51 protein-coding genes and 1 rRNA gene (1 of these 52 cut by a window edge) are annotated in these 56,767 nt (G+C 72.8%); 38 read left to right on the forward strand and 14 right to left on the reverse strand.

Translation table 11 applies throughout. The features are described from left to right. Positions 1 to 86: ribosomal RNA gene (rrf, locus tag ACF08B_RS25415) — 5S ribosomal RNA — on the forward strand; the annotation flags it as partial. A gap of 29 nt (positions 87 to 115) precedes the next feature. Here rrf and ACF08B_RS25420 read toward each other — a convergent pair. Next, positions 116 to 973: a hypothetical protein gene (locus ACF08B_RS25420; RefSeq protein ID WP_392319813.1), complete on the reverse strand. Its 858-nt coding sequence runs from the start codon at positions 971 to 973 to the stop codon at positions 116 to 118. A gap of 321 nt (positions 974 to 1,294) precedes the next feature. On the opposite strand from ACF08B_RS25420, the gene ACF08B_RS25425 reads away from it, so the two are divergent. Next, positions 1,295 to 2,104, forward strand: coding sequence for a hypothetical protein (locus tag ACF08B_RS25425; protein WP_392319796.1), 810 nt, complete (start codon positions 1,295 to 1,297; stop codon positions 2,102 to 2,104). Positions 2,105 to 2,174: 70 nt separating this feature from the next. On the opposite strand, the gene ACF08B_RS25430 is transcribed toward ACF08B_RS25425, so the two are convergent. Further along, complete coding sequence (locus ACF08B_RS25430) at positions 2,175 to 3,458, reverse strand: DUF1015 domain-containing protein (protein ID WP_392319548.1); 1,284 nt, start codon at positions 3,456 to 3,458, stop codon at positions 2,175 to 2,177. Between the two features lie 74 nt (positions 3,459 to 3,532). On the opposite strand from ACF08B_RS25430, the gene ACF08B_RS25435 reads away from it, so the two are divergent. The 4 genes from ACF08B_RS25435 to ACF08B_RS25450 all read left to right on the forward strand — a co-directional run bounded on the left by ACF08B_RS25435 (position 3,533) and on the right by ACF08B_RS25450 (position 7,631). Further along, on the forward strand, positions 3,533 to 4,564 hold the full coding sequence (locus ACF08B_RS25435) for an HAD hydrolase-like protein (RefSeq protein WP_392319549.1): 1,032 nt from the start codon (positions 3,533 to 3,535) through the stop codon (positions 4,562 to 4,564). Positions 4,565 to 4,666: 102 nt separating this feature from the next. Continuing rightward, positions 4,667 to 5,710 carry a FecCD family ABC transporter permease gene (locus ACF08B_RS25440; protein WP_392319550.1) on the forward strand — a complete coding sequence of 348 codons (1,044 nt, stop codon included), beginning with the start codon at positions 4,667 to 4,669 and terminating at the stop codon, positions 5,708 to 5,710. After that, entirely contained in the window at positions 5,707 to 6,753 is a 1,047-nt protein-coding gene (locus tag ACF08B_RS25445) for a FecCD family ABC transporter permease (RefSeq protein WP_392319551.1), read from the forward strand. The genes ACF08B_RS25440 and ACF08B_RS25445 overlap by 4 nt, the downstream gene beginning before the upstream one ends. A gap of 74 nt (positions 6,754 to 6,827) precedes the next feature. Then, positions 6,828 to 7,631, forward strand: coding sequence for an ABC transporter ATP-binding protein (locus ACF08B_RS25450; protein WP_392319552.1), 804 nt, complete (start codon positions 6,828 to 6,830; stop codon positions 7,629 to 7,631). Here ACF08B_RS25450 and ACF08B_RS25455 read toward each other — a convergent pair. Next, positions 7,615 to 7,962 (reverse strand): sterol-binding protein, encoded by a 348-nt coding sequence (locus tag ACF08B_RS25455; protein WP_392319553.1) that lies wholly within the window; start codon positions 7,960 to 7,962, stop codon positions 7,615 to 7,617. The genes ACF08B_RS25450 and ACF08B_RS25455 overlap by 17 nt on opposite strands. Before the next feature lie 42 nt (positions 7,963 to 8,004). On the opposite strand from ACF08B_RS25455, the gene ACF08B_RS25460 reads away from it, so the two are divergent. The 5 genes from ACF08B_RS25460 (at position 8,005) to ACF08B_RS25480 (ending at position 13,409) form a co-directional block, all read left to right on the forward strand. Further along, on the forward strand, positions 8,005 to 8,310 hold the full coding sequence (locus ACF08B_RS25460) for a hypothetical protein (RefSeq protein ID WP_392319554.1): 306 nt from the start codon (positions 8,005 to 8,007) through the stop codon (positions 8,308 to 8,310). Positions 8,311 to 8,317: 7 nt separating this feature from the next. Then, positions 8,318 to 9,133, forward strand: a complete 816-nt coding sequence (locus ACF08B_RS25465; protein WP_093478831.1) for a TlyA family RNA methyltransferase — start codon at positions 8,318 to 8,320, stop codon at positions 9,131 to 9,133. Next, positions 9,130 to 10,035, forward strand: coding sequence for an NAD kinase (locus tag ACF08B_RS25470; protein WP_392319555.1), 906 nt, complete (start codon positions 9,130 to 9,132; stop codon positions 10,033 to 10,035). Before ACF08B_RS25465 ends, ACF08B_RS25470 begins: the two co-directional genes overlap by 4 nt. A gap of 75 nt (positions 10,036 to 10,110) precedes the next feature. Further along, positions 10,111 to 11,853 (forward strand): DNA repair protein RecN, encoded by a 1,743-nt coding sequence (recN, locus tag ACF08B_RS25475; protein ID WP_392319556.1) that lies wholly within the window; start codon positions 10,111 to 10,113, stop codon positions 11,851 to 11,853. A gap of 419 nt (positions 11,854 to 12,272) precedes the next feature. Next, the gene (locus ACF08B_RS25480; RefSeq protein ID WP_392319557.1) at positions 12,273 to 13,409 is read left to right on the forward strand and encodes a glycosyltransferase family 4 protein; all 1,137 of its coding nucleotides are present in this window, start codon (positions 12,273 to 12,275) and stop codon (positions 13,407 to 13,409) included. A 198-nt stretch (positions 13,410 to 13,607) separates the two neighbouring features. Here ACF08B_RS25480 and ACF08B_RS25485 read toward each other — a convergent pair whose 3' ends face one another. From ACF08B_RS25485 to ACF08B_RS25495, 3 genes are all read right to left on the reverse strand, one after another. After that, positions 13,608 to 15,254 (reverse strand): PucR family transcriptional regulator, encoded by a 1,647-nt coding sequence (locus tag ACF08B_RS25485; protein ID WP_392319558.1) that lies wholly within the window; start codon positions 15,252 to 15,254, stop codon positions 13,608 to 13,610. A 67-nt stretch (positions 15,255 to 15,321) separates the two neighbouring features. Next, complete coding sequence (locus ACF08B_RS25490; RefSeq protein WP_392319559.1) at positions 15,322 to 16,704, reverse strand: FAD-binding oxidoreductase; 1,383 nt, start codon at positions 16,702 to 16,704, stop codon at positions 15,322 to 15,324. A gap of 69 nt (positions 16,705 to 16,773) precedes the next feature. Then, the gene (locus ACF08B_RS25495) at positions 16,774 to 18,576 is read right to left on the reverse strand and encodes a glycoside hydrolase family 15 protein (protein WP_392319797.1); all 1,803 of its coding nucleotides are present in this window, start codon (positions 18,574 to 18,576) and stop codon (positions 16,774 to 16,776) included. Between the two features lie 545 nt (positions 18,577 to 19,121). On the opposite strand from ACF08B_RS25495, the gene ACF08B_RS25500 reads away from it, so the two are divergent. The 11 genes from ACF08B_RS25500 to ACF08B_RS25550 all read left to right on the forward strand — a co-directional run bounded on the left by ACF08B_RS25500 (position 19,122) and on the right by ACF08B_RS25550 (position 32,378). After that, complete coding sequence (locus ACF08B_RS25500) at positions 19,122 to 20,771, forward strand: CTP synthase (protein ID WP_392319798.1); 1,650 nt, start codon at positions 19,122 to 19,124, stop codon at positions 20,769 to 20,771. Positions 20,772 to 20,871: 100 nt separating this feature from the next. After that, complete coding sequence (locus tag ACF08B_RS25505) at positions 20,872 to 21,498, forward strand: NUDIX hydrolase (RefSeq protein WP_093478843.1); 627 nt, start codon at positions 20,872 to 20,874, stop codon at positions 21,496 to 21,498. Between the two features lie 163 nt (positions 21,499 to 21,661). Further along, complete coding sequence (locus ACF08B_RS25510) at positions 21,662 to 23,719, forward strand: tetratricopeptide repeat protein (protein WP_392319560.1); 2,058 nt, start codon at positions 21,662 to 21,664, stop codon at positions 23,717 to 23,719. Positions 23,720 to 23,854: 135 nt separating this feature from the next. After that, a complete protein-coding gene (gene ald, locus ACF08B_RS25515; protein ID WP_093478846.1) occupies positions 23,855 to 24,979 on the forward strand; it encodes an alanine dehydrogenase in 1,125 nt (374 codons plus the stop codon). A 414-nt stretch (positions 24,980 to 25,393) separates the two neighbouring features. Further along, entirely contained in the window at positions 25,394 to 26,527 is a 1,134-nt protein-coding gene (locus ACF08B_RS25520) for a ParA family protein (RefSeq protein WP_093695895.1), read from the forward strand. Further along, on the forward strand, positions 26,512 to 27,063 hold the full coding sequence (locus tag ACF08B_RS25525; RefSeq protein ID WP_093478849.1) for a hypothetical protein: 552 nt from the start codon (positions 26,512 to 26,514) through the stop codon (positions 27,061 to 27,063). The genes ACF08B_RS25520 and ACF08B_RS25525 overlap by 16 nt, the downstream gene beginning before the upstream one ends. 594 nt (positions 27,064 to 27,657) lie before the next feature. Beyond that, positions 27,658 to 28,782, forward strand: a complete 1,125-nt coding sequence (locus tag ACF08B_RS25530; RefSeq protein WP_392319561.1) for a segregation/condensation protein A — start codon at positions 27,658 to 27,660, stop codon at positions 28,780 to 28,782. Next, on the forward strand, positions 28,779 to 29,432 hold the full coding sequence (scpB, locus tag ACF08B_RS25535; RefSeq protein ID WP_392319562.1) for an SMC-Scp complex subunit ScpB: 654 nt from the start codon (positions 28,779 to 28,781) through the stop codon (positions 29,430 to 29,432). The genes ACF08B_RS25530 and scpB overlap by 4 nt, the downstream gene beginning before the upstream one ends. Further along, a complete protein-coding gene (locus ACF08B_RS25540; RefSeq protein ID WP_392319563.1) occupies positions 29,432 to 30,553 on the forward strand; it encodes a pseudouridine synthase in 1,122 nt (373 codons plus the stop codon). Before scpB ends, ACF08B_RS25540 begins: the two co-directional genes overlap by 1 nt. 63 nt (positions 30,554 to 30,616) lie before the next feature. Continuing rightward, positions 30,617 to 31,624, forward strand: a complete 1,008-nt coding sequence (locus ACF08B_RS25545) for an ADP-ribosylglycohydrolase family protein (RefSeq protein ID WP_392319564.1) — start codon at positions 30,617 to 30,619, stop codon at positions 31,622 to 31,624. A gap of 4 nt (positions 31,625 to 31,628) precedes the next feature. Beyond that, positions 31,629 to 32,378 (forward strand): DNA polymerase beta superfamily protein, encoded by a 750-nt coding sequence (locus ACF08B_RS25550; protein WP_392319565.1) that lies wholly within the window; start codon positions 31,629 to 31,631, stop codon positions 32,376 to 32,378. Here the strand turns inward: ACF08B_RS25550 and ACF08B_RS25555 are convergent. Both ACF08B_RS25555 and ACF08B_RS25560 read right to left on the reverse strand, forming a co-directional pair. Then, positions 32,304 to 33,092: a DNA polymerase beta superfamily protein gene (locus ACF08B_RS25555; protein ID WP_392319566.1), complete on the reverse strand. Its 789-nt coding sequence runs from the start codon at positions 33,090 to 33,092 to the stop codon at positions 32,304 to 32,306. The two genes, ACF08B_RS25550 and ACF08B_RS25555, sit on opposite strands and share 75 nt — an antisense overlap. A 22-nt stretch (positions 33,093 to 33,114) precedes the next feature. Next, entirely contained in the window at positions 33,115 to 33,579 is a 465-nt protein-coding gene (locus ACF08B_RS25560) for a Rieske (2Fe-2S) protein (RefSeq protein WP_392319567.1), read from the reverse strand. Positions 33,580 to 33,737: 158 nt separating this feature from the next. Between ACF08B_RS25560 and aroH the strand changes: the two genes are divergently transcribed. The 5 genes from aroH to der all read left to right on the forward strand — a co-directional run bounded on the left by aroH (position 33,738) and on the right by der (position 38,186). Next, positions 33,738 to 34,100 (forward strand): chorismate mutase, encoded by a 363-nt coding sequence (gene aroH / locus ACF08B_RS25565; RefSeq protein WP_392319568.1) that lies wholly within the window; start codon positions 33,738 to 33,740, stop codon positions 34,098 to 34,100. Further along, complete coding sequence (locus tag ACF08B_RS25570) at positions 34,097 to 35,182, forward strand: prephenate dehydrogenase (RefSeq protein WP_392319569.1); 1,086 nt, start codon at positions 34,097 to 34,099, stop codon at positions 35,180 to 35,182. Before aroH ends, ACF08B_RS25570 begins: the two co-directional genes overlap by 4 nt. A 97-nt stretch (positions 35,183 to 35,279) precedes the next feature. Beyond that, on the forward strand, positions 35,280 to 35,975 hold the full coding sequence (gene cmk / locus ACF08B_RS25575; protein WP_392319570.1) for a (d)CMP kinase: 696 nt from the start codon (positions 35,280 to 35,282) through the stop codon (positions 35,973 to 35,975). A gap of 62 nt (positions 35,976 to 36,037) precedes the next feature. Continuing rightward, complete coding sequence (locus ACF08B_RS25580) at positions 36,038 to 36,625, forward strand: lysophospholipid acyltransferase family protein (protein ID WP_392319799.1); 588 nt, start codon at positions 36,038 to 36,040, stop codon at positions 36,623 to 36,625. An 82-nt stretch (positions 36,626 to 36,707) separates the two neighbouring features. After that, the gene (gene der, locus ACF08B_RS25585; RefSeq protein ID WP_392319571.1) at positions 36,708 to 38,186 is read left to right on the forward strand and encodes a ribosome biogenesis GTPase Der; all 1,479 of its coding nucleotides are present in this window, start codon (positions 36,708 to 36,710) and stop codon (positions 38,184 to 38,186) included. A 72-nt stretch (positions 38,187 to 38,258) separates the two neighbouring features. On the opposite strand, the gene ACF08B_RS25590 is transcribed toward der, so the two are convergent. Continuing rightward, positions 38,259 to 38,666, reverse strand: a complete 408-nt coding sequence (locus ACF08B_RS25590; RefSeq protein WP_392319572.1) for a hypothetical protein — start codon at positions 38,664 to 38,666, stop codon at positions 38,259 to 38,261. 76 nt (positions 38,667 to 38,742) lie between these two features. Then, positions 38,743 to 39,534, reverse strand: coding sequence for a hypothetical protein (locus ACF08B_RS25595; protein ID WP_392319573.1), 792 nt, complete (start codon positions 39,532 to 39,534; stop codon positions 38,743 to 38,745). A gap of 539 nt (positions 39,535 to 40,073) precedes the next feature. Here ACF08B_RS25595 and ACF08B_RS25600 point away from each other — a divergent pair. From ACF08B_RS25600 to ACF08B_RS25610, 3 genes are all read left to right on the forward strand, one after another. Next, complete coding sequence (locus ACF08B_RS25600; RefSeq protein WP_392319574.1) at positions 40,074 to 40,766, forward strand: transglycosylase family protein; 693 nt, start codon at positions 40,074 to 40,076, stop codon at positions 40,764 to 40,766. Positions 40,767 to 40,840: 74 nt separating this feature from the next. Then, the gene (locus ACF08B_RS25605) at positions 40,841 to 41,860 is read left to right on the forward strand and encodes a helix-turn-helix transcriptional regulator (protein ID WP_392319575.1); all 1,020 of its coding nucleotides are present in this window, start codon (positions 40,841 to 40,843) and stop codon (positions 41,858 to 41,860) included. A 311-nt stretch (positions 41,861 to 42,171) separates the two neighbouring features. Further along, positions 42,172 to 42,387 carry an I78 family peptidase inhibitor gene (locus ACF08B_RS25610; protein WP_392319576.1) on the forward strand — a complete coding sequence of 72 codons (216 nt, stop codon included), beginning with the start codon at positions 42,172 to 42,174 and terminating at the stop codon, positions 42,385 to 42,387. A 111-nt stretch (positions 42,388 to 42,498) separates the two neighbouring features. Here the strand turns inward: ACF08B_RS25610 and ACF08B_RS25615 are convergent, their stop codons facing one another. After that, positions 42,499 to 43,521, reverse strand: coding sequence for a phosphatase PAP2 family protein (locus ACF08B_RS25615; RefSeq protein ID WP_392319577.1), 1,023 nt, complete (start codon positions 43,519 to 43,521; stop codon positions 42,499 to 42,501). A 237-nt stretch (positions 43,522 to 43,758) separates the two neighbouring features. Continuing rightward, a complete protein-coding gene (locus ACF08B_RS25620; protein ID WP_392319578.1) occupies positions 43,759 to 45,126 on the reverse strand; it encodes a mannosyltransferase family protein in 1,368 nt (455 codons plus the stop codon). A 260-nt stretch (positions 45,127 to 45,386) separates the two neighbouring features. Here ACF08B_RS25620 and ACF08B_RS25625 point away from each other — a divergent pair, with 260 nt between their 5' ends. Next, complete coding sequence (locus tag ACF08B_RS25625) at positions 45,387 to 47,012, forward strand: MFS transporter (RefSeq protein WP_392319579.1); 1,626 nt, start codon at positions 45,387 to 45,389, stop codon at positions 47,010 to 47,012. Positions 47,013 to 47,111: 99 nt separating this feature from the next. After that, complete coding sequence (locus tag ACF08B_RS25630) at positions 47,112 to 48,302, forward strand: acyl-CoA dehydrogenase family protein (protein WP_392319580.1); 1,191 nt, start codon at positions 47,112 to 47,114, stop codon at positions 48,300 to 48,302. A 38-nt stretch (positions 48,303 to 48,340) separates the two neighbouring features. Here ACF08B_RS25630 and ACF08B_RS25635 read toward each other — a convergent pair whose 3' ends face one another. Next, positions 48,341 to 48,778: a cell division protein SepF gene (locus ACF08B_RS25635; protein WP_392168812.1), complete on the reverse strand. Its 438-nt coding sequence runs from the start codon at positions 48,776 to 48,778 to the stop codon at positions 48,341 to 48,343. Between the two features lie 311 nt (positions 48,779 to 49,089). Here ACF08B_RS25635 and ACF08B_RS25640 point away from each other — a divergent pair, with 311 nt between their 5' ends. Then, complete coding sequence (locus ACF08B_RS25640) at positions 49,090 to 50,265, forward strand: DUF5685 family protein (protein ID WP_392319581.1); 1,176 nt, start codon at positions 49,090 to 49,092, stop codon at positions 50,263 to 50,265. A 22-nt stretch (positions 50,266 to 50,287) separates the two neighbouring features. Here the strand turns inward: ACF08B_RS25640 and ACF08B_RS25645 are convergent, their stop codons facing one another. Beyond that, the gene (locus ACF08B_RS25645; RefSeq protein WP_392319582.1) at positions 50,288 to 51,235 is read right to left on the reverse strand and encodes an ABC transporter substrate-binding protein; all 948 of its coding nucleotides are present in this window, start codon (positions 51,233 to 51,235) and stop codon (positions 50,288 to 50,290) included. 419 nt (positions 51,236 to 51,654) lie between these two features. Between ACF08B_RS25645 and ACF08B_RS25650 the strand changes: the two genes are divergently transcribed. The 5 genes in view from ACF08B_RS25650 to ACF08B_RS25670 are tightly spaced (at most 52 nt apart) and all read left to right on the forward strand, a layout consistent with a single transcriptional unit that may run on beyond the window. After that, positions 51,655 to 52,512: an amino acid ABC transporter permease gene (locus ACF08B_RS25650; protein WP_392319583.1), complete on the forward strand. Its 858-nt coding sequence runs from the start codon at positions 51,655 to 51,657 to the stop codon at positions 52,510 to 52,512. Continuing rightward, positions 52,509 to 54,269: an FAD/NAD(P)-binding protein gene (locus ACF08B_RS25655; RefSeq protein ID WP_392319584.1), complete on the forward strand. Its 1,761-nt coding sequence runs from the start codon at positions 52,509 to 52,511 to the stop codon at positions 54,267 to 54,269. The genes ACF08B_RS25650 and ACF08B_RS25655 overlap by 4 nt, the downstream gene beginning before the upstream one ends. 39 nt (positions 54,270 to 54,308) lie before the next feature. Next, positions 54,309 to 55,070, forward strand: a complete 762-nt coding sequence (locus ACF08B_RS25660) for an amino acid ABC transporter ATP-binding protein (RefSeq protein ID WP_392319585.1) — start codon at positions 54,309 to 54,311, stop codon at positions 55,068 to 55,070. A gap of 52 nt (positions 55,071 to 55,122) precedes the next feature. Continuing rightward, on the forward strand, positions 55,123 to 56,217 hold the full coding sequence (locus tag ACF08B_RS25665) for an LLM class flavin-dependent oxidoreductase (RefSeq protein ID WP_392319586.1): 1,095 nt from the start codon (positions 55,123 to 55,125) through the stop codon (positions 56,215 to 56,217). Between the two features lie 13 nt (positions 56,218 to 56,230). Further along, positions 56,231 to 56,767, forward strand: the 5' portion of a protein-coding gene (locus ACF08B_RS25670) for a DUF1684 domain-containing protein (RefSeq protein WP_392319587.1). 246 nt of this gene lie beyond the right edge of the window; only the first 537 of its 783 coding nucleotides appear in the window; the start codon lies at positions 56,231 to 56,233; the stop codon falls past the right edge of the window.

Below are 56,767 nucleotides of genomic sequence, written 5' to 3' on the forward strand. Positions count from 1 at the left end.
GTTACATTCCGAACCCGGAAGCTAAGCCTCACAGCGCCGATGGTACTGCAGGGGGGACCCTGTGGGAGAGTAGGACGCCGCCGAACAATCTTTGGAGGACCCCTGGTCCCAGCGTTCAGCTGGGACCAGGGGTCTTTTTGTTTTTACAATGCTTGCGGTACCGAAGACAGGAGTCACCATGTCCACCAACTCTCCCGACGATCGACCGGAGCGCGACCAGCGGCGACGGGACAGTGGTGACCGTGGCGGCTACCGCAGTGACCGTGGCGACCGTGGCGACCGTGGCGACCGCGGTGGCTTCCGCCGGGACAACGACCGTCGCGACGACCGGGGTTACGGCCGCCGCGACGACCGCGCCGGCCATGGCGGCCGGCGTGATGACCGCGGAGGCGACCGCCGTGACGACCGTGGGGGCGACCGCGGTGGCGACCGCGGCGGTTTCCGTCGTGACGACCGTCGTGACGACCGGCGGGATGACAACCGTGGTGGTGGCTACCGCCGTGAGGGCGACCGGGGTTCGCGCCCGGCGTACCAGCGTGACGACCGGGACCGCGGTGACCGCGGTGACCGCGGAGGCTTCCGCCGCGACGACCGTGGCGACCGCGGAGGCCACGGCGGCTACCGCCGCGACGACCGGCGTGACGACCGCGGGGGCGACCGTCCCTCGTACCGTCGCGACGACGACCGGGGCGGCTACGGCCGCCGCGACGACCGCGGTGGCTACGGCGGCCGGCGTGATGACCGCGGGGGCGACCGCCGCGACGACCGCGGTGGCGACCGCGGCGGTTTCCGTCGCGACGACCGCCGTGATGACCGTCGTGACGACCGGCGGGATGACAACCGTGGTGGTGGCTACCGCCGTGAGGGCGACCGGGGTCCGCGCCCGGCGTACCAGCGAGACGACCGGGACCGCGGTGACCGCGGTGACCGCGGAGGCTTCCGCCGCGACGACCGTGGCGACCGCGGAGGCCACGGCGGCTACCGCCGCGACGACCGGCGTGACGACCGCGGGGGCGACCGTCCCTCGTACCGTCGCGACGACGACCGCGGTGGTTTCCGGGGCCGTGACGACCGGGGCGACCGCGGCGAGCGTGGTGGCTTCCGTGGACGTGACGACCGCGGTGCCCGTGGGCCCCGTCGTGACGACCGTGGCGGTCGCCCCGGTGGCTACCGGGGCCGTGACGACCGGCGTGACAACCGCGGGGGCGACCGACGCGACGACCGGCGTGACGACCGGCGCGGCGGTGGCCGCTTCCGCGACGAGCGTGACCGCGACCGCGAGCCGATCAAGCGGCTGCCCATCCCGGAGGACGTCACCGGCGACGAGATCGACAAGGACGTCCGGCAGGAGCTGCAGAGCCTGCCCAAGACGCTGGCGGAGGACGTCGCCAAGAACCTGGTGATGGTCGCCCGGCTCATCGACGAGGAGCCCGAGAGGGCCTACGGCTACTCCAGGGTCGCCCTGCGCCTGGCCTCCCGTGTGGCCGCCGTGCGTGAGGCCGCCGGCTTCGCCGCCTACGCCACCCAGAAGTACAGCGAGGCCCTCGCGGAGTTCCGGGCCGCCCGGCGCATGACCGGCACCGTGGACCTGTGGCCGATGATGGCCGACTGCGAGCGTGGGCTCGGGCGTCCCGAGAAGGCGCTGGACATGGCCGGTGCCCCGGAGGTGCAGAAGCTGGACAAGGCCGGTCAGGTCGAGATGCGGCTCGTCGCCGCCGGTGCCCGGCGCGACATGGACCAGCTGGACGCGGCCATCGTGACCCTGCAGAGCCCGGAGCTGGCCTCCAACTCGGTCCAGCCCTGGACCGCGCGACTGCGCTACGCGTACGCCGACGCCCTGCTGGCGGTCGGCCGCGAGAGCGAGGCGCGCGAGTGGTTCGCCAAGGCCGTCGAGGCCGACCGGGACGGCAGCACGGACGCCTCCGACCGGCTCGCCGAGCTGGACGGCGTGGAGTTCGTCGACGCCCTCCACGAGGACGAGGACGAGGCAGAGGCCCCGGCCGAGCCCGCGAAGGCCGACGCCGACACGTCCGAGAGCGCGAGCGCGAACGACGGCGACGCCGAGTCCACCGCCCCGGCCGAGGACGACGGCGACAAGGACTGACCAGGACCGATGAGTAAAGGGCAGGCCCCGTGGGCCTGCCCTTTTCCCTGTGCTGACCTCGTGCGCCGGCTCAGATCTCCAGCGCCCGCAGCACCAGCCCGGTCGCCGGCTTCGGTCCGAAGGACGTCGACTTGCGGGGCATCGTCACACCCTGGCGGGCCAGGTCCCGTACGACCTCCTCACGCACCGGGTGCATCAGGACGGCGGTCGAGCCGTCCCGTTCGGCCTTCTCGACCGTGGCGGCCGTGTCGTGGATGTAGGCGATGTGGGCCGGCGAGTCCTCGGGGATGTGCCAGACGTGCTCGAGGAGCGTGGCGTGCAGGACGGTGGCGTCCAGCGAGCGCCAGGCGGCCGGCCGGTCCGCCGGGATCGTCCGGGCGAGCAGAGCGGGGTCGGGGTGGTCGAGCAGGTGGAAGGCGCCGTCGCCGGCCAGCAGGAAGGCGTTCCCCGCGCAGGACGCGTCCGCCAGGGCCGCCTGGGCCGCCGCGAGCGGCGTGTCGAGGTGCCGTACCCGGAACAGGCCGTCCACGGCGGCCAGCGCGTCCGCGACGGGCAGGCCGTGCAGCAGCCGGTGGATGGCACGGACGCGCAACGGATAGCGGGCGGTGTCGACCAGGAGGACCAGACCGTGGTCCCAGGGGCTCGGGGAGGGGTGCTCCGCGCGCAGCCGGCGGTAGGTGGCCCAGCGGTGGTGGCCGTCGGCGATCAGCGCCTGCCGGTTCGCCAGGTCCGACTGGATGAGGCCGAGTTCGGTGGGGTCGGTGACCGCCCACAGCCGGTGCCGGTAGCCGTCCTCGGTGGTCGTCGCCAGCAGGGGCGGGCGCTCGACGGTGCGCTCGACGACGTCCGCCGCGGCGCCGTTGCCGCGGTAGGTCAGCAGCAGCGGTTCCAGGTTGGCGCGTGTGGCGCGCATCAGGGCCGCGCGGTCCGCCACCACGGGCGGCATGACGTCCTCGTGCGGCAGGACCACGCCGTCCTCGGGGTCGGAGACCCGCAGGGCGCCGATGACACCGCGTTGGACCATGCCGTCGCCGTCCTGCTGCTCGTACACGTAGAGGCCCGGCTCGGGGTCGGCGGTGAGGATGCCCTCGTCCAGCCAGCGGCGCAGGGTGTCGGCGGCCTGTTCGGTGCGGGCGCTCGGGGTGCCGGCCTGCGGCAGAATCAGCCGGACGATGTTGTGCGGATCCGCCGACTGGAGGTGGTGCACCCCGTCGGGGCGTACGACGACGTCGTACGGCGGAGAGGTGACGGAAGCCAGGCTGCCGACCCGGTCGGGGTCGTACCGGAGGCCCCGGAACGGGGTGAGTTCCAGTCCTCGGCGCGCCGTTGCTTCCGAGTGACCTGCAGTGTTCATCCCGGCATCGTACGTGTGTCGGTGGCATGCGGGATGATCGGGGGAAAGGCGAGTGAACGAGGAGCGATGTGGACATGAGTGAGGGCGTCAGGACGAGTCCCGAGGGCAGTGGGCGGCCCCTGAGCGAGGCGTACGACACGGCGCTGCTCGATCTGGACGGGGTGGTCTACGCGGGCGGGAACGCGATCGCGCACGCCGTGGACTCCCTGGAGGCGGCACGCTCGGGCGGGATGCATCTGGCGTACGTCACGAACAACGCGCTGCGCACGCCGGACGCCGTGGCCGGCCATCTGACGGAGCTGGGCATACCGACCGGCGCCGCGGACGTCATCACCTCGGCGCAGGCCGTCGCGCGGCTGATCAGCGAGCAGGTGCCCGCCGGGGCGCGGGTGCTCGTGATCGGCGGTGAGGGGCTGCGAGTGGCGCTGCGCGAGCGGGGGCTGACGCCGGTGGAGTCGGCGGACGACGACCCGGTGGCGGTGGTGCAGGGGTACGGCGGACCGGATCTGCCGTGGGGGCGTTTCGCCGAGGCGTCGTACGCCGTCGCGCGTGGCGTGCCGTGGTTCGCGTCCAACACCGACCTGACGATCCCGAGCGGGCGGGGCATCGCGCCGGGCAACGGGGCGGCCGTGGAGGTCGTGCGGATCGCGACCGGTGCCGAGCCGCAGGTGGCGGGCAAGCCGCTGCCTCCCATGCACAAGGAGACGATCATCCGGACCGGTGCGAAGCGGCCGCTGGTGGTCGGGGACCGGCTGGACACGGACATCGAGGGCGCGTTCAACGGCGGGGTGGACTCGCTGCTCGTGCTGACCGGTGTCACCGACGGGGCGCAGCTGCTCGCGGCGCCGCCCCGTCACCGGCCGACGTACGTCGACGGCGATCTGCGCGGACTGCTCGCCCCACAGCCGGAGGTGACGCGCGACGGGGACGGATTCCGGTGCGGCGAGTGGACGGCGCGGGCCGGCACGGAGCGGCTGGAGGTCGACGGCGGCGGCGCGGCCGCGATGGACGGACTTCGTGCCCTGTGCGCGGCGGCCTGGGCGGCGGCCGGTGACGGGGCGTGCGAGCTGGACGGTGGGAAGGCGCTGGCCCGCCTCGGCCTGTGAGTGAACGCCGGGGCCGGCCACGGACCGGACCGGGGGCGGACCGGACGAACGGAGGGCGACCGGGGATCGAGATCGCATGCGAGGGTAGGCTAACCTAACCACGTGTTGGTCGACAGTCCTCCGGAACAGCGCGCGGAGACCGCCCCCGCGCCCCCAACCCGCCGGGCGGCGCGGGCCCTTGGGCTCCTGCTCTCCGTCGCGATCCTGGTGCTCGTCGCCGTGGCGAGCATCGCGGTCGGGGCCAAAGCCCTGTCGCTGGACCAGGTCTGGCACGGCCTGTTCCACGACACGGGGACGTACGGGGACGTCGTCGTGGACGAGCGGCTCGCGCGCACGGTCCTCGGTCTGCTGGTCGGCGCCGCGCTCGGGCTCGCCGGCGCGGTGCTGCAGGCGCTCACCCGCAATCCGCTGGCCGACCCCGGACTGCTCGGCATCAACGCCGGTGCCTCCGCGGCCGTCGTCACCGCCATCAGCTTCTTCGGCGTCACCAGCCTGAAGGGCTATGTGTGGTTCGCCTTCCTGGGCGCGGCGGCGGTCGGTGCCCTCGTGTGGTTCCTCGGCGGCAGCCGGGGCGCCACCCCCGTACGGCTGGCGCTCGCCGGCACGGCCGTCAGCGCGGCCCTCTACGGCTATCTGCAGGCCGTGATGATCCTGGACGACGCGGCGCTGAGCAGGATGCGCTTCTGGACGGTCGGTTCGCTGGCGTCGGCCACCGACTCGACCATCGTGCAGGTGCTGCCCTTCCTCGCGGTCGGCACGGTCCTCGCGCTCGCGCTGGCCCGGCCGCTGAACGCCGTGGAGATGGGCGACGACACCGCCCGCGCCCTCGGTGCCGACCTCAACCGCACCCGCGCCCTGGCCATGCTGGCCGCCACCGTGCTGTGCGGTGCCGCGACCGCCGCCTGCGGACCGATCCTGTTCGTCGGCCTGATGGTGCCGCACGTCGTGCGCTCCTTCACCGGACCCGACCTGCGCTGGATCCTGCCGTACGCGACGGTCCTGTCACCCGTGCTGCTGCTCGGCGCCGACGTGATCGGCCGGATCGCGGCCCGGCCCTCGGAGCTCCAGGTCGGCATCGTCACCGCGGTCATAGGCGGTCCGGTCTTCATCCATCTCGTACGACGGCGGAGGACGGCCCAGCTGTGAAGACTCGCTCCACGAGCCGTGCCGTACGCACCCCCGGCGGGTTCTCGCTGCGCCTGGACCCGCGCGCGCTGATCGTCGTCGTGCTGCTGCTGGCCGCCGCCCTCGCCGCGGCCGTCGCGCTGATCGGCACGGGCGACGCGAAGGTCCCCGCGGCCGACGTGCTGCGGACGCTCGCCGGGAACGGCACCGCGTACCAGGACTTCATCGTCAACGAGCTGCGGCTGCCGCGGGTGCTCGTCGGCCTGCTGGTCGGCGCCTCGCTCGGGCTGGGCGGCGCCCTGTTCCAGGCCGTCTCCCGCAACCCGCTGGGCAGCCCGGACGTGCTCGGTCTGTCGCAGGGCTCGACGGCCGGCGCGCTCGTCGTGATCGTGCTGATGTCCGGCAGCGCCACCCAGGTGACCGCCGGGGCCCTGATCGGCGGTCTGGCGACCGGTCTCGCGATCTACCTGCTCGCCTGGAAGCAGGGGGTGCACGGGTACCGGCTGGTCCTGGTCGGCATCGGCGTGTCCGCCGTCGTCACGGCGGTCAACGGCTATCTGCTCACCAAGGCCGACCTGGTCGACGCGGCCCGCGCGGTCGTGTGGATGACGGGCTCGCTCAGCGGCCGCGACTGGTCGCAGGTGTGGCCGCTGCTCGCCCTGTGCGCGGTCCTCGTCCCGCTGGTCCTCGCCAACGCGCGCGGTCTGCGGATGATGGAGATGGGCGACGACGTCGCGGGCGCCCTCGGTGTGCGCGTGCAGCGCGTCCGGCTCGTGCTGATGGTCTGCGCCGTCCTGCTCACCGCGGCCGCGACCGCCGCCGCCGGGCCCGTCGGCTTCGTCGCGCTCACCGCGCCCCAGCTCGCCCGGCGCCTGACCCGCTCGCCCGGGCCGAACCTGGTGGCCTCCCTCTGCATGGGCGCCGCGCTGCTCGTCGCCGCCGACTGGGCCTCGCAGCGGGCCTTCGGCGCCGACCAGCTGCCCGTCGGCGTGGTCACCGGCGTCCTCGGCGGCGGCTATCTCCTGTGGCTGCTCGTCACCGAGCGCAGGGCGGGCCGGATATGAGCGGCGCGCAACCCGAGACGAGTGGCACGGAGCCGGCTGGGCGCGATCCGCGCCCGAACACCCCTAGGAGCACTGTGAACCGCCTGTCCGCCGAGAACGTCACCCTCGCCTACGACCAGCGCGTGATCGCCGAGGAGCTCTCGGTGGAGATCCCCGACAACTCCTTCACGGTGATCGTCGGCCCCAACGCGTGCGGCAAGTCGACGCTGCTGCGGGCGCTGTCCCGGATGCTCAGGCCCAGCCGGGGCCGGGTGCTGCTCGACGGACAGGCCATCCGGTCGATGCCCGCGAAGAAGGTCGCGCGGACCCTGGGGCTGCTTCCCCAGTCGTCCATCGCACCCGACGGCATCACGGTCGCCGACCTCGTCGGCCGGGGCCGCTACCCGCACCAGGGGCTGCTGCGCCAGTGGTCCGCGGAGGACGAGCGGGTCGTCCAGGAGTCGATGCGGCGGACCGGCGTCGCCGAACTCGGCGACCGGTACGTGGACGAGCTGTCCGGCGGGCAGCGGCAGCGCGTGTGGATCGCCATGGCGCTGGCCCAGCAGACCCCGCTGCTGCTGCTCGACGAGCCGACCACCTACCTCGACATCCAGCACCAGATCGACGTCCTCGACCTGTGCGCCGACCTGCACGAGACCCAGGGCCGCACCCTCGTCGCCGTCCTGCACGACCTGAACCACGCGGCGCGCTACGCCACCCACCTGATCGCCCTGCGCGGTGGCCGGGTCATCGCCGAGGGCGCCCCGAACGAGATCGTGACAGCCGAGCTCGTGGAGGAGGTCTTCGGGCTGCGCTGCCAGGTCATCGAGGACCCCGAGACCGGAACCCCGCTGGTCGTGCCGGCCGCGCGCCGGGCACGGGTCACAACAGCTTCCTGAGCCGGAACAGGTCCAGCAGGTTCGCCTCCAGCCGCACCCGGCCCTTGCCCCAGGCCGTCGCGAAGTTCAGGTCGCCGCCCACCAGGGCCACCAGGTCGTCGCCGGCCATGGCGAGCCGGATCTGCGCCTTCTCGCGGGGCGGCCCGGGGTGGGTGTCGTCCACCTCGATCCGGCCGCCGGTCATGCGGCCCTCGAAGGTGACGTCGAGATCCGTGATGTGACAGCTCACCGAGCGGTCCAGGGCGGCGGCCGCGCGCACGTCGCCCTCGGCGCCCCGCATGTTGTCCGAAAGCTTTCCCAGTGCCGCCCGGCACTCCTCGATCGTGGCCATCGCCACCGACGGTACCCCAGCGGTTCGCGGTAGCGTCTGGGCATGAGCGAGTCCGTGTCCGAGGCCCAGGCCGTCACGCAGGCCGCGGCGATCGTCACCGAGGCGGAACCGGAGCCGGAGTACGACCCCGCGGCCCCGGCCCCCGTGAACGTCCCCCGCACCCCCACCGGCAACGCCGAGGTGGACGCCCAGCTGGAGCGGGTGGCCGACGTCGACCACCTCGCCACCGACGGACACATCGAGGTGTACGAGGATGTACACCGGGGGCTGCGTGACGCGCTCACCGCGCTCGACGCCCGCCCGGGACCTCCGGCGCCCCCACCGACGTACCACCAGAGCAGGAGCTGAACCGAACGTGGCAGGAGTCGCACGCCGCCGTCTCGACGCGGAGCTGGTCCGCCGGAAGCTCGCGCGTTCGCGCGAGCACGCCAGCCAGCTGATCGCCGCCGGGCGGGTCACCGTCGACAGGACCGTCGCGACCAAGCCGGCCACGCAGGTCGAGACCGCCGCCCCGATCGTGGTGCAGGCCGACGACAGCGACCCCGACTACGTGTCCCGCGGCGGCCACAAGCTCGCCGGCGCGCTGGCGGCCTTCGTCCCGCTGGGGCTCGTCGTCGAGGGCCGGCGCGCGCTGGACGCCGGCGCCTCCACCGGCGGCTTCACCGACGTCCTGCTGCGCGCGGGCGCCGCGCACGTCGTCGCGGTGGACGTCGGTTACGGCCAACTCGCCTGGACTCTGCAGAGCGATGAACGCGTCACCGTCAAGGACCGTACGAACGTACGCGAGTTGACGCTTGAGGCGATCGATGGGGAACCTGTGGATCTTGTCGTGGGCGATCTGTCCTTCATCCCGCTCGGGCTGGTGCTGCCCGCCCTGAAGCGGTGCGTGAAACCGGACGCCGACCTGGTGATGATGGTCAAGCCGCAGTTCGAGGTGGGGAAGGAACGGCTCGGCAGCGGGGGTGTCGTACGGAGTCCGCAGCTGCGGGCGGAGGCCGTGCGGGGAGTGGCCGACAAGGCCTGGGAGCTGGGGCTCGGGGTGCGGGGGGTCACCGCGAGTCCGCTGCCCGGCCCGTCGGGCAATGTGGAGTACTTTCTCTGGCTGCGGTCCGGGGCACCCGCACTGGACCCGGCCGACGTCGACCGTGCAGTGGCGGAGGGGCCGCGTTGACACAGAACCTGGCGCGTACGGTTTTCCTGCTGGCCCACACCGGGCGGCCCGCGGCGATCCGCAGTGCGGAACTCGTCGTCAAGGGCCTGCTGCGGCACGGCATCGGGGTGCGGGTGCTGGAGGAGGAGGCCCGCGACCTGCCGCTGCCGGACGAGGTGCGGCTGGTCAAGGAGGCGACCCCGCAGTGCCTCGACGGCTGCGAGCTGCTGATCGTCCTCGGCGGTGACGGCACGCTGCTGCGCGGAGCCGAGTTCGCCCGGGCCTCCGGGGTGCCGATGCTCGGCGTCAACCTCGGGCGCGTCGGCTTCCTCGCGGAGGCCGAGCGGGACGACCTGGACCGGGTCGTCGACCGGGTGGTGGCGCGGTCGTACGAGGTCGAGGAGCGGATGACCGTCGACGTCGTCGTGCACCGCAACGGCGACATCGTGCACACGGACTGGGCGCTGAACGAGGCGGCCGTGCAGAAGGCCGGCGCGGAGAAGCTGCTCGAGGTCGTGCTGGAGATCGACGGGCGTCCGGTGACGGGGTTCGGCTGCGACGGAGTGGTGCTGTCCACGCCCACCGGGTCCACGGCGTACGCGTTCTCCGCCGGCGGTCCTGTGGTGTGGCCCGAGGTGGAGGCGCTGCTGATGGTGCCGATCAGTGCCCACGCGCTGTTCGCGAAGCCGCTGGTGACCTCGCCGGACTCGGTGCTCGCCGTGGAGGTGCTGCCGCACATTCCGCCGGGCGTGCTGTGGTGCGACGGCCGCCGGACCGTCGAGCTGCCGCCCGGGGCGCGGGTGGAGGTGCGGCGCGGCGCCGTACCGGTGCGGCTGGCCCGGCTGCACCACTCGTCCTTCACCGACCGGATCGTGGCGAAGTTCGCGCTGCCCACCACCGGCTGGCGGGGAGCGCCCCACTAGCGTCCGCCGACGGATCGGGACCACTCGCCGGAGTGATAGGGGCGGCCTGTGTGCACTCCCCGCCCCGGACCTCGTATGGTCTGTTCCGTGTTGGAGGAGATGCGGATACGGTCACTCGGGGTCATCGACGATGCCGTCGTCGAGTTGTCACCGGGGTTCACCGCCGTCACCGGTGAGACGGGTGCGGGCAAGACCATGGTGGTCACCAGCCTCGGGCTGCTGCTCGGTGGCCGGGCGGACCCGGCGCTGGTGCGGATCGGGGCCGACAAGGCGGTCGTGGAGGGGCGGATCGCCGTGCCCGCGGGCGCCTCCGCCGTCGTACGGGCCGAGGAGGCCGGCGCCGAGCTGGACGACGGCGCCCTGCTGATCAGTCGCACCGTGTCCGCCGAGGGCCGCTCCCGGGCGCACCTGGGCGGACGCAGCGTGCCCGTGGGACTGCTCGCCGAGCTGGCCGACGACCTGGTCGCCGTGCACGGGCAGACCGACCAGCAGGGGCTGCTGAAGCTGTCCCGGCAGCGGCAGGCCCTCGACCGGTACGCGGGCGACACGGTGGCCGTGCCGCTCACCAAGTACAGCGAGGCCTACCGGCGTCTGCGGGCCGTCGCCACCGAGCTGGAGGAGATCACCACGCGCGCGCGGGAGCGTGCGCAGGAGGCCGACATGCTGCGGTACGGCCTCGAGGAGGTCGCCGCCGTCGAGCCGCGGGCCGGGGAGGACACGGAGCTGGCCGAGGAGGCGGAGCGGCTGGGGCACGCCGAGGCCCTGTCGTCCGCCGCGACGGCCGCGCACGCCGCCCTCGCGGGCAACCCCGAGGACCCCGAGGGGATCGACGCCTCGACCCTCGTCGCGGGCGCCCACCGGGCCCTGGAGGCCGTGCGGTCGCACGATCCGGCGCTGGCCGCGCTCGCCGACCGGATCGGGGAGATCGGCATCCTGCTCGGTGACGTGGCCGGTGAGCTGGCCGGATACGCCGACGATCTCGACGCCGATCCGCTGCGGCTCTCCGCGGTGGAGGAGCGCAGGGCCGCGCTGACCGCGCTGACCCGCAAGTACGGCGAGGACGTGAACGCGGTCCTCGCGTGGGCCGAGCAGAGTGCCGCGCGCCTCACCGAGCTGGACGGCGACGACGAGCGGCTCGGCGAACTGACCGCCGAGCGGGACGCCCTGCGGACCGAGCTGGGCGGGCTGGCGCAGGCGCTGACCGACGCACGGGCCGAGGCCGCCGAACGGTTCGCGGCCGCCGTGACCGCCGAGCTGGCCTCCCTCGCCATGCCCCACGCGCGCGTGTCCTTCGCCATCCGGCAGACCGAGGACCCCGAGGGCGTCGAGGTCGGCGGGCGCGCGGTCGCGTACGGGCCCTCGGGCGTCGACGAGGTGGAACTGCTGCTCGCCCCGCATCCGGGGGCACCGCCGCGGCCCATCGCCAAGGGTGCCTCCGGCGGTGAGCTGTCCCGTGTGATGCTGGCCGTGGAGGTCGTGTTCGCGGGCACCGACCCGGTGCCGACGTACCTCTTCGACGAGGTCGACGCGGGGGTCGGCGGCAAGGCCGCGGTGGAGATCGGGCGGCGCCTGGCGAAGCTCGCCCGGACCGCGCAGGTCGTCGTCGTCACCCACCTGCCCCAGGTGGCCGCCTTCGCCGACCGGCAGCTGCTGGTCGAGAAGACCAACGACGGGTCGGTCACCCGGTCCGGCGTGAAGGTCCTGGAGGGCGAGGAGCGCATCCGCGAGCTGTCCCGCATGCTGGCGGGCCAGGAGGACTCCGAGACGGCCCGCGCGCACGCGGAGGAACTCCTGGAGACGGCCCGGACGGACCGGTGACGAGCCGCACCGGCTCCTTCGCCCTCGCCGCCGCCGCCGCGTACGGGGACCGGGTGTCCGCGTGGGCGCGGACCCTGTGAGCGGCCCGGGCGGTCGTACCCGCGTGTGCTGAGCGTTCGCCCGTCGCCTTCGACGGTGGCCGTTCGGCCGTGGCGGGGTTTCTCTCACCCGTGTGGGTGACGTGCTCCGGCGCATTGCCCCGGCCCGCCGCGGTATGCGCCCTCCCGTGTTCCCGCAACGGCCGGGCCGCCTGGCATGCTTGACGGGGAACAGGGGGCGGGCGGCGGGCCGGAGCGGTCCGCGCCGCAGGCACGCGGGGTACGTCCTTCCGCCCCCCTGAGCCCGCTACCTTCTGTACGTTTCCTCGTGACCACCCGCGTCGTCGTGATCACCCCCGCCGAACCAGGAGCCCCGGCCCGTTGAGCCCCGTGAGCAGCAACGCACCGCACGGCCCGTCGCTGCTGCGCACCGTGCAGGTGCTGGGCGGAGGCAACGCCGGCAGCAGCGCGCACGTGCGCTCCCTCGCCGGGGGACTCGTCGCGCGGGGCGTGCGGGTCACGGTGTGCGCCCCCGTCGAGGCCGACCGTACCTACGACTTCACCGGGTCCGGCGCCGAGCACGTCCACGTGCCCCGCAGCAGCGACCCCGCCTCGGTGGCCGCGCTCCGGGCGGCCTGCGCCGACGCCGACCTGGTGCACGCGCACGGGCTGCACGCCTCCTTCCGGGCCGTGCTCGCGCTCGGCGGACGCGACACCCCGCTGGTGGTCACCTGGCACAACCGGGCACGGGCCGAGGGCGCGCGGGCGCACCTGCTGCGGCTGCTGGAGCGGCGGGTGGTGCGGACGGCGGCGGTGGTGCTCGGCACCAGCTCCGACCTGGTCGACCGGGCGCGCCGGCACGGTGCGCGGGACGCCCGGCTCTCGGCGGTCGGCCTGCCGGGCCGGCGCGGGCCCGTCGGGCACGAGGACCCCGACCGGCCGCGGCCCAAGGTGCGCGCCGAACTCGGCACCACCGGCCGCCCGTTGCTCCTCGCCGTCGGCTCGCTCGACGGGCACCGCGGCTACGAGGTGCTGCTGGACGCGGCCCGCGCCTGGCGCGACCTGGACCCGGTGCCGCTGGTCGTCGTCGCGGGGGAGGGGCCGCTGCGGCCGCTGCTGCAACGGCGCATCGAGGACGAGGGGCTGCCGGTGCGGCTCCTCGGTCACCGTGAGGACGTGCCCGAGCTGCTCGCCGCCGCCGATCTGGCCCTGGTCACCAGCAGCTGGGAGTCGCGGTCCGTGCTCGCCCAGGAGGCGCTGTACGCGCGCGTGCCGCTCGTCGCGACCCGCGTCGGCGGTGTCCCGGACCTGGTGGGCGACGCGGCCGAACTCGTCCCGTACGGCGACGCGGAGACGCTCGCGCTGTGCGTGGTGGGGCTGCTCGGTGATCCCGAGCGCCGGGAGCTGCTGCGGGAGCGGGGTGTCCGGCAGGCCGCCACCTGGCCGACGGAGGACGAGACGGTCGCCCAGGTGCTCAGCGTGTACGACGAGTTGACGCAACCCCGGCCGCTCGCCTAGAGCCGTCCGGCCCTAGGGCCTGTCGTTTGGATCATGCCCGCGTCGCGGGGCGTGGCACGCGCATCCGCGGCGTTGTCGTCGGTTGTCGACGCTCCGCGTCGCCGCCCTCCTCCGCCTTGCGGCTGCACGCACCACGCCCCGCTCGGGCCGGCCGACAATGCACCGTGAGCCAGGCCGGCCTGATCCAAACGACAGGCCCTAGGGGACGTGGCGGCGGGCGCGCAGGGCCAGGCTCAACGCCAGGACCGTCTGCGGGTCGTCGAGGTCGGTGCCGAGCAACTCGCCGATGCGGGCCAGGCGGTTGTAGAGCGTCTGCCGGTTCAGGTGCAGTTCCCGGGCCGTCTCCGCCTTGCGGCCGGCGTGCGCCAGATAGGTCTCCAGGGTCGGTAGCAGCGGCGGCCTGGAGCGGCGGTCGTGGTCGCGCAGCGGGCCGATCGCGCGGTCCACGAAGGCCGCCAGGTCGGGATGGTCGCGCAGCCGCCACAGCAGCAGGTCGATGTCGAGGCGGCGGGCGTCGTACCAGGGCCGGTCGGTCAGGCCCTGGGCCGCCGTCGCCGTCTCCGCCGCGTGCCGCAGCCCCGCCGAGGCCGCGGCCCAGCCGCCGGCCACACCGACCACGACCACCGGCGGCGGGGAGCCCGGCCGCCGCATCCCGGCGCGTTCCACACCCGCGCGCAGTGCCGCCGCCACCCGGTCCGCGATCGCCGGCCGTTCGGACTCCGCGCGCAGCCCCAGCAGCACCAGGACCCGGCCCTCCACCGGTCTGACGCCGAGCAGCACCGGCACGCCCACCGCGGCCAGTTCCTCGGAGACCGCCCGGGCCAGCACGGCCCAGCCGCCGCCGGGCGACAGGGAGTCGCCGATCCGCATGACGACGGGCAGCAGCGGGCTCTCGCCGGGCCGGAAGCCGAGGACCCGGGCCTGTGCCGGGGCGTCCTCGGCCGCGATACGGCCCTCCGCGAGGTCGGTGAGGAAGTCCCCGCGTCCGCGCGCCGCGAGTTCCTCCTCCTGCCGGGCCTGCATCAGCACCACGGCCAGGATGCCCGCGGCCCGGTCGGCGGCGATCCGGTGCACCGGCGACAGCGGTGAGCGGACCGGCAGCAGGACGAGCCGGGCACGGACCGAACCCGCCGTACCCGGACCGCCGCCGGGCACGTCCACCAGGACGGAACCGGCGGGCGGCGGGGCGTCCTTGTGCGGGCCGCGCAGTCCCTCCCACACCTGCAACGGGTCCGCGCCCTCCGGCCCGGACCCGGCGGCGTACAGCAGCCGGCCGTCGGCGGTCTCCAGGAACACGGGGTTGTCACCGAAGTCGGCCAGGATGCCCAGCACCTGCGGCACCCCGCCGCCGCCGAGCAGGGCCTCGGTACAGCGCCGGTGCACCTCGTCGGCCCGCTGGAGCAGCGCGTAGTGCCCGTTGACGATCTCGGTGTGGATCTCCTCGGTCACCGTCACGAACGGCACCTCGCGGTGCAGCTGGACCAGCGGCAGACCGGCCGTCCGGGCCGTGTCCACCAGGGCCGAGGGCAGCCGGGTGAAGCGCGGGCCCAGCTCCACCACCAGCGCGGCGATCCCGCGCTCGGCGAGGGTCCGGACGAAGGCCCGCTGCTCGGCCGGACGGGTGCCGAGGCCGTAGCCGGTGGTGAGCAGCAGCTCGCCGCCCTTGAGCAGCGAGGCGATGTTCGGCACCTCGCCCGCGTGCACCCAGCGCACCGAGCGCCCCAGCCGGTCGGCGCCCGCCAGGATCTCCGGCAGACCACTGCGCAGACCGGGCAGCTCCAGCGCCCGCTGCACGGTGATCCCGGCGCCCTGGGTGTCGAATCGGTTGTCCGTACGGCTGTCCATGCAGCGGACGCTACCTGCGCAAACGCCCCGGGGACAGCTTCGGCACCGGGCCGTTCGCGGCGGTCGGCTACACGGGCCTGATGTTGTGGTTGAAGCGGAACACGTTGTCCGGGTCGTACTGCCGCTTCACCTTCTCCAGACGCAGCGTGTTCTCCTCGCCCAGGCCCGCCCGGACCCGCTCCCGGCCCTCGTCGCCGATGAAGTTGAGGTAGACCGCCCCGGTGCTCCACGGCCGGACGTCCGCCCGCACGTCCCGGACCCAGGCGACGGCCCGCTCGTCGTCGGCCGGATCCGCCCAGATGGCGAACGGGTGCGCGGCCCACGCCGCGTCCCGGTACGGCACCGGGTACTCGTGCGGGCCCGCGGCGATCGCACCGCCCTGCGGGAACAGCAGGTGCTGGGTGTTGGTCGGCACCGGCATGCTGTCGGCGCGGGCGCAGAAGACGTCCACCAAGTCGTCCGGCAGCCCGGTCAGATACTCCGCGGACCAGTAGTTCCGCAGCCCGGGCGGATCGTCGAGCATGCACTGCACGTCGGTGTACGGCATGTCACCGGCCAGCTCCACCTCGTGCGGCAGCGCCAGCAGCGGCTCGGCGAGCTTGCGCAGGTCGTCCTCGCCGCCCGCGTAGGTCAGCAGGGCGGCGCACACCAGCTTGCCCACCAGCTCGGGCGGTGTGAACTCCTCCGGCGGGCCGGTGATGTACAGCGCCGCGCCGCTCAGCTCGTCCGGTCCGGTGCGGATGACCTCGCGGTAGGTGCGGATCACGTCCGGCCCGAACTGCGGCTGGTACATCAGCAGCACGATCGAGAACTCCGGAAGTTCGTGCAGCTGAAGGGTGAGCGCGGTCGCGATCCCGAAGTTGCCGCCCCCGCCGTGCAGGGCCCAGAACAGCTCGGGGTTCTCGTCGGGGTTCGCGTGCACGCGCTCGGCGTCGGCGGTCACCAGCTCGACGCCGAGGAGGTTGTCGACGGCGAGTCCGAAGGCCCGGTCCAGCCAGCCGGTGCCGCCGCCCAGGACGAACCCGCCCACACCGGTGGTGGAGGCGCGTCCGCCGGTGGTCGCGAGGCCGTGGCGCTGGGTGGCCCGGTCCAGATGGCTCATCGTGGCACCGCCCTCGACCCGGGCCGCCTCGGCGGCCGGGTCCACGGTCACCTGGTGCATCCGGCGCAGGTCCACCACCAGCGCGCCGTCGCCGAGCGCCGACCCGGCCACGCTGTGGCCGCCGCCGCGTACCGCGATGTGCAGGTCCAGTTCCCTGCCGAAGCGCACCGCGCGGACCACGTCCGTGGTGTCGGCGCACTGGGCGATGACCGCCGGCCTGCGGTCGATCATCGCGTTGAAGACGGCACGGGCCTCGTCGTAGCCCGGGTCCCCGGGGGCGAACACGTCGCCGACCAGATCCTCGCGCAGCGCGGCGAGGGCCGCGCCCGCCTTCGATGGGGGAGCCATGGCCGCCCCCTTCCGTGCAGGGGCTGGGTGACTCTCCCAGCGTAGGCGCGTGCGGCCCGGTGCTCCTGCTCAGCCGCCGTAGGCGCCCGAGGCCGTCAGCCGCAGCGCGGTGTCGATCAGCGGAACGTGGCTGAAGGCCTGCGGGAAGTTGCCGACCTGCCGCTGCAGGCGCGGGTCCCACTCCTCGGCGAGCAGCCCGAGGTCGTTGCGCAGCGCGAGGAGCTTCTCGAACAGTTTGCGGGCCTCGTCCACCCGGCCGATCATCGCCAGGTCGTCCGCCATCCAGAACGAGCAGGCGAGGAACGCGCCTTCGTCGCCCGGCAGGCCGTCGACGCCCTCGTGCGCACCCTCGGTCGGGTAGCGCAGGATGAACCCGTCCGTCGTGGACAGCTCGCGCTGGATCGCCTCGATGGTGCCGATCACCCGCTTGTCGTCCGGCGGCAGGAAGCCCATCTGCGGGATGAGCAGCAGTGAGGCGTCCAGTTCCTGCGAGCCGTAGGACTGGGTGAAGGTGTTGCGCTCCTTGTCGTAGCCCTTCTCGCACACGTCCCGGTGGATGTCGTCGCGCAGTTCCTTCCAGCGCTCCAGCGGGCCGTCCGCGTCACCGGACTCGATCAGCTTGATGGTGCGGTCGACGGCGACCCAGGCCATGACCTTGGAGTGCACGAAGTGCCGGCGCGGGCCGCGTACCTCCCAGATGCCCTCGTCGGGCTCCTGCCAGTGGTCCTCCAGGTAGCGGATCAGCTTCAGCTGGAGCAGCGAGGCGTAGTCGTGGCGGGCCAGGCCGGTCATGTGGGCCAGGTGCAGGGCCTCGGTGACCTCGCCGTACACGTCCAGCTGGAGCTGGTGGGCGGCGCCGTTGCCGACCCGGACCGGGGCCGAGTTCTCGTAGCCCGGCAGCCAGTCCAGCTCGGCCTCGCCCAGCTCCCGCTCGCCGGCAAGGCCGTACATGATCTGCAGGTTCTCCGGGTCGCCGGCGACCGCGCGCAGCAGCCACTCGCGCCAGGCGCGGGCCTCCTCGCGGTAGCCGGTGCGCAGCAGCGAGGACAGGGTGATCGCCGCGTCCCGCAGCCAGGTGTAGCGGTAGTCCCAGTTGCGCACCCCGCCGATGTCCTCGGGCAGCGAGGTGGTCGGAGCGGCCACGATGCCGCCCGTGGGGGCGTACGTCAGCGCCTTCAGGGTGATCAGCGAGCGGACCACCGCCTCGCGGTACGGGCCGTGGTACGTGCAGTGCTCGACCCACTCGCGCCAGAAGTCCTCCGTCGCCACCAGCGAGGTCTCCGGCTCGGGCAGCGGCGGCGCCTCCTTGTGCGAGGGCTGCCAGGAGATGGTGAAGGCGATGCGGTCACCCGGGGCGACCGTGAAGTCGGCGTAGGTGGTCAGCGACTTCCCGTAGGTCTCCGCCTCCGTGTCGAACCACACCGAGTCCGGGCCCGCGACGGCCACCGTGCGGCCCTCGTGCTTGTGCACCCACGGCACGATCCGGCCGTAGGAGAACCGCATCCGGAGGGCCGAGCGCATCGGCACCCGCCCGGTGACGCCCTCCACGATCCGGATCAGCTGGGGGGCGCCGTCACGCGGCGGCATGAAATCGGTCACGCGGACCGTGCCGCGCGGGGTGTCCCACTCCGATTCCAGGATCAGCGAGTCGCCGCGGTAGGTCCGCCGGGCGGCCGTGGGCGGCTCGACGTCGGCGGCGTGCGCCGGGCCGAGCCGCCAGAAACCGTGTTCCTCGGTGCCCAGCAGGCCGGCGAAGATGGCATGCGAGTCGAAGCGGGGCAGGCACAGCCAGTCGACTGTGCCGTCCCGGCAGACCAGTGCGGCGGTCTGCATGTCTCCGATGAGTGCGTAGTCTTCGATGCGCCCGGCCACGTGCAACTCCAGTCGAACGGCCACGTCACCCCCGCGCAGGGGGGCTGTCGCTAGTGCGGTCAAGGGGTCGTTGTTATGCGTCGTTGAGCGGTGAAGCAAAGCAGTCCGCCGAGCCCTGGGGCAACACGACAGTCCTTGCTCAACGAACTGCCGCGCTCTCGTTGTTCCGGATGATGGTGGCGGGGGTGTGCCGTCGTTCCGGCCGGGCTCGGCAGCGAATGTCCGAGCAGGATACGACGCACGTAGATGATCTGCGTGCCGCTCCGGGCAACCCGTGTGGGCCGAACGAGTGAGCAGCGGGTGAAACCAGTGTGACCCGCGCGCGTCCGTGATGACAGGTGTCGCGCGCCACGCCGTAGCCGGGGGAGCGCGGAGCGTGGCCGGAAGCCATCGGGCTCGGGCGCTGATACCCTGGTAGCCCGTGGACCGGTGGGCCCGAAACCCCCGAACCGCAGCGACGGCACCGACGGCCGGAAGCACAGTGTCTTCCGGGCCGGAAGCCGTACCGCACGACAGCCAGCGACCACGGGAGCCCCCTCTTGGCCATGCCGCCGAAATCTACGACGACCAAGCACATCTTCGTCACCGGGGGTGTCGCCTCCTCTCTCGGCAAGGGCCTCACCGCCTCCAGCCTGGGCATGCTGCTCAAGGCCCGCGGCCTGCGCGTCGTGATGCAGAAGCTCGACCCGTACCTGAACGTCGACCCGGGCACGATGAACCCCTTCCAGCACGGTGAGGTGTTCGTCACCAACGACGGCGCCGAGACCGACCTGGACATCGGCCACTACGAGCGCTTCCTCGACCGGGACCTGGACGGCACCGCCAACGTCACCACCGGCCAGGTGTACTCCACCGTGATCGCCAAGGAGCGGCGCGGCGAGTACCTGGGCGACACCGTGCAGGTCATCCCGCACATCACCAACGAGATCAAGCACCGCATCCGCCGCATGGCCACCGACGAGGTGGACGTCGTCATCACCGAGGTCGGCGGCACGGTCGGCGACATCGAGTCGCTGCCGTTCCTGGAGACGGTCCGCCAGGTCCGCCACGAGGTCGGCCGGGACAACGTCTTCGTGGTCCACATCTCGCTGCTGCCGTACATCGGCCCGTCCGGCGAGCTGAAGACCAAGCCGACCCAGCACTCCGTCGCCGCCCTGCGCAACATCGGTATCCAGCCGGACGCCATCGTGCTGCGCTGCGACCGCGAGGTCCCCACCGCGATCAAGCGCAAGATCTCGCTGATGTGCGACGTGGACGAGGCCGCCGTCGTGGCCTGCCCCGACGCCCGGTCGATCTACGACATCCCGAAGACCGTGCACGGCGAGGGCCTGGACGCCTACGTGGTGCGCAAGCTCGACCTGCCCTTCCGGGACGTCGACTGGACGACGTGGGACGACCTGCTCGACCGCGTCCACAACCCCGACCACGAGATCACCCTCGCCCTGGTCGGCAAGTACATCGACCTGCCCGACGCCTACCTGTCGGTCACCGAGGCCCTGCGCGCCGGCGGTTTCGCCAACAAGGCCCGCGTCAAGATCAAGTGGGTCACCTCGGACGACTGCAAGACCCCGGCCGGCGCCAAGGCGCAGCTCGGCGACGTGGACGGCATCTGCATCCCCGGCGGGTTCGGCGAGCGCGGTGTGACCGGCAAGGTCGGCGCCATCCGCTACGCCCGCGAGAACAGGATCCCGCTGCTCGGCCTCTGCCTGGGCCTGCAGTGCATCGTGGTCGAGGCCGCCCGCAACCTGGCCGACATCCAGGACGCCAACTCCACCGAGTTCGACCCGGCCACCGCCCACCCGGTCATCTCCACCATGGCCGAGCAGATGGACATCGTCGCCGGCGAGGGCGACATGGGCGGCACCATGCGGCTCGGCATGTACCCGGCCAAGCTGGCCGACGGCTCCATCGTCCGCGAGGTGTACGACGACAAGGAGTACGTCGAGGAGCGGCACCGCCACCGCTACGAGGTGAACAACGCCTACCGCGCGGAGCTGGAGAAGAAGGCGGGCATCCTGTTCTCCGGCACCTCCCCGGACGGCAAGCTCGTCGAGTACGTGGAGTACCCGCGTGACGTGCACCCCTACCTGGTCGCCACGCAGGCGCACCCCGAGCTGCGCTCGCGGCCGACGCGTCCGCACCCGCTGTTCGCCGGCCTCGTGAAGGCGGCCGTCGAGCGGAAGACTTCGAAGTAACACACCAGTTGTACGGTGGCCGGGGTGCGAACCTTCAAAGGTGGGCACCCCGGCTTTCGTATCGGCCGGTTTCTCACTTGCACGTGTGGAAGGACAGGGCATGACGATCAAGGACACCGCCGAGGCGTGGGAGATCCGGGCGACGGACACCCCCTTCGTGGGCAACAAGACCTCCGTCCGCACGGACGACGTGGTCATGCCCGACGGCTCGGTGGTCCGCCGCGACTACCAGGTCCATCCGGGCTCGGTCGCCGTCCTCGCCCTGGACGACGAGGACCGGGTCCTGCTGATCAACCAGTACCGGCACCCCGTGCGGCACAAGCTCTGGGAGATCCCGGCCGGCCTGCTCGACGTGCCCGGCGAGAACCCGCTGCACGCGGCCCAGCGCGAGCTGTACGAGGAGGCGCACGTCAAGGCGGAGGACTGGCGGGTCCTGACCGACGTCTACACCACGCCCGGCGGCTGCGACGAGGCGGTACGGATCTTCCTCGCCCGCGACCTGTCCGAGGTCGAGGGGGAGCGCTTCGAGGCGGAGCACGAGGAGACCGACATGGAGCACGCGCGCCTGCCGGTCGACGAGCTGGTGCGCCTGGTCCTCGCCGGTGACCTGCACAACAACTGCCTGGTCGTGGGCGTCCTGTCGCTGGTCGCCGCCCGCGGCGGGGACGGCCTGGACGCCCTGCGGCCCGCCGACGCGCCCTGGCCGGCGCGCCCCTTCACCTCCTGAACCCACCGCGTCCGCGCATTGGTGTGACCATCGCCTGATCCGATCGGGCGACCCGTCCGCCGCGCTCCCCACGGATCGTCGCAGAGCGTGAACTAGGCTCTGGAAACGCCCGTACCGGAAGATCCTGCGGGCTTGCGCGTGCGGTGGGACGGGAGTGTGGCCCGTGACGGATCAGGCGGTGGACACAGACGATGCGCGGCTGTCCGCGCATACGGCCGCGGGGGACGGATTCCTGGGCCGCACAAGGGAGTTGAAGGAGCTGCGCGCCGACATCGAGCGCGCGGGACTGGACACCCTCTCCGGCCGCAAGGCCCCGCGCGCGCGGGTGCTGCTGGTCGCCGGCCGGCCCGGTTCCGGACGGACCGCGCTCGCCGAGGAACTCGTCCGCCAGGTCGCGGGGCGTTACCCCGACGGGGTGCTGCGGGCACGGCTCGGCGAGCCCGACGGCACCCCCGTCCCGGTCGAGCGCGCCGCCCGCGAACTGCTCGGCGCCCTGGGCCTGCCGACCCCCGCCGGAGCCGCCGAGGACGACCTGACCGAGGCGCTGCGCGCCGCCCTCGCCGACCGGCGGACGCTGCTCCTGCTGGACGACGCCCCCGGCGCCGAACAGGTCGACGCGCTGCTCCCGGAGGCCCCCGACTGCCTGGTGGTGGCCGTCTCCGGCGGACCGCTCACCGGTATCGCGGACGTCCGTCCCTGCACCCTCGGCGGCCTGGACACCAAGTCCGCGGTGGAGCTCCTGACCCGGTTCACCGGCTCGGTGCGCATCACCGTCGACCCGCGCTCCGCCGAAAGCCTCGCCGAGGCCTGCCAGGGCCATCCGGCGGCCCTGGTCCTGGCCGGCGGCTGGCTCGCCGCCCGCCCCCAGGCCGCCGTCTCCGACCTCGCCAAACGCCTGCACGCCGACACCGACGACGGCACCCCGCTCGCCCGCGTCCTGCGGCTCGTCCACGCCCAGCTGCCCGGCCCCGCCGCCCGGATGCTGCGCATGCTCTCCCTCGCCCCGGCCGGCCTGGCCGATCCGCACACCGCCTCGGCCCTGGCCGGCTGCTCGGTCGAGGGCGCGCGGGCGGTCCTCGACGACCTCGTCGCCCTCGGCCTGCTGCGCACGACCGGCTCCCCCCTGCCCCAGTACGAGGTCCCCGGCTGTCTGCACCCCCTGCTGAAGGCCCTCGCCGAGACCCATGAGAGGCCCGCGGAGCTCCAGCTGGCCCGGGCCCGGATGCTGGAGCGGACCGTCCGGCTCCTCCAGGCCTGCCGGACGATCACCGAGACGGACAGCCCGCAGGCCCGCGAGAAGCTGAACGCCATGCCCCGCGAGGTGCGCTTCCCCACGCCGAGGGCCGCCGCCGACTGGCTGCGCGTCCGCCGGCCCGCGCTGCTGGCCTCCGCCCGGCTCGCGGTCGCCGACGGGGAGCTGGACACGCTGGCCAGGCGGCTGCTGTCACAGCTGGTCAGGGCCGTCGTGGCGCATGTCGGCACCCGGGCGGCCGCGGCGGACCTGTACGGCGTCCACGGCCTCGTCCTCGACGTCGCCGAGCGGCGCGGACTGTCCCGGGAGAAGGCCGCCGCCCTGCTGAACCTGGGCGATCTCGACGCCCAGACCGGTCGCACCCGGGACGCCCTCGCCCGCTACCGGTCGGCGCTGGACGCCGGCCGGGAGGCGAACGACCCGTACGCGACCGGCCGCGCGATGGAATCCGTAGGCGGCGCCTACCAGGAGCTCGGGGATCACGACCGGGCCGCCGACTGGTACGGCCGCGCGCTGTCCGAGCGGCTGGCGCGGGGCGAGCGCGAGCAGGCCGCCCGGCTGTACGGCCGGATCGCCACCGCGCACACCTACGCGGGCCGCTACGGCGAGGCGCTCAGGAACTGGCGGGCGGCCGTGGCCGGCTACCGCAAGAGCGGCGATGTCGCCGCCCAGGCGCGGGCGTTGAGCGAACTGGCCCGGGTGCAGGAGTACGCGGGACGGCCCGAGGAATCGCTGCGCACCTGCCAGGAGGCGGTGGAGTGGGCGCGGCGCGCCGAGGACGTCCGGCTGCAGGCCGCGCTGCAGCTCAGACTGGCCGACACGCTGGAGCACCTGGGCGACCCCGCGTCGGCCCACCTGCACCGCGCCGCGGCCGAGCGCATGCTGGACGAAGAGCCGTCGGAGGACGGCGCAAGCCTGGAACACGACGTTAGCGCCTGCGAAATCCGCAGTGCTGCGAGCGAAGATTGATGCAATGAAAGGCTAGACAGCCGGAACACCTTCATTAGACTGGCTCTGCCGCACACTCCAGCGGTGTCTCCCGGTATGCCCCCGCATGTCTGGGTACGTCTGTAATGCACCCCCATACCCTCTGAGCCAAGGACCGTGATCCACGTGAAGGTCGGCATCCCCCGCGAGGTCAAGAACAACGAGTTCCGGGTGGCCATCACCCCCGCCGGTGTGCACGAGCTGGTGCGCAACGGGCACCAGGTCGTCGTCGAGCGGGGCGCCGGCCTCGGTTCCTCGATCACGGACACCGAGTACGTGGCCGCCGGTGCCGAGATCCTCGAGACGGCGGACGAGGTCTGGACGGCCGCTGACCTGCTGCTGAAGGTCAAGGAGCCCATCGCGGAGGAGTACCACCGCCTCCGCAAGGACCAGATCCTCTTCACCTACCTGCACCTGGCCGCCTCCAAGGAGTGCACGGACGCGCTCGTCGAGTCGGGTACCACGGCCATCGCCTACGAGACGGTCGAGCTGCCGAGCCGCGCCCTGCCGCTGCTCGCCCCGATGTCCGAGGTCGCGGGCCGCCTGGCCCCGCAGGTCGGCGCCTACCACCTCATGCGCGCGGCCGGCGGCCGTGGCGTGCTGCCGGGCGGCGTCCCGGGCGTGACCCCGGCGAAGGCCGTCGTCATCGGCGGTGGCGTCTCCGGCTGGAACGCCACCCAGGTCGCCGTCGGCATGGGCTTCGACGTGACCCTGCTGGACCGCGACATCAACAAGCTGCGCGAGGCCGACAAGATCTTCGGCACGAAGGTCAAGGCGATCATGTCCAACACCTTCGAGCTGGAGAAGGCCGTCCTCGACGCCGACCTCGTCATCGGCGCGGTCCTCATCCCGGGCGCCAAGGCCCCGAAGCTGGTCACCAACGAGCTGGTGTCCCGGATGAAGCCCGGAAGTGTCCTTGTCGACATCGCGATCGACCAGGGCGGCTGCTTCGAGGACTCGCGTCCCACCACGCACGCCGAGCCGACCTTCGAGGTCCACAACTCGGTCTTCTACTGCGTCGCCAACATGCCGGGCGGTGTGCCGAACACCTCCACCAACGCCCTCACCAACGCCACGCTGCCGTACATCGTGTCGCTGGCCAACAACGGCTGGGTCGAGGCGCTGCGCCGCGACGCCGCGCTCGCCAAGGGTCTCAACACCCATGACGGCAAGGTCGTTTACAAGGAGGTCGCCGAGGCCCACGGCCTGGAGCACGTCGAGCTCGAGACCCTGCTGGGCTGACCTCCGTGACCTGGTGAGTCGTTAAGTCGTCCCCGGTCAAAAGGCGATTCGTCAACACGTCTCGTCAACATCGCACGCCCGGCCGGACCTTGCCCGACAAGGTCCGGCCGGATGTGTGTATGGTCACTTTGCGACTCTCGGTCAACTCGCCTCGAACGTAACCCTTCGACCGATTCGCACACCGGTGAAACCTGCTGTGCGACGGCCGTACGCCCTTGACAGCGAGATGTTTCATTGCCGACACATCCTGCCGGGTCCGGCGGATTGTGTTGCTGCGGACCGCCGACACGCCATAGAGTCGCCAACCGTCGGCATGGTGCCACGCTGACCTTGTCTAGAAGTTTCCTGGTCACCAAGGAGGTAAGACGACTTGTGAATGAGTCGACATTTTCTCCCGGGGGTGGTCAACCAGGAATGCCCGCACGGGGCCAGGGCCCCGCGGGTGTCGAGGCTGTCGGCTCCGTAGCTGTGCGCACCTTCGCAGCCCACCAGAGTCCGCGGCCGCAGATCGCCCGGACAGCACACCAGAGCATGGATGGCCATCACGTGAACGCCATGGCCGGCGACGGAAGTGGCGCGCCCCACAACCACTTCGCCGACTACGACGAACTGCCCGAGGGGCACTTCTACGACCCCGACGCCGAGTACGAGCCCGATCCCGAGTACGCGGCCACGCTGGCGCCCGACGCGGCCCGCCAGCGCCGTGAGCGCATCGGTCCGACCGGACGCCCGCTGCCGTACTTCCCGATCCCGGGCCCGCTGACCGACCACGGCCCCGCGAAGATCATCGCGATGTGCAACCAGAAGGGCGGCGTCGGCAAGACGACGTCGACCATCAACCTGGGTGCCGCGCTCGCGGAGTACGGCCGGCGCGTGCTGCTCGTGGACTTCGACCCGCAGGGCGCGCTGTCGGTGGGTCTCGGCGTCAATCCGATGGAGCTCGACCTCACCGTCTACAACCTGCTCATGGAGCGGGGCATGTCGGCGGACGAGGTCCTGCTGAAGACGGCGGTCCCCAACATGGACCTGCTGCCGTCCAACATCGACCTGTCGGCCGCGGAGGTCCAGCTGGTCTCCGAGGTCGCCCGCGAGTCGACGCTCCAGCGGGCGCTCAAGCCGCTGCTGCCCGACTACGACTACATCGTGATCGACTGTCAGCCCTCGCTCGGCCTGCTCACGGTCAACGCGCTGACGGCCGCGCACAAGGTGATCGTGCCGCTGGAGTGCGAGTTCTTCGCGCTGCGCGGTGTGGCCCTGCTGACCGAGACCATCGAGAAGGTCCAGGAGCGGCTCAACCCCGAGCTCGAACTGGACGGCATCCTCGCCACGATGTACGACTCGCGCACCGTGCACAGCCGTGAGGTGCTCGCGCGTGTCGTCGAGGCGTTCGACGACCACGTCTACCACACGGTCATCGGGCGCACGGTCCGCTTCCCGGAGACCACGGTCGCCGGTGAGCCGATCACCACGTACGCCTCCAACTCCGTCGGTGCCGCCGCCTATCGCCAGCTCGCCAGGGAGGTGCTCGCCCGGTGTCACGCCGAGTGAGTCTGCCGGGGGCCGACGAACTCTTCCGCACGACAGGGGGAATGGCGCTTCAGCCGTCGAGTCCCCGGCGCGGGGCCAATGGTGAGGCCCGGGTGCCGGCTCCCGCGGGGGAGAGCGACGAGGCGGCCGCCACGGAGGACGCACCGCAGTCGGTGCCCGTCCGAGGCGGCGACGGAGAGGGTGCGGAGCATGTCGCGGCGGTCGAGACGGAGCCGGCCGAGGCCGGCGAGTCCCGCACTCGTCCGGCGCGACGGCAGGCTCCGCAGGAAGGTTCTGCCGCCGCGCAGCCGCGCAAGCGGGGACGGGCGGCGAACCGGCGGCCCAGCGGGCGCGAGCGGCACGACGAGAAGATCACGGTGTACGTGTCGGCCGAGGAGCTGATGGACCTGGAGCACGCGCGTCTCGTGCTCCGCGGTGAGCACGGTCTCGCCGTCGACCGGGGCCGCATCGTCCGCGAAGCGGTGGCGGTGGTCCTGGCCGACCTGGAGGCCCGCGGGGACGCGAGCATCCTCGTACGACGGCTGCGCGGGCGGTAGCGGTAGCCTGCGGGGGCCATGACCTCGAACGACGCCCCCGCCCCTGCCTCCGGCCCAGCAGCCGGCCGCCGGCGTGCGCTGGGCCGGGGACCGGGAGTGCCGTCGGCTCCGCCACCCGAGCGTCCCGAGCAGCCCTCACCGACAGCGTCCGAGCCCACGGCAGGCACCGAGCCGGAACGGGCTGCCGAACCGGTGGCGGCATCCGAGCCGGGGGCGGGCAGCGAGCCGGACGCGGCTGCCAAGACGCTGGGGCACACCGAGCCCGCGGGGGCGGCTTACGAGCCTCCAGGGCACACCGAGCCGGTCGAGGTCGCCCAGACGCTGGTGGGCACCGAGTCCGCGGGGGCTGCCGAGCCCGCGGCGGACACCGAGCCCGTGGGGGCTGCCGAGGCGATGCCGGCTCCCGAACCGGTAGGCGACACCGAGCCCGCGAGAGGCACTGGCCCGGCGGCGTCCGCCGGACCAGTGGTGGCGCCCGGGCCTGCGGCGGACAGCGAACCCGTGCTGGCTGCCGAGGCGGTGGTGGCCTCCCGCCCTGTATCGGGCACCGAGCCGGTCGCGGACGCCCGACCCGCGGGGGCTGACGATCCGACGGTGGCCCCCGGACCTGCGGCGGACAGCGAGTCCATCGCGGTCGCCGAGGCGCTGGTGGCCACCGGGTCCGGGAGGGGCACCGAGGCCCTGACGAGCACCGAGCCCGCGGTGGCTCCTGCGCCCTTGGCGGGCACCGAGCCCGTGGGGGCTGCCGAGCCCGTACCCGGCACCGGGCCGGTCGCGGTGGCCGAGGCGGTGGCGGAGCCCGGGGTGCTCTCCGGGGACCGGGCCGCCTCTGTCGCCGCGCCCCTGCCGGGGGTCGGTGCTCCGGAGTCCGGGGGTGTCGGGTCGGCGGCTGGTGGTCGCGAGGTTCCCGACGGGGTCTTCAAGGTGCGGCTCGCGAACTTCGAGGGGCCCTTCGACCTGCTCCTCCAGCTGATCTCCAAGCACAAGCTGGACGTCACCGAGGTCGCCCTGTCGAAGGTCACCGACGAGTTCATGGCACACATCCGGGCCATGGGGCCGAACTGGGACCTGGACCAGACGACCGAGTTCCTGGTCGTCGCCGCCACCCTGCTCGACCTGAAGGCGGCCCGCCTGCTGCCCCGCGCCGAGGTCGAGGACGAGGCCGACCTGGCGCTCCTGGAGGCGCGCGACCTGCTGTTCGCCCGGCTGCTCCAGTACCGCGCCTACAAACGGATCGCGGACATCTTCAACGAGCGCCTCGCCGAGGAGGCCCTGCGCCGGCCCCGCACCGTCGGCCTGGAACCCGAGCACGCCGAGCTGCTGCCCGAGGTCGTCATCAGCATCGGCCCCGAGGGGTTCGCCAAGCTCGCCGTCAAGGCGATGCAGCCCAGGCCCAAGCCGCAGGTCTACGTCGACCACATCCACGCCCCGCTGGTCAGCGTCCAGGAGCAGGCGGGCATCGTGGTGGCACGGGTGAGGGAGCTGGGCGAGGTCAGCTTCCGGGTGCTCGTCGAGGACACCGACGACACCCTCACCGTCGTCGCGCGGTTCCTCGCGCTGCTGGAGCTGTACCGCGAGAAGGCGGTCGCCCTGGAGCAGGAGACCGCGCTCGGGGAGCTGGTCGTGCGCTGGACCGGCGGGGACACGGACGCGGCGCCGCGGGTCACCGACGAGTTCGACCGGCCGCCCGAGGAGCCCAAGGAGGAGAGGAAGCCATGAGCGAGGAGACCGCGGAGCTCGCGGCGGGCCCGCACGGCGCCGCCGACCTCGAGCTGAAGCCGGCCCTGGAGGCGATGCTCATGGTCGTGGACGAGCCCGCGACCGAGGAGCACCTCGCCCGGATCCTGGAGCGGCCCAAGCGGCGGATCGGGGACGCGCTGCGCGAGCTTGCCGACGAGTACACCGTGCAGGGTCGCGGCTTCGAGCTGCGGTACGTCGCCGGCGGCTGGCGCTTCTACACCCGGGCCGCCTACGCGCCCGCGGTCGAACGGCTCGTGCTGGAGGGGCAGACCGCCCGCCTCACCCAGGCGGCGCTGGAGACCCTCGCGGTGGTCGCCTACCGCCAGCCGGTCAGCCGCAGCCGCGTCTCCGCCGTGCGCGGAGTGAACTGCGACGGCGTGATGCGCACCCTCCTCCAGCGCGGTCTGGTCGAGGAGGCGGGCGCGGAACCCGAAACAGGTGCGATCCTGTACAGGACGACGAACTACTTCCTGGAGCGGATGGGCCTGCGGGGCCTGGACGAACTTCCGGAGCTCGCGCCCTTCCTCCCGGAGGCGGAGGCGATCGAGGCCGAGACCCAGGAGGGCGTACCGTCGTTCGATCCGGACGCCCCGGATTCCGAGGACGCAGACGACAAGACGGAACTTTGATGCGAAGCAGCAGCGGCAGGAACAGCAGCGGAAACAACGGCGGGAGCCGTGGTGGCAACAGCGGCGGCCGCGGCGGGAGCGGTGGTGGCCGCGGTAACTACCGCGGCGCCGGCAACTCCCGTGACGACAACCAGGGCGGCCGGCCGAAGAAGCCGCGTCCGGAGGAGCGGCGCTACGACGTGGGCCCCGGCGCCACCCAGTCCGGCCCGAAGTCCGGACGGGGCGCCTCGGCGCGCGGTGGCGCCAAGGGCGGCCCCCGGCAGGGCCAGGGCGCCGGGCGCGACCGTTCGGCGCCGGCCCGCTCGCGTGAGTACGAGACGCGGGTCGAGGAGCGCAACCGGGAGCGGTACGCGGGCAAGAAGGACGTCAAGCTGCCCAAGACCTTCCCCGGCGCCGAGCAGGAGGGCGAGCGGCTGCAGAAGGTGCTCGCGCGCGCGGGCTACGGCTCCCGGCGCGCCTGCGAGGAGCTGATCGAGCAGGCCCGGGTCGAGATCAACGGCGAGATCGTGCTGGAGCAGGGCCGCCGGGTCGACCCGGAGAAGGACGAGGTCAAGGTCGACGGCCTGACGGTCGCGACGCAGTCGTACCAGTTCTTCTCGCTGAACAAGCCCGCCGGTGTCGTCTCCACCATGGAGGACCCGGAGGGCCGCCAGTGCCTCGGTGACTACGTCACCAACCGTGAGACGCGGCTCTTCCACGTCGGCCGGCTCGACACCGAGACCGAGGGTGTCATCCTGCTCACCAACCACGGCGAGCTGGCGCACCGGCTGACGCACCCCAAGTACGGCGTGAAGAAGACCTACCTCGCCGCGATCGTGGGCCCGATCCCGCGCGACCTCGGCAAGCGCCTGAAGGACGGCATCCAGCTGGAGGACGGCTACGCGCGCGCGGACCACTTCCGCGTCGTCGAGCAGACCGGCAAGAACTACCTGGTCGAGGTGACCCTGCACGAGGGCCGCAAGCACATCGTGCGGCGCATGCTCGCCGAGGCCGGCTTCCCGGTCGAGAAGCTGGTCCGCACCTCCTTCGGCCCGATCACCCTGGGCGACCAGAAGTCGGGCTGGCTGCGCCGCCTGTCGAACACCGAGGTCGGCATGCTGATGCAGGAGGTCGATCTCTAGACCGGCCTTGCGCCGTTCACCGTCCCCCTTTATTGTCACTGTGACGATAAAGGGGGACACTGTATGTCCAAGCAGCCGGCGACCGGTGCACTGATCGGCCTCGCCCTCGGGGACGCCCTGGGCTTCCCGACCGAATTCAACGACGTGCCCTCGATCCTCGCCAAGTGCGGGCCCTGGCGGGAGATGGAGCTGCCCGAGCGGGCCTTCGTGTCCGACGACACCCAGATGACCCTCGCCCTCGGGCGCGGACTGCGCACCGCCATGGAGCGCGGTCACCTGGCGCCCGAGCAGCTGGAGCGGCCGCTGCGCGAGGAGTTCGTGGGCTGGTACCACTCGCCGGAGAACAACCGCGCCCCCGGCCGCACCTGCCTGACCGCCTGCGACCTGCTGAACGACGAGAGCCGGCGCTGGCAGGACGCCAGCCAGATCGGTTCCAAGGGCTGCGGCGCCAACATGCGGGTCGCCCCCATCGGGCTGGCGCCCGGCCTCGGCGACGAACAGCGGTCCGGCGCGGCCCAGTTGCAGTCCGCGCTGACCCACGGCCACCCCACCGCGCTCGCCGCCTCCGACCTCACCGCACGCGCCGTCCACCTGCTCGCGCGGGGCGTGGACCCGGCCGGCCTGGTCGGGCGCCTGCGCTCCTACGCGCTGGAGAACCGGACCCGTTACGACCACACCTGGCTCGGCGACCTGTGGACCCGCTCCCAGGACCCCGGCCCCGAGCACTTCATCAGCCGCGGCTGGGACGAGTGCCTGGACATCCTCGACCGCCTCCAGGAGGCCGTGCGGACCGTCTCCCCGGAGACCGACCCGTGCCTGGCCACCGGAGAGGGCTGGATCGCCGAGGAGGCCCTCGCCACCGGACTGCTGTGCTTCCTGCTCTTCCCGGACGAGCCCGTCACCGCGCTGCGCCGGGCCGCCTGCTCCAAGGGGGACTCCGACTCCATCGCCTGCCTGACCGGTGCCTTCGCGGGCGCCTGGCTGGGCGCGGACGCCTGGCCCGCCGACTGGGCCGAGCGGATCGAGTACCGAGGCGACCTGTTGGCCCTGGGAACGCTCTGGGACGCTTAGGCCCATGATCGAAGACCTCGACATCGACCTCGCCCCCGTGGTCGCCGAACAGCGCGACCCGCTGCTGTTCGCGACCGTCTCCGGCGCCCACCTGTACGGCTTCCCCTCGCGGGACTCGGACGTGGACCTCCGGGGCGTCCATCTGCTGCCGACGGCCGACCTCGTCGGGCTGCGCGAGCCGGAGGAGACCCGCTCGCGGGCCTGGGTGCGGTTCGGTGTCGAGCTCGACCTCGTCACCCACGATCTGCGCAAGTTCGTCCGGCTGATGCTCCGCCGCAACGGGTACGTCCTGGAGCAGCTGCTCTCGCCGCTGGTCGTGCACACCTCGGACGCGCACCGGGAACTGGCCGCGCTCGTCCCGGGCGTCCTCACCGGCCACCACGCCCACCACTACCGGGGGTTCGCGGTGACCCAGTGGCGGCTGTTCGACAAGACCGCCGAACTCAAGCCGCTGCTCTACACGTTCCGGGTGCTGCTCACCGGCATCCACCTGATGCGCAGCGGCGAGGTCCAGGCCCACCTGCCCACGCTCCTCGGCCTGGTGGACGCCCCCGGGTATCTGCCCGAGCTGATAGCCGCCAAGGCCGAGCGCGAACACGGCACCGCGCGGGTCGACCACGCGCGGGTGGAGGCCGACGTGGAGCGGCTGCACGCCGTGCTCGACGAGGCCCAGTCGGCCTCAGTCCTGCCCGACGCGCCCACCGCGTACGACGCCCTGCACGACCTGGTGGTGCGGCTCCGCGTCGAGGGCTGAGGCGCGGCGCACGCGGTGGAGGAAGTCGGCCACCCGTGCGCGGTCCGGCTCCGGCGGCAGCGGGGTGCCCCGCTCGGCCTCCTCGGTCTCGGCCGCCAGCCGGACCATCCACCCCTCGACCTCCGCCCACGGCACCTCGCCGCGCTTCACCGCGAGCAGGAACTCCCGCCGGTCGCCGACGTCGATCCGCAGCTCCCCGGTGCGCAGCAGGTCGCGGGCGCTGATCAGCAGCCGCAGCAGGTGCATCGCGTGCTTCCAGCGCGGTGCGCCCGTGGCGCGGACGTCGGCGTCCAGCTTGCGCCGCTGGCCGAGCGCGTAGCGGGTGAAGGTGCCGTGGACCTGACGGGAGAGGAAGGCGCCGCGCAGGGACAGCAGCTCCCGGCCGGTGCCGTCCACGTGCTCGACCAGGGGCGAGTGCAGGCACTCCAGGATGTTCGGGTTGGCGCGCAGCGCCAGCTCGCAGAACCGCTCCAGCTCCCAGGAGAACTGCTCCTCGCCCGGACCCTCCACATGCGTCGGCGGCTTCTCGAACCGCCAGAACAGGGGGGTGGGGGCGAGGAACACACCCCGCCGGTCGGTGTCGCTGCCGTCCGTGGCCAGGCCGAAGGCCCGCGAACCCATGACACAGGCGTAGATCGTGTGGTCGCGCACCAACTGCACAGCGCTTCCGCCGCTCTCGGGGTTCGCGGGGCTCTTCGGGTTCTCGGACTGCATGCGCGGAGCGTACGCGGGGCCGTCACGTCAGGCGGATCGAATTTCCCTCCACCTTGATCGGCTTCTTCGGCAGCGGCTTCGTGGCCGGGCCGTGGGCCACCGAGCCGTCGGTGACGTGGAACCTGCTGCCGTGGCAGGGACAGTCGATCGTGCCGTCCGCCACCTTGGCCACCGTGCAGCCCTGGTGCGTGCAGATCGCCGAGAAGGCCTTGAACTCGCCCTTCTTCGGCTGGGTGACCACGACCTTCTGCTTCTTGAAGATCTTGCCGCCGCCCTGCGGGATGTCCGTGGTCTTCGCCAGCTCCTCCTGGGTGAAGGAGTCGGCGGCGGGGGAGGCGGACGCCGAGGACGTGGCCGGAGCGGGGGACGCCGAGGTGTCCGAGGCCGGAGAGCTCTTGTCGCTGTCGGCGCCGCATCCCACGCATCCCACGGCGAGCGCCGCCGCGCTCGTCGCCAGAACCGTGCGCCGCGTCGTGGGCTGGGTCATGTCACCACTCCGTACAGACGTTGGGGGCAGAAAGTGAAACCGGTACATACCGGGGCGTTCGCATCGTCTCAGTGATCGGGCGCCGCGCGCCCCGCCCGCGCGGGCTGACTACGCTGGACGGATCAGCACAGACACACCTGTCAGCGAGGAGCAGCGCCGTGGCGGTACGAGCGGTCCGGGGAGCCGTCCAACTCGAACGGGACGAGGCCGGACACATGGACGAGCGGGTCGGAGCCCTGCTCACCGCCGTCCTGGAGCGGAACGGGCTGACCGCCGACGACCTGATCAGCATCTGGTTCACGGCCACCCCCGACCTGCACAGCGACTTCCCGGCCGCCGCCGCACGCAAGCTCGGCATCGTCGACGTCCCGCTGATCTGCGCCCAGGAACTGGACATCGAGGGCGCCATGCCCCGCATCGTGCGGATCCTCGCGCACATCGAGTCGGACCGGCCCCGCGCCGAGATCGCCCACGTCTACCTCGGCGCCGCGGCCGCCCTGCGCAAGGACATCGCCCAGTGAGAACCGCACTCGTCATCGGAACGGGCCTCATCGGCACCTCCGCCGCCCTGGCGCTGGTCCAGCGCGGCGTCACGGTGCACCTCGCCGACCACGACCCGCAGCAGGCCCGTACGGCCGCCGCACTGGGCGCCGGCACCGACGAGGCCCCCGAGGGCCCGGTCGACCTGGCGATCGTCGCCGCCCCGCCCGCGCACGTGGCCGGGGTGCTCGCCGACGCCATGCGCCGGGGCGCGGCCCGCGGCTACCTGGACGTCGCCAGCGTCAAGGGCGGCCCGCGCCGCGAGCTGGAGGCACTGGGCCTGGACCTCACGGGCTACCTCGGCACCCACCCCATGTCCGGCCGGGAGAAGTCCGGCCCGCTGGCCGCCACCGGCGACCTCTTCGAGGGCCGGCCCTGGGTGCTCACCCCGACCCGGGACACCGACACCGAGGTGCTGAACCTCGCCCTGGAGCTGGTCTCCCACTGCCGGGCCGTCCCGGTCGTCATGGACGCCGACGCCCACGACCGCGCCGTAGCCCTCGTCTCCCACATGCCCCACCTGGTGTCCAGCATGGTCGCCGCCCGCCTGGAGCACGCCGAGGAAGCGGCCGTACGGCTGTGCGGGCAGGGCATCCGGGACGTGACGCGGATCGCCGCCTCCGACCCGCGCATGTGGATCGACATCCTGTCCGCGAACCCGGGCCCGGTCGCCGACCTGCTCTCCGACGTCGCCGCCGACCTGGACGAGACGGTGCGGGCCCTGCGCGCCCTGCAGTCCTCCGACGAGGACAAGCGGCGCGACGGCACGGCCGGCGTCGAGGACGTCCTGCGCCGCGGGAACGCGGGCCAGGTGCGGGTACCCGGAAAGCATGGCAGCGCGCCCCGGGTGTACGAGACCGTCGTCGTCCTCATCGACGACCAGCCCGGACAGCTGGCCCGCATCTTCGCGGACGCGGGACGGGCCGGGGTCAACGTCGAGGACGTGCGCATCGAGCACGCCACCGGTCAGCAGGCCGGCCTGATCCAGCTCATGGTCGAGCCGAAGGCGGCGGCGTCCCTGAAGGAGGCACTGCGCGAGCGGGGCTGGGCCCTGCGGCAGTGAGCCCGGTGAGGGCCCCTCGCGCGAGCCAGTAACCTTGTGCGGGGCGCCCTCGCGCTCCCACCCCGCCCACCACCCTTCACCAGGAAGGTGCCCTCCCGTGGAAAACGGCGCCGCCCCGACCGCCAAGCCCGTGATCGTCGCGATCGACGGCCCCTCCGGCACGGGCAAGTCGAGCACGTCGAAGGCCGTCGCCGCCCAGCTCGGCCTGAGCTACCTGGACACCGGCGCCCAGTACCGCGCCATCACCTGGTGGATGGTGAACAACGGCATCGACCTGGCGGACCCGGCCGCCATCGCCGACGTGGCCGGCAAGCCCGAGATCATCTCCGGCACCGACCCGTCCGCCCCGACCATCATGGTCGACGGCGTCGACGTGGCCGGCCCGATCCGCACCCAGGAGGTCACCTCCCAGGTGAGCGCGGTCAGCGCGGTGCCCGAGGTGCGCGCCCGGATCACCGAGCTCCAGCGCACCCTCGCCACCGGCGCGGAGAAGGGCATAGTGGTCGAGGGCCGGGACATCGGTACGACCGTCCTGCCGGACGCCGACCTGAAGATCTTCCTCACCGCCTCGGCGGAGGCCCGCGCGGCCCGCCGCAGCGGCGAGCTCAAGGGCGCCGACGTCCAGGCCACCCGGGAGGCCCTGATCAAGCGGGACGCGGCCGACTCCAGCCGCAAGACCTCGCCGCTCGCCAAGGCCGGCGACGCCGTCGAGGTGGACACCACCGAGCTCACCCTCGCCCAGGTCATCGAGTGCGTCGTCACCCTGGTCGAGGAGAAGCGGGCCGGAAAGTGACCGAGCCGTCCCTCCCCTCGGAGCGGGGCGCCGAGGTCGGGCGGCGTATCGGCGTCGGCCTGATGTACGGGCTGTGGAAGCCCCGGGTGCTCGGCGCCTGGAAGGTGCCCGCGACCGGCCCGGTGATCTTCGCGGTGAACCACTCGCACAACGTCGACGGCCCGATGGTCATGGGCGTGGCACCCCGGCCGACGCACTTCCTGATCAAGAAGGAGGCGTTCGTCGGCCCGCTGAACCCCTTCCTGACCGGGATCGGCCAGGTGAAGGTCGACCGCGCCTCCGCCGACCGCACCGCCATCGGCCGGGCCCTCGGCGTGCTGGAGGCCGGGGGAGTCCTGGGCATCTTCCCGGAGGGCACCCGCGGCACGGGCGACTTCGCCTCCCTGCGCGCCGGGCTCGCGTACTTCGCGGTCCGCAGCGGGGCGCCGGTCGTGCCCATCGCCGTACTGGGAAGCTCCGACAGGCGCGGACGGCTGATCAAGGGGCTCCCGCCCCTGCGGTCCCGCGTCGACGTCGTCTTCGGCGACCCCTTCGAGGCGGGCGACGGCAGCGGGCGGCGCACGCGCAAGGCCCTGGACGAGGCGACCGAGCGCATCCAGAAGCAGCTCACCGCGCACCTGGAAAACGCCAGGCGCCTGACCGGCCGCTAGGCGACACTTGAGTAGTGGATCAGCCGGGAGAAAACCGGACGATCCACCGACCACCACGAATGAACAACGAGGTACGGACTTCATGAACGACCAGAACCAGCCCGGCGGCTCGGCTGAGCACGAGTACGACCACGGGGCGCTCGGCGACGCCGAGTACGCGGAGTTCATGGAGCTCGCCGCGGAAGAGGGCTTCGACATCGAGGACGTCGAGGGCGCCATCGAGGCGGCGGGCCACGGCCCGCTGCCCGTGCTCGCCGTCGTCGGCCGCCCCAATGTCGGCAAGTCGACCCTGGTGAACCGGATCATCGGCCGCCGCGAGGCGGTCGTCGAGGACAAGCCGGGCGTCACCCGCGACCGCGTCACCTACGAGGCCGAGTGGTCCGGCCGCCGCTTCAAGGTCGTCGACACCGGCGGCTGGGAGCAGGACGTCCTCGGCATCGACGCCTCCGTGGCCGCGCAGGCCGAGTACGCGATCGAGGCCTCCGACGCCGTCGTCTTCGTCGTGGACGCCAAGGTCGGCGCGACCGACACCGACGAGGCCGTCGTACGGCTGCTGCGCAAGGCCGGCAAGCCGGTCGTGCTGTGCGCCAACAAGGTCGACGGCCTGAGCGGCGAGTCGGACGCGGCCTACCTGTGGTCCCTCGGCCTCGGCGAGCCGCACCCGGTCTCCGCCCTGCACGGCCGCGGCACCGGCGACATGCTGGACGCCGTCCTGGAGGCGCTGCCGGAGGCCCCGGCGCAGACCTTCGGCACGGCCGTCGGCGGTCCGCGCCGCATCGCCCTGATCGGCCGCCCGAACGTCGGCAAGTCCTCGCTGCTGAACAAGGTCGCCGGCGAGGAGCGGGTCGTCGTCAACGAGCTGGCGGGCACCACCCGCGACCCGGTCGACGAGCTGATCGAACTCGGCGGCACCACCTGGAAGTTCGTCGACACCGCCGGTATCCGCAAGCGCGTCCACCTCCAGCAGGGCGCCGACTACTACGCCTCCCTGCGCACGGCCGCCGCCGTGGAGAAGGCCGAGGTCGCCGTCATTCTGCTGGACGCCTCCGAGAACATCTCGGTGCAGGACCAGCGCATCGTCACCATGGCCGTCGAGGCCGGCCGTGCCGTGGTGCTCGCCTTCAACAAGTGGGACACCCTCGACGAGGAGCGCCGCTACTACCTGGAGCGGGAGATCGAGACCGAGCTGGGCCAGGTCGCCTGGGCCCCGCGCGTGAACGTGTCGGCCCACACCGGCCGCCACATGGAGAAGCTGGTCCCGGCGATCGAGGCCGCGCTCGCCGGCTGGGAGACCCGCGTGCCCACCGGCCGCCTCAACGCCTTCCTCGGCGAGCTCGTCTCGGCCCACCCGCACCCGGTCCGCGGCGGCAAGCAGCCCCGCATCCTGTTCGGCACGCAGGCCGGCACCAAGCCCCCGCGGTTCGTGCTCTTCGCCTCCGGCTTCATCGAGGCGGGCTACCGGCGCTTCATCGAGCGCCGGCTGCGCGAGGAGTTCGGCTTCGAGGGCACCCCGATCCATATCTCGGTCCGGGTGCGCGAGAAGCGCGGCAAGAAGAAGTAGCCCGCACGGCAGCGGCCGTACGGACGTGAAGGGCGGCCCCCGGAACACCGGGGGCCGCCCTTCGTTCGTCCGTCACGCGCCGCGGCGCGGCCCGGGCGGCAGCGGCAGGCCCGCCGGGACGTAGTGCATCCCGGTGTCCTGCTGCCGCCCGAGGGTGCCGACGCGCTGCCACTGCGACTGCTGCCGGGCGCTGTACGCCCCGGCGCTGTAGGCGCTGTAGGAGCTGCTGAACGACCCCGCCCGGTGGCCGCCGAGCGACCCGGCACCGTCCGGGATGTCCCCGAAGGCGCTGAACCTGAGCTCCTCCTCGCCGCTGCGGTCGCCCGGCAGCGTACGGAAGGCCTTGACCCACTCCGCGTAGAGCGAGTCGTAGATCGGCGTGGCCGACGGCCCGCCGGCGCCCTCCCGCGCCGCCCGGGCGGACGGGACGGAGGCGAAGGAGGACCGGCGAGGAGGAGGGGGGGTGTCGTATGCGTGCACGTATGTCCAAACGACGGCGCCCGCAAAGGGATGCGGTTGTCCGGCCCGCCTTCGGGGGCGCGGGGCCGCGCCGGACTCAGGTGCCGGCGAGCGGCAGCGCCGCCGCGACCAGCTTCCCGTTCACGGCGGCCTTGTCCAGCGCGTCCCGCAGCAGGTCCTCCCGCGGCTGCCGCCCGATCGAGCCCACCGGCGCCGCGAACATGAGCACCTGATGGTGCTTGTTCGCCGCCGCCCGCCAGCTGTCGGTCACCTGGAGCGGCTGGTGCGCCTGCCACCAGGCCACCGGCTGGCCCCCGTTCGGGCCGGGCTGGAGCACCGCGTGCAGCTGGCCCACGGCGAGCAGGCACGACCAGCCGTGCAGCACCGGCGGCACCGAGGCCAGCGCGGTCACCGGCATGAAGCCCTGCTCGATGAGGAGCGGGAGGAAGTCGTCACCCGCGCCGGTGCTGCCCGGGCGCACGATCGGCGAGGTCGGCTCCACCACGAGCGCGGGGTGCAACTCGCCGTCGAGCAGGACGAGTCCGCTGGTCACACCCAGCACCGCCTGCTGGGGCGTGGCGCCGTGCGGCTCGGCGCCGGCGAAGTCGGCACCGGAGCCGCCGATCGAACGGACGGCGCCCTGCAGCTGCTCCTCGGTGACCTGGACCACCTGCGAGGGCAGACAGCCCGCGTGGGCGAAGGCGAGGACGGCGGTCTCGTCGCCGATGAACAGGACGGTGCTGGTGCGCTCCTGCTCGGAGTCGCCCGGGGTGCGACAGGACGTGCAGTCGTAACTGCCCGGGGCGTTCTCTCCGGCGAGCAGCCGGTCGGCTTCTTCGTCGCCGATCTCGGCGCGTACGGCGTCACTGACGTCGAGCATGCGCGGCACGGGTGGCTCCCTCGGATGCGGTGCTGGGTCGGCCGGGTGGCTCCCGGCCGATGAGCCCCGGGGTTCCGGGCTCATGAAGAAGACAACGGACGTCCTGTGGTGGGGGTCACGCCCCGCGGGAAACCGGTTCGAACCTTCCACCGCACTGGGTCACCTTTCGTGCGGAACCGGCCACTCACCGTCAACTAGGCGCCACGTCAAGGAACTTGAACGGGTGAAGTGGGTCACAGATCGCCTGAACAGTTGGTCGACAAATCACGAAATCCACGGACGAACTGGGTGGCCGAAAATCGCCGATACTTGCGGTAACCAGCAACTGGCCTCGCACGACGGGGAGTTGGTTGATTCCGGCCGCTGTACCTCCCTACATTCCTCCGCCGTGTGCAACGAGCACCGCTCGGGTTCGTCCGCCACCCGGCACCGGCAGAGCACGATCGCCGGCACCGGGGGCGCGGACGGGGCGGGCGCGGGGGACCGTGGTGATCCGCGGGAAGACGCGCTCCGCCCGGGGGAGCCCGGGTTCGTGGAGAGGGAAATACATGTCCGAGTGTGCCGATACCACCCGCAGCACCGCCCGTGACGACAGCGCCCGCAAGGGCCGTACGACGGCCGCGCTCGCCGGAGCCGCCCTGCTGGCCCCGCTGGGCCTGCTGGCCGCGACCGGCAACGCCGCAGCGGCGGACAACGGAGTGTGGGACCGCATCGCCCAGTGCGAGAGCGGCGGCAACTGGCACATCAACACCGGCAACGGCTACTACGGCGGGCTCCAGTTCTCCGCCGGCACCTGGCGCGCGTACGGCGGCTCCGCCTACGCCCCGACGGCCGACCAGGCCTCCAGGAGCGCCCAGATCGCCGTCGCCACCAAGGTCCAGCAGGCCCAGGGCTGGGGCGCCTGGCCGGTCTGCTCGGCCCGGGCGGGAGCGTCCGGCGCGGCACCGGCGGCGGCCTCCACCGGGTCCGCGGGCGGAACCGCCTCGAAGGGCGTGACGACGAAGTCCGCCCCGGCGAGGTCGGCCCCCGCGAAGTCCGCCCCGGCGAAGACGCAGGACCGTCCGGCGGCGCAGACGGGCCGCAGCGCGTCCCGCGGCGACCACGTCGTCCGCCAGGGCGACACCCTGAGCACCATCGCGGCCACCCACGGCACCACCTGGCAGCGGATCTACGCCGCCAACAAGGCCGTCATCGGCGGGGATCCGAACCTGATCGTGCCCGGTCAGCGCCTGGACCTCTGAGCACACGCGGGCCCGGGCAGCCGCTGTTCCGACGAGGACAGCGGCTGTCCGCGTCCGCTGGCAGACTCGGCCCCATGTTGGAGACCTCGGCACGGCTGCTGCGTCTGCTCTCGCTGCTCCAGGCCCACCGTGAGTGGTCCGGACCCGAACTCGCCGAACGGCTGGGCGTCACCCCGCGCACCGTCCGCCGGGACGTGGACCGGCTGCGCGAGCTGGGCTACCCGGTCAACGCCAGCCCCGGCAGCGGCGGCGGCTACCAGCTCGGCGCGGGCGCCGAACTGCCGCCGCTGCTGCTGGACGACGACGAGGCCGTCGCCGTGGCCGTGGGTCTGCGCACCGCCGCGGCACAGGGCATCGAGGGCATCGGCGAGACCTCCGTACGCGCCCTCGCCAAGCTGGAGCAGGTGCTGCCGAACCGGCTGCGCCGCCGGGTGAGCGCCCTGAACGCCTTCACGGTGCCGATGCTGCGCGGCGGCCCGCCGCTCTCCCCGGTCGACCCGGGCCTGCTCACCGAACTCGCCCATCTGTGCCGGGACGCCGAGCGGCTGCGCTTCGACTACGAGAGCCACGAGGGCACCGCGAGCCGCCGTACCGTCGAACCGCACCGGCTGGTGTGCACCGAGCGGCGCTGGTACCTGGTCGCCTGGGACGTCGACCGGGCGGACTGGCGGACCTTCCGCGTCGACCGCATCACCACCAGGCCGCCGCACGGGCCGCGCTTCCCCCCGCGCGAACCGCCCGCCGAGGACCTCGCCGCCTATGTGTCCAGGGGCGTCTCCACGGGCGCGTACGCCACGCACTCCACGGTCCGGCTGCTGGTGCCGCTGCACGAGGCCGCCGAGCGGGTCTCGCCGTCCGCGGGGACGCTGGAGCCCGACGGGCAGGAGGCGTGCCTCCTGCGCAGCGGTGCCGCGAGCCTGGAGGTGATGGTCGTCCACATCATGATGCTGGGCCTGCCGTTCGAGGTGCTGGAGCCCGCCGAGCTGACGGACGCGGTCAGGAGGATTCGCGACCGGCTCGACGAGGCGCTGGCCCGGGTCGCGGAACCCGGGCCGCGCCCTCCGGGTGGTCGGGGGCGAACGCCGGCGCCGTAGCCCGGGGCGTACCGCGCTCGTGTGCGGAAACGGTGAAATTCCTATGCCGCGTCAGCTGCGGTGACGCGCCCGCGGATTGTCGGGACAATCGTGCCCGGGGCCGCCGCGATGCGCGCGGAGGCGCTTTCCGGTCAGGAAATTCGGAGCGGCGTCGCGACACGCGTGAATTCTGTTCGATTACCCCGGTAAGCGGTACGGAAACCCCCGTACGTGTGACGGAGTTCGAGCAGAACCGGCCCCCGGTGCTGTGACAGAAGCGTGACGGAGTGGGGACGCTTCTCCTACTCGGGCGTGCCGACTAGCCTGGCGGCATGGCACCGATTCCCACTCCGCCGGCGGAGCACCAGGACAGCCCGGACGGGTACGTCGGCCTCGACGCCCCGGACGCCGAGCGGCTCGCTCGGCAGCGGGGGTGGTCGACGGTACGGTCGTTGCCGCCGGGCGCGATCATCACCATGGAGTACCGGGCCGGGCGGCTGAACTTCGAGGTCAGGGACGGTCTGGTGGCCCGTGCCTGGAAGGGCTGACTCCGGCCCCCGCTACGTGTGCACGGCGAAGGCCCCGGCCCCGGGAGGGGGACGGGGCCTTCGCCGTGGCGCGGGCTGGTCGTGCGTACCGGACCCGCCGCCCGTGTGCCGTCAGCCGCCCGTCAGGGGGCGGGCCGGCTGGGACGTACCGCGCGGGTGGCGGTCGGCGTGCGGCGGCCGGCGGCTGCCCACCGGGGTGACCGGGGTGCGCTCCGAACGGGCCGTGTGCGGTCCCGGGGCCAGGTGCACCGGGCCGCGGGAGGCGCGCGTCGAGGAGACGGGCTCGCGCACCGACGGGTTGTCGGCCGGCACACCGCGCGGTGTGAGCGCCACCGGCGTGACCGGGACGAGCGGTTCGGTGGCGGGCCGGCTGCGGCGGGCGCGCCAACGGTCGCGCAGGGCGAAGAGGGCGGTCTCGACCTTGGTGATCAGCGGCTCGCACCAGGGCAGGGCGAGCAGGATCAGCAGGCCGGCGGCCCAGCCCAGCAGGACGTCGCTCAGCCAGTGCGTACCGAGGTAGACGGTGGTGAGGCCGACGCCGAGCGACGTGACCGCCGACAGTGCGGACAGCCAGCGCCGGGCTCGGGGGCTGGAGGCCAGATACGCCAGGATGCCCCAGGTCACCACCGCGTTGGCGGTGTGGCCGCTGGGAAATATATCGCCGCCCAGGCCCATCTCGTTCGAGCCGATGGTGGTCGCGTAGTGCGGACCGAGCCGCCCCATGCCGAGCTTGGCGGCGCCGACCGTGATGTTCAGCAGCAGCAGTGAGGCGGCCAGGGTCAGCAGCGGGCGGAGGGTGTGCTGCCGCCAGGAGCGCCAGCCGAGCCAGGCCGCGACCATCACGGCGGTGGGGCCGCGCTGACCGAGCACCACGTAGTAGTCGAGGAAAGCGTGGATCTGCGGCCACTGCTGGTAGGGCCGGAAGAACATGACCTGCCAGTCCAGCCGGACCAGCCACGAGCTGATCACGACGGCCCACACGATCGCGAGGTAGAAAGCCAGGGTCGCGGTGAACAGAACGACCCGGTGCCGGCTCATCCTCGGCACATCGATGTGGGCCGGTCGTTCCGGCTCACGGTCCAGTCTGGCGAACACCCGGTCCAGACGCCGGGTGAGGTTTCGTTCGGTACGCACCCAATCGACGTTACAGCGAGTGAGCTGTGTTCCCGGTCGAAACAGGGGCTTTGTGATGACGATGTGATGTGGGAAACGTCTCAAGGGCGGTCCGAATTCACGGGATTCCGCAATCCCGTGGGGGCGCTCCCTTCAATTCCTTTGATCATGCCGGGTGTTGTTTATATGGCGCTTATGAATGCGTTAACCCGGACCTGGGGCGGAATTCTCCGGGACGTCATCGTCCGGTGGAGTGGATCACGGCGGGCCGGAGCCGTTCAGCCAGAACGCCCCGTAGACCGCCGAAGCGACCGCCAACCCCGCCGTGACCAGGGTCGATCGGGAGGTGCGGAGCCGGGCCAGGGCGCAGGCGAGCGGCAGCAGCACCGGAAAGGCCGGCAGCAGCAGCCGGGGCTTGGAGCCGAAGTAACTGGACGCGCACAGGGCGAGCGCGAGCACGACACCGGTGTACACCAGGAGTTCGACGGGCTGACGCGCGCGGACACCGTTGACGTACAGCCAGATCAGCAGGGCCACACCGATGATCAGGCCGGCGCCGGCGAGGGCGGACGGAAATGACGTGAACTTGTCGGCCACGAATCGGGCGAACGCGTACCCGCCGTCGAACCCGTTGCGCCATCCGGCCTGGACGTCCAGGTATCCGAGCGGGCCCCGGCCGGTGTGCCGGCCCACCCAGAGGACGTACCCCGCGGCACCGAGCGGGGCGAGCGCCATGCCCAGCGCGCGGCGCGTGGGGGAGGGGCGCGGAGCGGTCTGTACGCCGGGGGCGGGCGAGGGGGCCCGTGTGACGGCTGGGGTGTTTGCGGCGCTTGAGTCAGAAGTGGGCGAAGAGGCGGCATTTGTGTGGGGGGCTTGTGGCGTTCCCTGCGCGCCGTCTGTTATCTGATCGCGCCCCGCGTGTGCGCTCCGCTCCTGCGCCGAGGCGTGTTCGGCGTCACGCGCGCCGTGCGAGTCGCCCGTGCTTCGGTCTCGCACGAAGGAGAGCACCCCCGCGACCCACACCGCCGCGACCACCGCCACGCCCACCGGCCGGGTCAGCCCGGCGAACGCCGCCAGCAGACCCGCGCCGACCCAACGCCCGGTCAGCAGCGCGTACAGCGACCAGGCCGCCAACGCCGTGAACAGGGACTCGCTGTACGCCATCGACTGCACGATCCCGACCGGCAGCACCGCCCACAGCAGCACCGCGCAGACCCCGGCCCGCCGCCCGTGCACCAGGTCGGCGACGGCGAAGATCCCGGCCGCCGCGGCCAGCGAGGAGAGCAGGGCGACGACGAGGCCCGCGTCCGCGTACGACACCGGGGCGACCGCGTGCAGCAGCCGCTCCAGCCACGGCAGCAGCGGGAAGAACGCGAGGTTGGAGTGGACGTCGCCGTTCGGCAGCCGCACCTCGTAGCCGTACCCCAGCTCGGCGACCCGCGTGTACCAGAGCGAGTCCCAGCGCGCGGTGAGCAAGGTGGACGCGCTCTTGCCGCGCGCGGCGCTCCACACCGCCAGCGCGAGCAGCCCCAGGGCGCGGACCGCCGCATAGCCCAGGAGGGCGGGCGCCGCCCGGCGCAGAAGGGGGGCGTGGGCCGGTGCCACGCGCGTCTCAAGGTCGGTCACGGGCTCGATTATCGACGGGCGGGGGAACCGGACGGTTCGCCGGGTCGTGGTCAAGAGGAGACGGTGTGGCGTACGCCACACGGGTTCCGTCGAGCGTGTGAGAGGTCCGCCACGTGACCGGGCGGTGAACTCGCGTACGCTGACGAGTCACCTGCGTGGGTTTGCGCGGGCCGGAGACCCCGCTCCTCTCCGGCCGTACGACAGGGAGTCCCCACCCCGTCGCTCCGCCCCACGCGAGGGATCATCTGGGAGGTACGTACATGTCCGGGACGACCACGGCTGCCGTACGGCCGCGCCGTCGGACGGCCGGGGCCGGTGCCAACCGCTGGGTCGTCCTCGTCGTCCTCTGCGTGAGCCTGCTGCTCGTCGCCCTCGACGCGACGGTGCTGCACGTGGCGGTCCCCGCCGTCACCGAGGACCTCAGACCCGGTGCCGTGGAACTGCTCTGGATCGTCGACGTCTACCCCCTGGTGTGCGCCTCCCTGCTGATCCTCTTCGGCACCCTCGGCGACCGCGTCGGCCGCAGACGGATCCTGCTGCTCGGCTACTCCCTCTTCGGTGTCGCCTCCGCCGTCGCCGCCTTCGCGCCGACCGCCGAGGCCCTGATCCTCGCCCGCGCGCTGCTCGGCGTCGGCGGTGCGATGATCATGCCCGCGACCCTGTCCATCCTCCGGCAGGTCTTCCCCGACCGGCGCGAGCGCGCGCTCGCCATCGGCATCTGGAGCGCGGTCGCCGCCGTCGGCGCGGCGGTCGGGCCGCTGCTCGGCGGCTTCCTGCTGGAGCACTTCTGGTGGGGCGCGGTGTTCCTGGTGAACATCCCGCTGATGCTGGTCAGCCTGCCGGTGGGCCGGATCCTGCTGCCCGAGTCCCGCGGCGACGGGCGCGGCCCCTGGGACGTGACCGGCGCGCTGATGGCGGCGGCCGGTCTCTTCGGTGCCGTCCTCGGGGTCAAGCGGGTAGGCGGCGGCGAGGCGGTGCTGAGCCCCTTCACCCTGCTGCCCCTGCTGGGCGGCGCGGCCCTCCTCCTTCTCTTCGTACGGCGTCAGCGCCGGCGCCCCCATCCGCTGGTGGACCTGCGGATGTTCCGCCGGCCCGCGTTCAGCACCTCCGTGGGCTGCATCGTGCTGGCCATGCTGGCGCTGGTCGGTCTGGAGCTGATCGCCGCGCAGTACCTGCAACTGGTGCTCGGCCTCTCGCCCCTGGAGACGGGCCTGCGGCTGCTGCCGCTGACCGTCGCCGCGATGGGGGCGGGGCTGGCGGGCGCGCGGATGCTGCGCCGCTTCGGACCGCGCCGGATGGTGTGCCTCGGCTTCTGCCTGACGGCCGCCGCCGTGCTGACCCTGACGGCGATGGGCGCCACCGACGACACGGCACTGCTGCTGGCCGGCTTCGTGCTGCTGGGCTTCGGCCTGGAGACCACCCTCTTCGGCGCCTACGAGTCGATGCTCAGCGAGGCCCCGTCCGAGCAGGCCGGCGGCGCGGCGGCCATCGGCGAGACGTCGTACCAGCTGGGCGCCGGCATCGGCATCGCGCTGCTCGGCAGCGTGATGAACGCGGCGTACGCGCCGGGGCTGCGCTCGGTGCCGGGCGTGCCGCGGCACGCGTCGGCCGCGGCGGGCCACTCGCTCGGCGAGGCCTACGAGATCGCCGGGCGCCTCGGCGGGTCCGCCGGGGCCGCGCTGCGCCGGGCGGCGCGGGACTCCTTCGTGCACGGACTCCATGTGACGCTCCTGGTGAGCGCGGGTCTGCTGCTGCTGGGCGCGGTGATGGCGCTGCGGCTGCCGCGGACCATGCAGTGCGGCGAGGAGCAGGCCGCGGCCGAGGTGGGACTGCCGGCGCCCCGGGAGGCGGAGCGGGCGGCCGCGCAGCCGCGGGTCTCCGCCTGATCCCCTCTGGACGTGCGGGACACTGCACCGTAACGTCGGCCGGAGAGCCGTAACTAGCGCTGCTAGTTTTGCTGATTCCCGTGTCCCGGAGGGTGTTCCATGTCCGCGTCCGCGAAGCTGCCCCCGTTCGATGCCGCCGACCCGCTCGGGATCGACGACCTGCTGGACCCGGAGGACCTGGCCGTCCGGGACACCGTCCGGAGCTGGGCCGCCGACCGCGTGCTGCCGTACGTCGCCGACTGGTACGAGAAGGGCGAGCTGCCGCAGATCCGCGAGCTCGCGCGGGAGCTCGGCGCCATCGGCGCGCTCGGCATGTCCCTCACCGGCTACGGCTGCGCGGGCGCGTCGGCCGTGCAGTACGGGCTGGCCTGCCTGGAGCTGGAGGCCGCCGACTCGGGCATCCGCTCCCTGGTCTCGGTGCAGGGCTCGCTCGCCATGTACGCGATCCACCGGTTCGGCAGCGAGGAGCAGAAGCAGGAGTGGCTGCCCCGCATGGCGTCCGGCGAGGTGATCGGCTGCTTCGGCCTGACCGAGCCCGACCACGGTTCCGACCCCGCCGCCATGCGCACGTACGCCAAGCGCGACGGCGACGACTGGGTGCTCAACGGCCGCAAGATGTGGATCACCAACGGCTCGGTCGCCGGCGTGGCCGTGGTCTGGGCGCAGACCGAGGAGGGCGTGCGGGGCTTCGCCGTACCCACCGACCGGCCGGGCTTCTCGGCGCCCGAGATCAAGCACAAGTGGTCCCTGCGCGCCTCCGTCACCAGCGAACTCGTCCTCGACGACGTACGGCTGCCCGCCACCGCCGTGCTGCCGGAGGTCACCGGACTGCGCGGGCCGCTGAGCTGCCTGTCGCACGCCCGCTACGGCATCGTCTGGGGTGCGATGGGCGCCGCGCGCAGCAGCTTCGAGACGGCCGTGGAGTACGCGAAGACGCGCGAGCAGTTCGGGCGGCCCATCGGCGGCTTCCAGCTCACCCAGGCCAAGCTCGCCGACATGGCGGTCGAACTGCACAAGGGAATCCTGCTCGCCCACCATCTGGGGCGGCGGATGGACGCCGGCCGCCTGCGTCCCGAGCAGGTCAGCTTCGGCAAGCTCAACAACGTCCGCGAGGCCATCGAGATCTGCCGGACGGCGCGGACGATCCTCGGTGCCAACGGGATCTCCCTCGAATACCCCGTGATGCGGCACGCGACCAACCTCGAGTCGGTGCTCACCTACGAGGGCACCGTCGAGATGCACCAGCTCGTGCTGGGCAAGGCGCTCACCGGGCTCGACGCATTCCGGTGAACCCCCGGGGGGAGGCAGGGCCGACGGGCGGCCCTGCCTCAGCTCTGGTTGAAGAATCCGTCCTCGCGACGTGACGCCGGCTCGCCGCTGATGATCTCCGTGTTGGAGGGCGTCAGCAGGAAGACCCGGTTGGCGACCCGCTCGATCGTGCCCCGCAGGCCGAAGGTCAGCCCCGCGGCGAAGTCCACGACGCGCTTGGCGTCGGCGGGCTCCATCGCCGTGAGGTTCATGATGACCGGGACCCCGTCCCGGAACAGCTCGCCGATGGCGCGGGCGTCCCGGAAGCTGTCCGGGGTCACCGTGCCGATCCGGCGGCCCTTCTCCTCGGCCGTGTCCGTGGCCACCTTCACCCGGGGGTCGGTGACCCAGGCGGCCCCGGACTCGGTGCCCTCGGAGTAGTCGTCGTCGTAGTAACGCTCGTCATCGTTGTCGTCGACGAGGCCGAGCCACGCACTCGCCTTGCGTACCGATCCCATGGACGCCTCCTCTCACAGCGGTCTTTCGTGCTTTCCGCATCCCTATGGTCATCCATGATGCGGACGGTGCGCCAAGTGGATAGACGCCGCGCGGGGGGTTTGTGACGGTACTGGTGCACAGCGGATCCGTCGAGAGTCCTTGTGCCCCAAGGGCTGAGACTCATACGGATGCTGACTGTGAGTGAAATATGATTGTCAGGGGCGGATGGGTGACGCGCGGGGCGTACGGGTGAACGAGGGTCCTGATACGACCCGACAGTCGGCCGATACGATGCCGAGCTCAACGTTGTGGCACGGCACGGGGGATCGAAGTGTTCGGAATCGTCAGGCCCTGCTCCCACCGGCTCGGGGAGCACCTCAAGACCCAGTGGATGGCGCACTTGTGTGGGCTCTGCCTCGCACTGCGCCGCGACCACGGACAGTTCGCACGCATCGTGACGAACTACGACGGCCTGCTCATATCGGTTCTGACGGAGGCTCAGGCCGGGACGACGGCCGGCTCCCGGCGCACGGCCGGGCCCTGCGCCCTGCGCGGGATGCGCACGGCCTCCGTCGCCCAGGGCGAGGGCGCGCGGCTCGCCGCCGCCGTCTCGCTGGTGCTCGCCTCGGCGAAGGTGCGCGACCATGTCGCCGACCGTGACGGCCTGCTGGCGCGCAAGCCCGTGGCCGCCGCCGCGCGCCGGGTCGCCGCGGGCTGGGGCCGCGCGGGCGCGCACAGCGGAGCCGCGGTCGGGTTCGACACCGGCGTCCTCGTCGAGGCGGTCGACCGGCAGCTCGGCATCGAGACGCTCGCCGGTCCCGGCACCCCGATCCTGACGGTCACCGAGCCGACCGAGACCGCGACGGCCGCCGCCTTCGCGCACACCGCGGTGCTCGCCGGACGGCCGGGGAACGCGCGGCCCCTCGCGGAGGCCGGGCGGCTCTTCGGCCGGCTCGCCCACCTGCTGGACGCCGTCGAGGACCAGGAGGCCGACGCGCAGTCGGGTGCGTGGAACCCGCTCACCGCGACCGGCACCTCCCGGACCGAGGCGCGCCGGCTCGCCGACGACGCCCTGCACGGCATGCGGCTGGCGCTGCGGGACGCCGAGTTCAGCGACGGGAAGCTCGTCCATCTCCTCCTGGTCCACGAACTCCGGCGCTCCGTCGACCGGGCGTTCGGCACGGGGGCGTGCGGACACGGACCCGAGGCCTCCTTCGGACCGCCCCCGGGCCACCACGCGCCCCCCGCGCCGGGCAACCCCTACGGCACCCCCTTCGGCGGCGAACCGCCGCGCCCGGACAAGCGGGGCTTCTGGGCCGGGTGCGCGGCCGCCGTCGGCCTGTGCTGCACCTGCAAGGTCTGCTGCGCCGACGAGTACGAGGGGCCGTGGTCCCGCAAGAAGCGCGAGGGCTGGTGCGGCAACTGCGACTGTGACTGCTCGTGCTGCGAGGCCTGCCAGTGCTGCGAGTGCTGTGAATGCTGCTCGTGCTGCGACTGCGGGGTCTGAGGCGCGCCCGTCCTTCGGTTCCTCAGTTCCTCAGCTCCGGCGGGGAGATGCGCGACGTGGTGATCGCGGACCCGGACGTGCCCCACTTCTTCAGGATCCTGTCGTACGTGCCGTCGGCGATCAGCTTGTTCACCGCCGCCCGGAAGGCCGGGGCCAGCCGGGTGCCCTTCTTGAAGGCGAAGCCCACGTCGAGCCGGTGGAACTCGTTGAGGAATCTCAGGCCCGGCTGGTGGGCGACGGCGTACCGCAGGCCGTTGATCGTGGACATCACGACATCGCTGCGGCCCTGCTGGAGCGAGGACCAGACCGCGCCGGACTCGGCGTACGTCTGCACCTCGTACGCCTTCTCGCCCGCGTCGGTGCACACGTGCCTGCCGGCCTCCAGGGTGGCCTCGAACGTCGTGCCCGCGCCGGTCGCGACGTTCAGGCCGCACAGCTGCTTCAGGTCGGTGATCTTTTTCAGCTTGCTGTCCTCGCGGGTGGCGAAGCCCTGGCCGTCGTTGACGTAGGTCACGAAGTCGATGGTCCCGCGGCGTTCGTCCGTGACGCCGAAGTTGCTCGCCCCGAAGTCGTACTTGCCGCTGTCCAGGGCGGGCAGGATCGCCTCGAAACTCGCCTGCTCCACCTTCAGACGGACGCCGAGGACGTTCGCCACCGCCTTGGTGACGTCGACGTCCTGACCGGTCAGGGTCCTGCCGTCGGACAGATAGGTGGTGCCGGGCGGGGTGCCGCCGACACTGACGGCGACGGTGAGGCTTCTGGTCCCGGCCGGCAGCAGTCCCGCGACCGCGTCGTCCTTCTTCTCCGCGGACACGACGTCCGCGGTGGGCACGTCGTCGGACGCGGCCGCCACGCCGGAGGCGTCCGCGCCGCCCGGACCGCCGGAACCGGAGCCGCAGGCGGTCAGCAGCAGAGTGGCCGACGTGATGGCGAAAAAGGGCAGGAAATGGCGACGAACCGGCGTACGCATCGGGAAGCGGTCTCCTGGAGCGGAAGGATGTGAGGCAACGCGAGGGAGGAAGCGCGAGGGGAGGGGTGCGCGTGTGAAGGCGTGGCGGAACACGGGAGAACGCGAAGACACCCGCCGCGAGGCGGGGGCGCGCAGGGGGTCAGCTCAACAGGAGGAGGACCACACGCGACCGAAGTCGATGTGGGAGCGGGTGACCAGCCACTGCTGCGGATGCATGGGCCAAGTGGAACAGGCATCAGATGACCCGTCAACCGACTTGAGACGTACGGCTCACAGTATGGACATCCTTGACAGCGCACTGAAACGGACGCGTACTCTCGGCGCACGGCCCTGCTGAGGGGCTCGGCCGTGTCCCGCGCCGCTGGGCGCGCCCGTGTGAAGGCACCACCCCCTGACTCTTCGTGTCACGGAGCCTTCGCATGTCATCCGACACCCTCGCCCAAGTCCCCACCGCACCGGAGAAACCCGGGCCCGCGAACGCGCCCCGGATCGTCCCGCGGCGCCGGTACGGGCAGTGGGCCGCCGCCGTCCTGGTGCTCGCCCTGCTCGGTGCCGCCGTCACCTCGGTCCTGCGCAACAAGGCGTTCCAGTGGGACGTCGTCGCCGACCACTTCACCTCGGACTCCGTCCTGCGCGGACTGTGGCTCACGCTGTGGCTGACCGCGGTGGTGATGGTCCTCGGGTTCGCCCTCGGCACCCTGCTCGCCGGCTTCCGGCTGTCCGCCAACCCCGTGCTCAGAGCGGTGAGCCGGGGCTATGTCTGGCTGTTCCGGTCGATCCCGGTCCTGGTGCAGCTGCTGCTCTGGTTCAACATCGGGGCGCTGTACCCGAAGTTGTTCGGCGTGCGGACGGTCGACCTGCTCAGCCCGGTCGCCGTCGCGATCATCGGGCTCACCCTGCACGAGGCCGCCTATGCCGCCGAGGTCGTCCGGGGCGGCATCCTCTCCGTGGACCGCGGGCAGATCGAGGCCGCCCAGGCACTCGGGCTGAGCCGGTGGCGGCGCGGGCGGCGGATCGTGCTCCCGCAGGCCATGCGCGCCATCGTGCCGCCGGCGGGCAACCTGCTCGTCGGCACCCTCAAGGGGACCTCGATCGTCAGCGTGATCGCCGTCAACGACCTATTGTTCTCCACCCAGTTGATCTACCACCGCACCTACCAGGTGATCCCGCTGCTGATGGTCGCCACCCTCTGGTACGCCGTCGTCACCTCCCTGCTCGGCATCGGCCAGCACTTCGTCGAGAAGCACTACGCGCGCGGCACGGAGGACGCGCGATGAGGCCTCAGCTGGTGATCGTGGGAGCCGGGCCGCGGGGGACCGGCATCCTCGAACGTCTCGCCGCCAACGCCCCCGAGCTGTACACCGGTACCGGCCTCGACATCCACCTGGTCGACCCGCACCCGCCGGGCGGCGGGCGCATCTGGCGCGAGGCCCAGTCGCCGCTGCTGTGGATGAACTCGCACGCCGAGGACGTCACCATGTTCACCGACGACACCGTGCTGATGGACGGCCCGGTGCGCGAGGGCCCCACCCTGCACGAGTGGGCCGCGCTGGGCGGCCGTACCTTCGCCGACCGGCGGCTCCAGGGCCGCTATCTGCGCTGGGTCCACGAACAGGCATGCGCCGAGCTGCCGCCCGGCGTCACCGTCCACCACCACCCCCGCCGCGCCCTGCGGGTCACCGGCTCGCCCGAAAGCCGCCAGCAGGTATGGCTGGAGGACCGCCCGCGCCCCCTCCACGCCGACCTGGTGATCCTCGCCGTCGGCCATCTGGACGCCGAGCCGGACCCGCCACAGGCCGGGCTGGCGGGGTACGCCCGGGCGCACGGCCTGGTGCACCTGCCGCCCGACTTCACCGCCGACAGCGACCTGTCCGTCCTGCGGGCCGGCGAGCCCGTGCTGGCGCGAGGCTTCGGGCTGGCCTTCGTCGACCTCATGGTGCTGCTCACCGAGGGTCGCGGCGGACGGTACGAGGGGGACACCTACCTCCCCTCCGGGCGGGAGCCCGTGCTGTACGTCGGCTCACGGCGCGGGGTGCCGTACCACGCGAAGATCGGCTACGACTGGACCGGCGACCGGCCCCCGCTGCCCCGCTTCCTCGGCCCCGCCGAGGTGCGCGGGCTGCTGGCCAGGCCGGACGGGTTCGACTTCCGGCGCGACGTGTGGCCCCTGGTGGAGAAGGAGCTGGGGTTCGCCCACTACCACCGGCTGTTCACCGCCCACCCCGAGCGCACCGCGATGCCGTGGACCGCCTTCGAGGAGAAGTACGCGCTCGCCGACGGACCCGCCGAGGCCGGCGCGCTCATCGCCGCCGCCGTACCGGACCCGGCCGACCGGCTCGACCTCGCCGCGCTCGACCGTCCCCTCGACGGCGTGCGCCACACCTCCCACGAGGCGTTCCAGGAAGGGCTGCGCGGCTACATCGAGGACGACCTGGCCCGCCGTCACGATCCGGCGTACAGCGCCGACCTGGGGGTCTTCCTCGGGCTGCTCTCCGTCTACGGGCAGCTCGTGCGGCTCGGGAACACCGGCACCCGGTGGCACGGGTTCTTCAGCTACCTGGCCTCCGGGCCGCCCGGGCCCCGGCTGCGGCAGATGCTCGCGCTGTCCCGGGCCGGCCTGCTCAGGTTCGTCGGCGCCGACATGACCGTCACCGCCGAGGACGGGCTGTTCCGGGCCACCAGCCCCACCGTGCCGGGCTTCCGCGTCGAGGCCCGCGCGCTGGTCGAGGCCCGGCTGCCCGAGCCCACCGTGGGACGGGCCCGCGACAGCCTGCTGCGCGAACTGCACGCCGACGGCGCCGCCGAGACCCCCGACGGCCTGCTCCGGGTCGACCCCGGTGACTGCCGGATCCTCGACGGCACCGGGCGCCCGCACCCGCGGCGCTTCGCCCTCGGCCCGTACACCGACGCCCGTACCCCCGGCGCCTTCACGCGGCCCCGCACCGGTGGGCCCGCGTTCCGGCAGAACGACGCCGTCGCCCGGGCGGTGCTGACCTTCGTGCGGGACCGGGCGGCCGGACGCGCCGCCGCCTGAGCCACCCCCTTCCGCGAACTCGTAAAGGAAACGCATGCGATGACCGTCATGGTCGACATCAGGTCGGTGCACAAGAGCTTCGGCTCGCTCGACGTGCTCAGGGGCATCGACCTCCAGGTACGCGCCGGAGAGGTCACCGTCGTGCTCGGTCCCTCCGGCTCCGGCAAGTCCACGCTGCTGCGCACCGTCAACCACCTGGAGAAGGCGGACCGGGGCGAGATCCGGGTGGACGGCTCCCTCGTCGGTTACCGGCGCGCCGGGGACAAGCTGTACGAACTCCCCGAGCGCCAGGTGCTCCGACAGCGCACCCGGATCGGTTTCGTCTTCCAGAACTTCCGCCTCTTCCCGCACCTCACCGTCCTCGACAACGTCGTCGAGGCACCGGTGTCCGCGCTGAAGCGGCCGCGGAAGGAGGCCGAGGCGAGCGCGCGCCGGCTGCTGGCGCGCGTCGGGCTCGCCGACAAGGCCGGCGCCTATCCACGGCAGCTGTCCGGGGGGCAGCAGCAGCGGGTCGCCATCGCGCGGGCCCTCGCGCTGGAACCCCGGCTGCTGCTGTTCGACGAGCCGACCTCGGCCCTCGACCCCGAGCTGGTCGGCGAAGTGCTCGACGTCGTCCGGGACCTGGCCGACCGGGGCACGACGATGATCGTCGTCACGCACGAGATCGGGTTCGCCCGGGAGATCGCCGACACGGTCGTGTTCATGGCCGACGGGAGGATCGTCGAACAGGGCCCACCCGAGGAGGTGCTCGGCGCTCCGCGGGAGGAGCGGACGCGGGCGTTCCTCTCGAAGGTGCTGTGAGGATGGCCGGCTCGCGGCCGTCACCGCGGAACGGCATGCGGAGGCGCGGGGCATGAGCAGTCTGCTGCACCTCGCCGCCGCCCTAGACCAGCCGGACGTCCTGGACGCCGGAAGCCACGTCGAACTCGCCCGGCTCGCCGAGCGCGGCGGGCTGGACTTCGTCACGCTGGAGGACTCCCCGGACCCACCCGGTACCGACGCCCTCGCGGTGCTGTGCCGGGTGGCGACCGCGACCCGGCGGATCGGCCTGGTCCCGACGCTCACGACCACCCGCACGGCGCCGTACCGCGTGCGGGCGGCCGTGGCCACCCTGGACCGGCTCGGCCGGGGGCGGGCCGGCTGGCGCGTCGACGTGTCCGGCGACACGGAGGAGGCCCGGCCGTCCGACGGCCGGCCCGCGGCGCCGGACGGGACATCGCGGTACGGGACGGGCGAGGACACCGGCTCGGCGACGGGACCGCGGGAGGTGCGGGAGGGCGGCACGGCGGTGAGACCGGGGGGCGGCGCGGTCGTGCGGGACCCGGCGGCCGGCCGGCTCCCCGGCCATGAGCGGGCGCACCCGGCCGGTTCCGCCGCCACCGCCCTCCAGGACCGCGGCCCGATGCCGCTGCCGGGTCCGGTGCCGGGCGACTGCGTCCGCGTGGTCGACGCCACCGACGAGCGGACCTGGAGCGGTGCCGCCCGGCACGCGGACGTGGCCCTGGTCCGCGCCGCGACCCCGGCGCGGGCGGCCGCCGTACGCGACGAACTGCGCGCGCGTGCGGCCGTTCACGGACGGCGGCCGGACACGCTGCGGGTCCTGGTGAGCCTGCTCGTGGATCTCGGCGACGGCGAGTACGCGGCCGCACCGGGACACGGGGGAGGGGGCCCGCGGCCGACCGCGCGGGGCCCGCTCTACCGGGGCGGCCCGGTCGACCTCGCGGAACTGGTCGCCTCCTGGCACGCCGACGGCGTCACCGACGGCTTCCACCTGCTGCCCGCCGAACCGCGCCGCGATCTCGAGCGGCTGGTCAACGGCACGGTGGCGCTGCTTCAGCACCGCGGACTGTTCCGTACGTTCTACCCGGGCAGCACCCTGCGCGAGCACCTGGGCCTCGCCGCACCGGCGTACCGGACGGCCCCGCGGGGAAAGGCCGAACACCGATGAGAGGAAGGACGGCATGACGACGGACGCGTCCGAGGCGTGGAAGCGGTGGCACGAGCAGCGGGTGGAAACGGTTTCCGCGCCCTACGGACCGCTCGCCCTGACCGCCACCCACTGGATCGAGGACTATCCGGAGGGGCGACTTCCGGACATTCCCGGGATCTGGGCAACGGATGGTGCGGGAGTCGTGCTCACCGCCGCCGAAGCCGACAGCCTCACCGTGGACGGCCGGCCCTTCACCGGCGGGCTCCCGCTCACGGCCGACGGCGGGCCGGCGGCCGGGTCGCGCGTCGCGCTCGGCCGGAGACGACTGTCCGTCCTGGTCCGGGAGGGTGTCTGGGGTGTCCGGGTCTACGACCCCGAATCCGCGGGCCGGCGCGACTTCCGGGGCATCGAGGCCACCTCCTACGACCCCCGCTGGTCGGTGCCGGGGCGCTACACGCCGTACGACGGCCCCCGTACCGTGCGGGTCGGCAACGCGGACGGCCGGGAACGCGGGCTCGCACTCGCCGGCGAACTCGCCTTCACCCTCGCCGGGCGGGAACGGACGCTG

The organism is Streptomyces sp. NPDC015139 (assembly GCF_043079785.1).
Classification (GTDB): Bacteria; Actinomycetota; Actinomycetes; order Streptomycetales; family Streptomycetaceae; genus Streptomyces; species Streptomyces albidocamelliae.

Bases quoted from the DNA above. Each gene is read 5' to 3' on its own strand.
- ACF08B_RS25430 (WP_392319548.1), bottom strand. From the start codon at position 3,458: ATGAACACTGCAGGTCACTCGGAAGCAACGGCGCGCCGAGGACTGGAA.
- ACF08B_RS25435 (WP_392319549.1), top strand. From the start codon at position 3,533: ATGAGTGAGGGCGTCAGGACGAGTCCCGAGGGCAGTGGGCGGCCCCTG.
- ACF08B_RS25455 (WP_392319553.1), bottom strand. From the start codon at position 7,962: ATGGCCACGATCGAGGAGTGCCGGGCGGCACTGGGAAAGCTTTCGGAC.
- ACF08B_RS25460 (WP_392319554.1), top strand. From the start codon at position 8,005: ATGAGCGAGTCCGTGTCCGAGGCCCAGGCCGTCACGCAGGCCGCGGCG.
- recN (WP_392319556.1), top strand. From the start codon at position 10,111: ATGGTCTGTTCCGTGTTGGAGGAGATGCGGATACGGTCACTCGGGGTC.
- ACF08B_RS25485 (WP_392319558.1), bottom strand. From the start codon at position 15,254: ATGGACAGCCGTACGGACAACCGATTCGACACCCAGGGCGCCGGGATC.
- ACF08B_RS25490 (WP_392319559.1), bottom strand. From the start codon at position 16,704: ATGGCTCCCCCATCGAAGGCGGGCGCGGCCCTCGCCGCGCTGCGCGAG.
- ACF08B_RS25500 (WP_392319798.1), top strand. From the start codon at position 19,122: ATGCCGCCGAAATCTACGACGACCAAGCACATCTTCGTCACCGGGGGT.
- ACF08B_RS25505 (WP_093478843.1), top strand. From the start codon at position 20,872: ATGACGATCAAGGACACCGCCGAGGCGTGGGAGATCCGGGCGACGGAC.
- ACF08B_RS25520 (WP_093695895.1), top strand. From the start codon at position 25,394: ATGCCCGCACGGGGCCAGGGCCCCGCGGGTGTCGAGGCTGTCGGCTCC.
- scpB (WP_392319562.1), top strand. From the start codon at position 28,779: ATGAGCGAGGAGACCGCGGAGCTCGCGGCGGGCCCGCACGGCGCCGCC.
- ACF08B_RS25540 (WP_392319563.1), top strand. From the start codon at position 29,432: ATGCGAAGCAGCAGCGGCAGGAACAGCAGCGGAAACAACGGCGGGAGC.
- ACF08B_RS25545 (WP_392319564.1), top strand. From the start codon at position 30,617: ATGTCCAAGCAGCCGGCGACCGGTGCACTGATCGGCCTCGCCCTCGGG.
- ACF08B_RS25550 (WP_392319565.1), top strand. From the start codon at position 31,629: ATGATCGAAGACCTCGACATCGACCTCGCCCCCGTGGTCGCCGAACAG.
- ACF08B_RS25555 (WP_392319566.1), bottom strand. From the start codon at position 33,092: ATGCAGTCCGAGAACCCGAAGAGCCCCGCGAACCCCGAGAGCGGCGGA.
- ACF08B_RS25560 (WP_392319567.1), bottom strand. From the start codon at position 33,579: ATGACCCAGCCCACGACGCGGCGCACGGTTCTGGCGACGAGCGCGGCG.
- ACF08B_RS25580 (WP_392319799.1), top strand. From the start codon at position 36,038: ATGTACGGGCTGTGGAAGCCCCGGGTGCTCGGCGCCTGGAAGGTGCCC.
- der (WP_392319571.1), top strand. From the start codon at position 36,708: ATGAACGACCAGAACCAGCCCGGCGGCTCGGCTGAGCACGAGTACGAC.
- ACF08B_RS25600 (WP_392319574.1), top strand. From the start codon at position 40,074: ATGTCCGAGTGTGCCGATACCACCCGCAGCACCGCCCGTGACGACAGC.
- ACF08B_RS25605 (WP_392319575.1), top strand. From the start codon at position 40,841: ATGTTGGAGACCTCGGCACGGCTGCTGCGTCTGCTCTCGCTGCTCCAG.
- ACF08B_RS25610 (WP_392319576.1), top strand. From the start codon at position 42,172: ATGGCACCGATTCCCACTCCGCCGGCGGAGCACCAGGACAGCCCGGAC.
- ACF08B_RS25625 (WP_392319579.1), top strand. From the start codon at position 45,387: ATGTCCGGGACGACCACGGCTGCCGTACGGCCGCGCCGTCGGACGGCC.
- ACF08B_RS25630 (WP_392319580.1), top strand. From the start codon at position 47,112: ATGTCCGCGTCCGCGAAGCTGCCCCCGTTCGATGCCGCCGACCCGCTC.
- ACF08B_RS25635 (WP_392168812.1), bottom strand. From the start codon at position 48,778: ATGGGATCGGTACGCAAGGCGAGTGCGTGGCTCGGCCTCGTCGACGAC.
- ACF08B_RS25645 (WP_392319582.1), bottom strand. From the start codon at position 51,235: ATGCGTACGCCGGTTCGTCGCCATTTCCTGCCCTTTTTCGCCATCACG.
- ACF08B_RS25650 (WP_392319583.1), top strand. From the start codon at position 51,655: ATGTCATCCGACACCCTCGCCCAAGTCCCCACCGCACCGGAGAAACCC.
- ACF08B_RS25655 (WP_392319584.1), top strand. From the start codon at position 52,509: ATGAGGCCTCAGCTGGTGATCGTGGGAGCCGGGCCGCGGGGGACCGGC.
- ACF08B_RS25660 (WP_392319585.1), top strand. From the start codon at position 54,309: ATGACCGTCATGGTCGACATCAGGTCGGTGCACAAGAGCTTCGGCTCG.
- ACF08B_RS25665 (WP_392319586.1), top strand. From the start codon at position 55,123: ATGAGCAGTCTGCTGCACCTCGCCGCCGCCCTAGACCAGCCGGACGTC.